The sequence below is a fragment of the Paenibacillus sp. FSL R7-269 genome, assembly GCF_000517865.1.
GTDB lineage: Bacteria > Bacillota > Bacilli > Paenibacillales > Paenibacillaceae > Paenibacillus_AQ.
Window position 1 is genome coordinate 173,015 of the sequence record NZ_ASPS01000030.1, and the last position, 57,372, is coordinate 230,386.

Consider the following 57,372-nt stretch of genomic DNA (forward strand, 5'->3'; position numbering starts at 1 on the left):
CGCGGACGGCGTTCATCCCGGAACTTCGTCTGGATCTGATAGACGGTCACCGGCAGCCGACGGTAGGAGCTGATCTCTCCGCGCATTAGCGCCGTAACCACTTCCTCATGGGTCGGACCCAGCACGAACTCACGGTCGTGACGGTCGCGGAGCTTCATCAGCTCTTTGCCGTACACCTCATAACGTTCCGATTCTCTCCAGAGCTCTGCTGGCTGCATGGAAGGCATAAGAACCTCCTGCGCACCGGCGGACTCCATTTCCTGGCGCACGATCTGCTCTATCCTGCGCAGCACCCGCCGTCCGAGCGGCAAATAGGTGTATACCCCGGCGGCCACCTGCCGGATATATCCCGCACGCAGCAGCAGCTGGTGGCTCCTTGTCTCTGCTTCGGCAGGAGCTTCGCGCAGAGTGGTTACTAATAGATTGGTTTGACGCATACAGATCAGCCTCTTTCGTAGATAAGTGTGTACAGCTCCAGAACATTTCTCTGCCATAATGAGAACGCAAAAAAGACGCATCCGTCAGGGACGAATGCGCCGTGTTACCACCCTGTTTCAACCCCAAGACTATCCAAGCCTGAGGTTCTCTAATCCGGATAACGGCCGGGTCCGGCAGACTTATGCCATCTTCAGCATAAGCTGCAGCTTCCAAGGCAGGATTGGTGTCTTACGCACTCGGGGGATCTTTCAGCCGGTGAATCCCCTCTCTGCTTCCGGCGCTTACGGATACCAGGTCCTTGGTCAACGCTGTTACGTTATAAATGTTGGTACTTAATCTATACGATATTCCAGGCCGCGTCAAGCTGGCGATAAATAGCTTATGAATGCAATTAATTATTTTGGATGAAATACCTTCAGATATGAACAGAATGTGTCGATAAACCGAATATGAGTAGAGATATTCAGAGAGAAACGGCTAGCGATACTACCAGTCGATTTCCATGTACCAGAGGGGGAACCGTTCCAATGTTCAAGTCAGTCAACCGCTTCATCAGCAAGCTCAGATCACGATCACTGCAAAGACAAATGATGATGCTTTTCACCATTATGCTAGTGATCCCGATCCTCTTGGTCAGTTATTTCTCCTATTCCAGTGCTAAACAGCAATTGGAGATTAAAATGCAGAAAGCCACGCATTCCAGTGTCGAGCTGGTCGCCGGGACCATTCAAGAATATGTATCCGCTGCTATGCGGAATGTAGATTTACTCAGCCGCCAGATTGAGTCTTCCGAGGTCGATGTTACGGCTCCCGCAACACGTACACTGATCGATCAGTTCATGAAGGCACATCCCGAGCTTGAGGTTCTTACGGTGGGCAACGAACAAGGAGCGTGGATGAAGGCCCCGGACCCCGGCAAACAGGATTATGATCCGCGTACGCGGGACTGGTATAAGGCGTCCATGCAAAATGCTGGTACAACTACAATCATTGATCCTTTTGTCTCGTTAACAACCGGCAACTATACGCTGTTCATCTCCCATTCGCTGAAGGATGGTAAAGGAGCAGTTACCACCAGCCTCAATCTCAAGGCAATGAGTGAAAGAATAAATACCACCCATCCAGGTGAGACCGGATACTTCTACATTGTGGACCGTAATCATAAATTCGTCTCTCATCCCAGCAAAGCAGCAGGTGAGGATGTAGCAGACTATGTAGTGAAGCTGCTCGGTAACGACAGCGGGGACCTGCACTATACCAATCCGGATACGGAGATGGACATGCAGGGTTATTATACAACCGATCCGAATACCGGGTTCAAAATTGTCGGCATCCTGCCTACCCAAGAATTCTCGGATGCCTCACAGCCCATTATCTATACAGGACTGATGGTTCTGGCCATTGCCCTGCTAGTCGCCCTGACCCTGATGTACCTGATTGTCCGCTCCATCACGAAGCCGATCCGCAGTCTGAACCGTTCTGCACAGCGGGTAAGCGAAGGCTATCTGAATGAGCAGATTGAGATAAGCCGGGTGGATGAGATCGGGCAGCTGGCACAGAATTACAACCTGATGGTTGGCTCTCTGCGCGACATCGTCTCGGATATTTCGGATACCTCGGGACAACTGGCAGCCTCCAGCCAGCAATTGAATGCCACAACCGAAGAGAACTCCAGAGCCACCGCTTATGTGGCAGAACTGGTGCAGGACTCCTCTGAGAGTGCGCAGACACAGACCTCGGCCATGGCAGAAACCTCGCGCGCGATGGAGGAAATGTCCTCCGGGATTCAAAAGATTGCCGAAGCTGCCGCCTCCATCGTCGATTCTTCCGCGAACACTGAAGCAGATGTTCGCAGCGGCAGCCGGAAGATGGAACAGGTCAGCCAGCAAATGGATGCCATCCGGACCTCTACTCACCACTCTTCGCAGCTGATCGGGCAATTAAACGGCCTGAACGATGAAGTCTCCGCGATGAGCAGTGCAATTTCGGCCATTGCCGTACAGACAAATCTCCTGTCCCTGAACGCTGGTATTGAAGCGGCCCGGGCCGGAGAGCAGGGCCGGGGCTTCGCCGTCGTGGCGGCAGAGGTTCGGAAGCTGGCCGATCAATCGAAGAATACCGCCGGGGATATTCAAGATACCCTCCAGCAGATGACCTCGTTGATCGACCAGACCTATGAAGCGATCCGCCATACCGTTGCAGCCGATGTAGAGCTGGGTATTCAGGTTACCGCGGAAGCCAAGGAATCCTTCATCAGTATTGAACAGTCTACGGCCAAAATCAACAGCCAGCTGCATGACATCTCGGCTATTACCGAGCAGATGTCAGCGGGAGCGCAGGAGGTCGCCGCTTCCGTACACGAGATCTCCGGCATCTCCCGGTCTACCTCAGACACCTTCCAGAGTGTAACGGCAGCTACAGAAGAACAGCTCGCTTCCATGGAAGAAATCTCCGCCTCTTCTACGGAGTTGTCCAGGATGGCAGGCGATCTGCAGCTTAAGATTGAACGGTTCAAGCTGGAAGACTAGCCCCCGTGATCTTTTGAACATTGAAGGCCATTCATTTCCATTGCCGCATAATCCGATAGCGCACAAGTAGAAACGGCTTTGCCGTCCTTTTAAGGACGGTACCGTTTCAGCGAGAAATAGAAGGATAATGTATAGCGTGAAACATATAAATTCTTATATTTTAATAAAAAGCCGTCTCTCAGCAATGCTGGAGGACGGCTTTTTGGTGCATATAGGATTAAGCAAGTACAGTCGAACCCATCAGGTATTTATCCACTTCACGCGCTGCTTCGCGTCCCTCGTTGATGGCCCAGACGACCAGACTCTGTCCGCGGCGCATATCTCCGGCTGCGAATACTTTATCCACATTCGTATTGAATTTGCCATAACGGGCCTTGACATTGGTACGGCGGTCCGTATCCAGCTTAAGCTGCTCAATGATATCCTGCTCCGGTCCGTCGAAGCCAATGGCAATCAACGCCAGCTGAGCCGGATAGACAGCTTCAGTTCCCGGAACCGGCTGATAGATCTTCCGTCCTGTCTCGTCTACCGTCCGGTGGATCTGCACTGTATGCAGCTCCTTGAGGTTGCCCTCTTCATCGCCGACGAACTTCGTCGTCATGATAGAGAATTCACGCGGGTCTTCTCCGAAGACCGCTTTGGCTTCCTGCTGGGCATAATCCAGAGTGTAGACATTCGGGAACTGCGGCCAGGGGTTTGCAATCGGATCACGTGTAAGCGGCGCTTTGTCGTGAGTACCGAACTGGGTGATGCTGCTGCAGCCATGCCGCAGAGAAGTCGCTACACAGTCTGAGCCGGTGTCGCCCCCGCCCAGCACGATTACGTCCTTGCCTGCGGCGGATACATAATTGCCATCCTCCAGATTGGAATTCAGATAGCTCTTGATCGTGCCGTTCAGGTAATCCATGGCATACATAACCCCTTTGAGGTCATTGCCCTCCACGTTGAAGCGTCTTGCCTTGGTCGCACCGCCGCAGAGTACAACGGCATCATATTCATCCACCAGCTGCTGCGCCGGAATGTCTTTGCCAATCTCTGTGTTAACCACGAACTCGATACCTTCTGCAGCCAGCAGATCGACGCGGCGCTGTACGACACGTTTGTCCAGCTTCATCGTCGGGATACCGTACATCAGAAGACCGCCGATCCGGTCACTGCGCTCAAAGACCGTTACCGTGTGACCCGCTTTGTTCAGCTGGGCGGCTGCGGCCAGTCCTGCCGGACCGGAGCCGACAATAGCGATCCGTTTGCCTGTACGCTTCTCCGGCGGACTCGGGACTACCCAGCCCTCTTCAAAGCCCTTGTCCACAATGGCCAGCTCGATCGTCTTAATCGTAACAGGCTGTCCAATCAGACCGACGGTACAGGAGCCCTCGCAGGGTGCAGGACAGATGCTGCCGGTGAATTCAGGGAAGTTATTAGTCTTGTGCAGGCGCTCCAGCGCTTCCTTCCACAAGCCGCGGTAGACCAGGTTATTCCACTCCGGGATCAGGTTATGCACGGGACAGCCTGAAGTACCGCCGCTCATATCCATGCCGGTGTGGCAATACGGTGTGCCGCAATCCATACAACGGGCACCCTGGGTCCGAAGCTCGTCCTCGGTCAGATGCTCGTGGAATTCTTCCCAATCCTTCACGCGCTGCTCGGGATCGCGGTCCCCTGGGAGCTGGCGCTTATACTCCATAAATCCAGTAGGTGTAGACATATATACGTTTCCCCCATCCGTTCTCTTCGTGTTGATGTATAGTACACCATTTCTAATTTTAATTATATTAGCACTCAATACTTTCGCACTGTAATGGACTAATCTGCTGATTATTTGTACTATTTCACATCTTGTGTCAGAGAAAACGCTTCATTGTCACTCCTTGCGGTCGTACACCATAAAACGATAATCATAGGGATTCTGCTCATTCTTGAGTCCCGGTGTATTGGAAACTTCCTTCCACTGGCTCCAGTCTACCTCAGGGAATCTCGTATCGCCTTCAATCTCCGCCTCTATCCGTGTAACACGCAGCTTGTCGGCATAAGGTAGCATCAGGCTATAGATCTCGGCTCCGCCGATCACCATCAGCTCATCCTCCTTGCGCCCCTCAGCCAGCGCCTCAGCCAGCGTATGGATGACCTCAGCCCCTTCGGGTGCGAAGCTCTTGTCGCGGGTCAGGATGAGGCTGGTACGGCCCTTCAGCGGCTTGCTGCCCAGCGACTCCCAGGTTTTGCGGCCCATCAGCATCCGCTTGCCGAGTGTCTCTGCTTTGAAATAAGCGAAATCCAGCGGCAAATGCCAGGGCATATCATTATTCTTTCCAACTACGCCATTCGAGGCCATCGCCCATATCATGGTAATGCTCATATAGCAACCGGTGCCTTGATTCCCGGGTGATAGACATAGTCAGTAAATTCAAAATCCTCAAAGGTATAATCAAAAATACTGTCCGGTACTCTACGGATGTTAAGCTTCGGCAGCGCATAAGGCTCCCGCGCAAGCTGTGTAGCCACTTGTTCCATATGATTTGTATATATATGCACATCTCCGCCGGACCAGATGAAATCTCCGACCTCTAGCCCCGTCTGCTGCGCCACCATATGCGTAAGCAGCGCGTAGCTGGCAATGTTAAACGGAAGTCCAAGGAACGTATCCACCGAACGCATCGTAAGCATGCAGGAGAGCTTGCCGCCCGCTACGTAGAACTGAAATACGAAATGGCAGGGCGGAAGCTTCATCTGCTCGATCTCGCCTACATTCCACGCACTAACAATATGACGCCGTGAATCGGGATTATGCTTGATCGACTCAATAACATTCGCAATCTGATCGATATGCTGCCCGTCCTTGCTCTCCCAGGCCCGCCACTGCGAACCGTACACCGGTCCCAGCTCCCCGTTCTCATCGGCCCATTCATCCCAGATCGAGACGCCGTTCTCCTTCAGATAAGTTGTATTGGTATCCCCTTTGAGGAACCATAGAAGCTCATGTACCACCGACTTCAGATGAATGCGCTTGGTGGTCATCAGCGGGAAGCCCTTCGCCAGATCGAAGCGGAGCTGACGCCCGAAGACGGACACAGTACCTGTACCTGTCCGGTCACTCTTAGCTGTACCGGTGTCCAGAATATCCTGTAATAAATCCAAGTAATTACGCAAGCCGTATCGCACCCCACTCTCTTTTTTCTTCTACCAGTTTACCATGAGCTGACGGTCGTTGTAACTTCCCTAATGATAAAAAAAAGCAAAAAAGCATACTTTTCTTTACCTGAATTGGGCTGACTTCCAGCTATTTCCGAACGTTCATGACAGTGACATTATTTAAAAGAGGATGCTCCCTGACCATCTGCATGGCTTCGGGAACATCCTCCTATGTTCTTACCGCATAAGCTTAAGCGGTTATTATTTCATTACGTGGATCGGGTGGCCTTCTACCAGCTCAGCCGCTTCCATGACGATCTCGCCAAGGGTTGGATGCGCATGGATGGTCAGTGCGATATCTTCAAGCGTTGCGCCCATTTCAATCGCCAGACCCAACTCAGCGATCAGATTGGAAGCTTCGATACCGACGATTTGCGCGCCAAGCACCTGATTGTTGTCGCTCTTCGCTACAATCTTGATGAAGCCTTCAGGAGCATTCAGGGACACGGCACGGCCGTTGCCTGCGAACGGGAACTTGCCGGCTTTCACCGCATAGCCCTTATCCTTCGCTTCCTTCTCGGTCAGGCCTACGCTGGAGCATTCTGGATCTGTGAATACTACAGCCGGCATTACCTTGTAATCCACAACCGATTTGTGTCCGGAAATGGCTTCCGCAGCAATCTTACCTTCGTAAGAAGCTTTGTGCGCCAAGGCAAGACCTGGAACGATATCGCCGATTGCGAAAATGTTAGGAATGTTAGTCCGTCCCTGATGGTCTACCTTCACCAGACCGCGGTCATCCAGCTCAACGCCGATCAGATCCAGGCCCAGCTCGCCGTCAGTATTCGGACGGCGTCCTACGGTTACCAGCAGGTATTCAGCAGTAACTTCTTTGGATTCTCCGCCGACGGAGTACTTCACAGTAACTTCCTTGTCGTTCTGAACCGCAGATTCTGCTTTGGCGTTGGTTACAATTTCAATGCCAGTCTTAGCCATATTCTTGGCAACCAGACGGGTCATGTCTTTGTCGAAGCCAGGCAGAACGGTGTCCAGACCTTCAATGATGGTAACCTTGGTGCCGAATTTGGAGTACATCTGACCCAGCTCCGCACCAATGTAGCCGCCGCCGATAACGATCATGCTCTTAGGGATCTCAGGCAGATCCAGCGCTTCCGTGGAGGACAGGATGCGTCCGCCGAACGGGAATGGCTTCAGTTCAATCGGACGGGAGCCCGTTGCGATAATGCAGTTATTGAACTTGTAACGCGGGGATTCATGATCATTGAACAGACGGGCTTCGTTTGTGCTGATGAACATAGCTTCTCCGCTGAATACTTCGATCTTGTTGCCCTTCATCAGGCTGGTAACGCCGGAAGTCATTTTCTTGACTACGCCGTTCTTGAAGGCCTGAGTCTTGGACCAGTCTACCTTCACGTTCTCGGCTGTAACACCGAATACTTCACCGTGCTGGGCAGCCTCGAATTGATGAGCGGCCGAGATCAGGGCCTTGGAAGGAATACAGCCGCGGTTCAAGCACACACCGCCGAGTTCCGATTTATCTACAATGATGACCTTTTGGCCGAGCTGGGCGGCACGAATTGCCGCCACATACCCGCCGGGACCTGCACCAATTACCAATGTGTCGATTTCGATTGAAGCGTCTCCGACTACCATTAATTACACCTCCATAACTAACATATCAGGATTTGCAAGCAGGGTCTTAATGTAATTCATGAAATTCTGTGCTGTTGCGCCGTCAATAATCCGGTGGTCAAAGCTCAGGGACAGAGCCATTACAGGTGCGGCAACGATTTCGCCGTTCTTCACGACAGGCTTCTCAGTGATACGTCCGGTTCCGAGAATAGCTACTTCAGGGAAGTTGATAATCGGAGTGAAGAACATACCGCCGGCAGAGCCGATATTGCTGATCGAGATCGTGCTGCCCTTCATTTCATTCGGAGCCAGCTTGCCGTCGCGTCCGCGTACTGCCAGATCTGTAATCGCGCTTGCGATCATCCAGATGCTCTTACGGTCAGCGTCCTTGATGACAGGAACGATCAGACCGTTGTCTGTATCCGTAGCGATACCGATGTTGTAGTACTTCTTGTAGACAATTTCGTTCGAAGCTTCGTCAATCATCGCGTTAAGCGCAGGGAACTGACGGGAAGCAGCAACGAGTGCCTTTACGATAAACGGAAGATAAGTAACCTTCACGCCCTTCTTCTCGGCTACCGGCTTCATGCGGGCACGGAAGGCAACAAGCTCCGTAACATCCACCTCGTCCATGATGGTAACATGCGGTGCAGTGTAAGCCGATTTAACCATAGCATTGGCAATCGCCTTACGGATACCCTTGAATGGTACGCGTTCTTCTTCCAGGTTTGCATTGCCGGAAGCTGCTGCCGGTGCTGCTTCTTTGGCTTTGGCTTGCGGTGCTGCCGCCGCTGGTGCAGAAGCTGCAGGAGCCGCTGCCGCAGGAGCTGTAGAGCCGCCTTTCAGGAAGGCTTCCACATCTTCAAGTGTGATCTTGCCGTTCTTGCCGGAGCCGTTCACCTTGGAGATATCTACGCTCTTGTCGCGGGCATACTTGCGTACGCTTGGTGTTGCCAGCACTTCACGGTCAGGAGCTGGAGCTGCTGCCGCTGCCGGAGCTGTACCTTGGGAAGGAGCTGCTGCCTGGGCACCGGATGCTTCAGCATGGCCGCCCTCCTCATGAGGAACATCACCTTCTGCAGCAATGATAGCCACAACTTCACCTACGCGGCAGACCTGGCCGTCTTTGGTGAACACTTCGACTACAGTACCGTTGACCGGAGAAGGAACTTCCACCACTGCTTTATCATTCTGAACTTCCATAATGATATCGTCGTCAGTGATTTTGTCTCCAACCTTGATGTGCATCTTGATGATTTCCCCTTCATGCAGGCCTTCGCCCAGTTCAGGGAACTTGTATTCGAAGTTCGTTGCTCCGCCGGTAGCCGGGCTGCTGGTTGCCGGAGAAGAAGTAGTATCCGCTCCGCCTTTGGCTGCATCAGCTTCCTGGGAAGCATGCTCTGCCGGATGGCCGCCCTCTTGCTCAGGGATGTCGCCTTTTGCATCAATAATTGCTACAACTTCGCCTACACGGCATACTTGGCCGTCCTTGGTGAAGACTTCAAGCACTGTGCCGTTGACCGGACAAGGAACCTCTACTACCGCCTTGTCATTCTGAACTTCCATTACGATATCGTCATCGGTTACTTTGTCGCCGGCTTTGATATGCATTTTGATAATTTCGCCTTCATGCAGACCTTCGCCCAGCTCAGGGAACCGGTACTCAAATTTTGCCACCTTGATAACCTCCTATAAATTATGTTGAGATACTCCAACAGCTCCGTCCAATAGATGACAGAAACGGGTGCCGCCCTTTTTACAAGGACGGCAAGGTCGTTACTTCTTAGAATTCCATGACTTTCTTAACTGCCGCAATGACGCGTGCAGGGGTAGGAATCCAGGTATCTTCGATTTGAGCGAACGGGAAAATCGTATCAGGACCTGCTACACGAAGCACAGGGGCTTCCAGGTGCAGCAGAGCTTTTTCGTTAATCTGGGCAATAACCTCAGCGGCTACGCCCGAGCTCTTCTGAGCTTCTTGTACAACAATCGCACGGTTAGTCTTCTTGATGGAAGCCACAATGGTGTCGATATCAATCGGGCTAACGGTACGCAGGTCGATAATTTCGACTTTGATGCCTTCTTTTTCGAGCTGGTCAGCCGCTTTGGTCGCTGTATGTACCATTAGACCGTAGGTAATGATAGATACATCCGTACCTTCGCGAACTACATTCGCTTTGCCAAGTTCAATGGTATATTCACCTTCAGGCACCTCTGCACGGAAAGCGTGGTACAGGTTCAAGTGCTCCATGAAGAATACAGGGTCGTTGTCGCGGATCGAAGCGATCAGCAGTCCCTTCGCATCATATGGGTTAGAAGGAATAACTACCTTGATACCAGGACTCTGGGCAATCAGACCTTCCAGGGAATCGGTATGCAGCTCGGCTGCCTTAACGCCGCCGCCGAATGGAGTGCGGAAGACTACAGGAGCATTGTATTTGCCCCCGGAACGCCAGCGCAGGCGCGCTGCCTGAATAACGATCTGATCAAGAGCTTCAAAGATGAAGCCTACGAACTGGATCTCAGCAATCGGGCGGAAGCCCTGTATGCCGAGACCGAAAGCCAAGCCGCCAATGGCGGACTCAGCCAGCGGTGTATCGAAAATGCGTTCCTCGCCAAATTCCTTCTGCAGCCCTTCCGTTACACGGAATACGCCACCTACATTACCAACGTCTTCTCCGAAGATAAGAACATTAGGGTCACGAGTCAGTTCAACGCGCATTGCGTCACGAATTGCTTCTTTCATATTCATCTGTGCCATTGCCTGATATCCCCCTTATTCAAAATCGGCTTTTTGTTCTTCAAGATGTTTCGGAGTTACCTCGAACATGCTGTCGATCAAGCCGGGAATGGTCATTTTTTCGGTCTGTTCTGCTTTCTTAATCTGCTCGTTCACAGTTGCTTTCGCTTCTTCTCTTACGCGCAGAGTGTCCTCTTCAGTCCAGAGGCCTTTCTTCTCCAGGTACTTGGCAAGACGGGCAATCGGATCTTTCTCATTCCATTGACCTTCTTCTTCCTTCGTACGGTACTTACTGGCATCATCGGACAGGGAATGCGGACGGAAACGGTAGGTTACCGCTTCGATCAGTGTTGCGCCTTCGCCTTTGCGGGCACGTTCAGCAGCCTGCTGTACAGCAGAGATTACTGCAAATACGTCCATGCCGTCGATCTTGATTCCGGGAATCCCTGCGGCAACCGCCTTGTGGGCGATGGATTTCGCTGCCGTCTGCTTCGAGAACGGAGTGGTGATAGCATAGCCGTTGTTCTGAACGAAGAAGATCACTGGCAGCTTGAATACTCCTGCATAGTTAAGGCCTTCGTAGAAGTCGCCTTCAGACGAACCGCCGTCACCGGTATATGTGATTGCAACGTTCTGCTGTTTCTTCAATTTGAAGCCCATAGCAATACCGGTAGCATGAAGGATTTGTGCTCCGATAATGATCTGCGGCATAAGTACATTCACGCCATCAGGAATCTGTCCGCCATGCTGATGTCCGCGGGAATACAGGAATGCCTGATATAATGGAAGGCCATGCCATACGAGCTGTGGAATATCGCGGTAGCCAGGGCAGACGAAATCTTCCTTCTGCAAAGCGTACTCGCTGCCGATCATTGTAGCTTCCTGTCCGGATACCGGCGCATAGAAGCCGAGACGGCCTTGACGGCCCAGGTTGACAGCACGGTCATCCCAGGTACGGGTAAATACCATACGGTACATAATTTCTTTCAATTGATCATCGGTAAGGTCAGGCATCATTTCCTTATTGATAATTTCTCCATCCGGGGAAAGAACCGTAAGGGCTTCAACGTCCTCTGTATACACTTCATAAGGAACTCTAGTCATTATCTTCACCTCAATAAAAAAATTTGAATATCAGTGGTCTCTGTTATAGAATTATTATACACCTGTTGTATCTGTTTCGTCAAAGAAATACGCATAAAATTTATGTTTCCATAAATTTTGTATGTATAACAGGCGTTTGAATATCCTATAACAGATTAAAGGATATTTATCAAGTAAATGATATATCCCACATTCTATGCTTGGGTAATTTTAACGTAACACTAAGTCTTAAGCAAAATTCGACATGAAAGGCGACGATTTGACAATGAGCGAACCTGTTTTTCTGAAACGTACAATTGTGAAACAAACACTGTGGAGCGAACACCTGCAGGAAGAGCGCAAGCTGCGTATCTATCTTCCCCCCGGATATAATGAAGTACTCAGCTATCCCGTCATCTACTGCCAGGACGGTGAAGAATTCTTCAACTTCGGCCGGATTGCTACCCTGGCCGGGCAGCTGATTCTGGAGCAGGATGTGGAACCCTTCATTATAGTGGGCGTCGAAGTCAACGTGGCAGTCCGCACCGCTGAATACGCTCCGTTCGGCAGCCGCTTCAAGCAGTACCTTGCATGCTTCGCCGAAGAGATTATTCCCTTCATTGAACATAATTATCCGGTCCGGCGCACACCGGAGGAGCGGATCGTAGCCGGTGATTCCCTGGGCGGCAGTGTCTCCCTCCACCTGGCGTTGGCGTATCCGGGATTATTCAGCCGTGTGCTCAGCCTCTCCGGTGCTTACTATCCAGAGACCCGTGAGCTGTTAGCACAAGAAGAGGATCTCTCCTGGCTTCAGATCAATATGGTTGTCGGGCTTCAAGAGAGAGACTACAAGACAGATACCGGAGTCTATGATTTCGTTGAAATGAACCGGGAGACCAAGGCTATGCTTGAATCCAAAGGAGCCACCGTATCCTACCGCGAGAAGGATGGCCAGCATCTTTGGGGTTTTTGGCAAAAAGAGCTCCCGGAATCATTACTCTATTTCTTCAGCTCCTGAAACAGCAAATAGAACCCCAAAAGTGAACATCTTACGAACTTATGTATGCAGCACGATTGACTGCGCTTTCATGTTCAGGAGGATGTACGGTGCCGTTCCTTACATAATAAGGACGGCAACCGGTCCGGCTGTAACACTATGCCTGCTGTAGCTTCTCTTGAATGATCCGTTCCAGCAGCACATCACAACCGGCGTTGATTAAATCATAGACCTGCTCGAAATTACCGGTGAAATACGGGTCAGGCACTTCACGCAGCTCCTCATCCGGTAACAGATCCATGAAGAACAACAGCTTGGACTGCTCACCGCCGGGAATTTTCCGCACATTCTCCCCATTGGACTTGTCCATACAGATGAAATATTCGAATCTCCCGAAATCCTCACTGGCAACCAGTCTTGCTCTCATATTCTCATAGCTGATACCATGCAGATCAAGGATACGCCTTGTTCCTTCATGCGGCGCTTTCCCGATATGCCAGTCTCCCGTTCCTGCAGAATCCACTGTAATCTGATCCGCAAGATGACGCTGTTCAATCTTGCTGCGCAGTACAGCCTCCGCCATCGGAGAACGGCAAATATTCCCCAGACATACAAACAACACGTTAACGATCCCTCTCACCTCCTGCGCTCAAGCATTCCTCATCATCCTCTATGGATAGGTGCGGCCAGCCGCACTAACCCTATTTTAGCGTCAGCGCGGCAATTGTACAACTTTTGAAACTGCTATATACTGTTCAGGATGATGAACTTAATTCAACTACAAGGAGGGGGAGCTATTGCCATCCGGGCGTATTGTAATTGTTGCAGGCGGTAAACTGACAGCGGAATGCCTGCACTTATTAGATGAAGAGGATTATATTATCGGCGCTGACCGGGGAGCGCTGTTCCTGATTGACCATGGCTTCACCCCCCAGCTTGCCGTCGGTGATTTCGACTCTGTCTCTCCTGAGGCATTGGAGCGGATTCAGGCGGGAAGCAAGGAGACGATCAGCTGCGATCCGGTCAACAAAGACCTTACCGACAGTGAAATGGCCCTGGATCTTGCCCTGAACCTCCAGCCGCAGTCTATTCTGATGATCGGGGTAACGGGAACACGCATGGACCATACGCTGGCCAGTATTCAGATGATGACAAGAGCGCTACAGCGGCAGGTAGCCTGCTCCATTATGGATGCGAACAACTACATTACGCTTACCGGCTCTCAGGCGGTTGTAGAGGAACAGGGATATACCTATGTCTCCTTGCTGCCTCTGACTCCTGAGGTAACAGGCATCACCCTTCAGGGCTTCCAATATCCTCTGGAGAACGCCACCCTCAAATTAGGCCAGTCCCTGGCCGTGAGCAATGTGCTGCAGGAGCACAAGGGAACCGTTCATATCGAGAGCGGACTGCTGCTGATTATTCAGAGCAAGGACTGAATACATAGATTTATTTGGAGACATAGCTGTAACCTTTGTTTCAAAATCATAAAGCCGAAAATCCCTTGACGTTCAAGGGATTTTCGGCTTTTTTTGTCGAGTAAAATATCTAAATATTAATATTTTGTAACTTTTAATGCGATTTTAATATAACGCTTCCATTGTATATCCCGCCTGCTTTTAGCCCATCTATTCCATAATTTAGGTCTGTCATAACCTGCTATACTACGAATCAGAGAACGAAACTACTAGAATAGATTACAAACTTGGAGGTATACAACATGAATAAGCAACAATGGTTTAAGCAAGCAATGACAATCGGTCTGTGCACAACAATCGGGTTCAGCGCCTTACTCGCAACCGGAGCAGGAACAGCCCCTGCCGCCGCTTCAGCTGTATCCGCTGATGCTGTAAGTGCCGATTCCGTATCCGCATCTTCCACCGGCTCCAAAGTGATCAGCTTCGGCAAAAAGTACCTGGGTACCCGTTACCAGTTCGGTGCCTCCACTTCAACTACACGTTATTTTGACTGCTCCTCCTTTACTCAATATATTTTCAAAAAATATGGTGTAGATCTGCCCCGAACGTCCGTAGCCCAATCTAAAGTGGGTAAATCGGTCAGCAAGGCCAATCTGCGCGTCGGCGATCTGGTGTTCTTCTCCAGCGGAAGCCGGGCCAACGGCAAGAACGTCACCCATGTCGCTGTATATGCCGGCAATGGCAAGATTCTTCACACTTACGGTTCACCCGGCGTAACCATATCAGATCTGAATTCAGGGAACTGGAAAAAAACCTACCTGAAGTCGCGCCGCGTACTGTAACAGCCAAAAGATCTATTATAGCTTGTACCAAGAGAGTACATGCCTATTAGCCGGAGAGCTGCTTGCATCGGCCGTCAGCTTGTGGCCCCGCTCTCCGGTGTCCGCAGTACATATCCGGTTCCACGCACCGTATGAATCAGTTTATTCCGGCGGCCTTTATCCACCTTCAGTCGCAGATGCCGGATGTACACATCCACCACATTGGTGTCCGCATGAAAATGATACCCCCACACCTGCTGCAATATCTCAGCCCGGGGACAGACTTCATTCAGATTCTCTGCCAGATAATATAACAGGTCGAATTCCTTGGGGGTCATCTTCAGCTCGGCTCCATCCCGGCTGACCTGCCGGCGTCCGCGATCGAGAATCAATCCGTCCACCTTAAGCAGCGAGGCCGTATCTCTACGGCGGCCTGTCAGCTTAAGTATATTCAATATTCTGCGTTTGAACTCACCGGTATGTACAGGCTTCTCCATATATTCGTTGCCTCCGGCATCGAATACGGAGACAGCCGCTTTCCCTCTCTCTTCAGGTGTCCCCCCGGATAGGACCATTACCGGCAGAATCATCCCCTCCTTCCGCATCTCCGAGACGGCTTCCCAGCCCGCCCAGGCTCCGGGTTCATCCAGCTCTGCGAGCAGAAGCACAGGCTCACCGCCTAACAGCAATAAGCGAAGACTATCCAAGTCTTCGCTTATTGCTGTTGTCATCCCAAGGCTATGGATGGCTTCCTCCAGCCCGGCATGACCGGCTGCCCTCTGCTCTCTGTCTGCATCAGATTCAAGGCTATCCGGGTGCGGCCCGGGTATGTACCATGCGATCTTTTCATTCACCGGGATCGTCCCCCTCCACCAGTCTTGCACCGGCTGTGCCGCCGCAGATGATGCTTAGAATTCCCGCAAAACAAAGAGACCATTCAGGGGAATGGTCTCTTTGCGGTACTAATTATAGCCTATAATTTCTTATATTTGAACGAAATCGATCTCCTGGAATGCAGCCACCTGGGTGTCCCAGCGCTCTGCGACAAAAGCCTGATGCGCCGGATGATTGTTGTAGGCATCATAAGCCGCCTGATCGGCGAACTCCATCGAGAAGCCGTACTGGTGCTCACATTTGACACTGACCTGTCGCAGCACCTCGAAATTCCCGACCATAGGAATAGCGCTAAGAATCTCAGCTCCATCCCGCAAGAAGGCTCTGGTCTCCTCCGAATCCGGGGCGGATTTCAGTGTAAATACAGCCATATGACGGATGGTTCCCTCGTTCATTGTGATCTCCTCCATTATCCGAAATAGCGGTGATAATAGCTGCGGGCGGCAGCGATATCACTGGTTCCATGTATTAAGGCTCTTCCGTCTGCGAACACAACCATCCGGTACGGCTCCTCTGTAAAAGAAACCAGATACGGATTGCTCTCCACCTTGCCGCTGTTCAGCCTGGACAAGCGGGCAGCCGTCTCCTCCAAATTAAGACTTCTGCGTTGTGCCGGACGGATCTGCACCGTATCCCTGCCGCACAGCACATCGCTGCGCTCTGTGTTAGAGGCCGACAGATACGGATAGCTCCGTGATTCACCGCATGAGGGACAACCCTGCTTCTTCGCCGCCCTCACGCCAATCTCCTGCTGCTCATTACGCCAGATATCGAAGGTCAGCAGCTTGCCGCGCAGCTTGTCCTTGAATCCGCCGAGCAGCTTCAGCGCCTCAGCAGTTCCATTCGCTGTAACCAGCTGTACCGCTTGCGGAAGAATCCCCGCCGTATCGCAGGTATCCCCACCCAGCGGAATCGTGCCCAACAGACAATTCAGACAAGGGGTTTCACCCGGCAGAATCGTATACGTAATGCCGTAACTTCCGACACAGGCTCCGTAGATCCAGGGGATGCGGTGCTTTTGCGCCAGGTCATTGATGATTAGCCGGGTGTCGAAGTTATCCGTTCCGTCCATAATCAGATCCACGCCGGGGAGCAGGCTCTCCAGCTCCTCTGCACGTACATCAAGCACATGGGCCTCGATCACAATCTCCGAATTGACCGCCATCAGCCGGGTACGGGCTGCAGCCGCCTTGGGCGTGCGCACACGGGCGTCTTCTTCCGTGTACAACTGCTGGCGCTGCAAATTACTCCACTCCACATAGTCACGGTCCACCAGTATAAGCCGTCCTACCCCGCAGCGGGCTAACGTCTCGGCAATGCCAGTCCCCAGCGCCCCCATGCCAACGACCAGCACACAGGAGCGTGCCAGCCCCTGCTGTCCTGCTGCGCCGAATGGTGTGAAGCGCACCTGTCTTGAATATCTGCCGTCCCTGCCGGCTGATGAAGCTGGAACCGGCGTTTTTTGATCAGGACCCATCTCTGAACAGCCCCCTATGTACGTAGGTTATTGGTAAAAAACCGGGAAAAGTGCAAGCCTCCACTTTTCCCGGAATCCATTGTTATACGGTCTGCGCAGACCACTGCTCTACATTCCAGACCTTCGTTACCCAATCCTCGTAAAATTCCGGTTCATGGGATACCAGCAGAATTGTGCCCTTGTATTCCTGCAGCGCCCGCTTAAGCTCAGCCTTGGCCACAATATCAAGGTGATTCGTAGGCTCATCGAACAGAATCCAGTTGCTCTCGCGCATCAGCAGCTTGCATAGACGTACCTTAGCCTGCTCGCCGCCGCTCAGCATGCTGAGCGGACGGGTAATATGTTCGTTTTTCAGCCCGCAGCGCGCCAGATGCCCACGCACTTCATTCTGGGTCAGACTCGAGAATTCATTCCACACATCTTCAATCGGCGTGATATTCTCCGCCTTCATTTCCTGCTGGAAATACGCTGAACTCAGGTAATCTCCCAGGTAGGTTTTTCCGCTGTACGTAGGGATAACACCCAGGATGGTTTTGAGCAGCGTAGATTTACCGACCCCATTGTAGCCGACAATCGCAATCTTCTCTCCGCGTTCAATCATCATATTCAGCTTGCTTGGCAGCAGCGGGCGGTCATACCCGATCTCGAAATCAACGCCCTCGAACACGGTCTTTCCGCTGGCCCGGCTCTCCTTGAACTGGAACGTAGGCTTCATCGCCTCTTCCGGCTTGTCGATCCGCTCCATCTTGCCAAGCTGCTTCTCACGGCTCTTCGCCCGGCCAGAAGTCGAGGCACGCGCTTTGTTGCGCTGGATGAAATCCTCCTGCTTTTTGATGAAATCCTGCTGCTTCTCGTACGCATCAATATGCTGGGCCTTGTTCATCCCCGCCATCTCCAGGAATTTCTCGTAATTGGCCGTATAGCGGGTCAGCTTGGAGAACTCCAGATGATAGATCACATCAACCACTTTATTCATGAATTCCGTATCATGGGAGATCAGCATGAAGGCATACGGATATTGCTTCAGATAATTCGACAGCCAGTCAATATGCTCCACATCGAGATAGTTGGTAGGCTCATCGAGCAGCAGTACATTCGGTTTCTCCAGCAGCAGCTTCGCCAGCAGTACCTTGGTCCGCTGTCCCCCGCTGAGGGAAGTGACATCCCGGTCCAGACCGATCGCTGTCAACCCCAGCCCATTGGCCATTTCTTCAACCTTCACATCTATGAGGTAAAAGTCACCAATATCAAGCTGCTCTTGAATGTCGCCCATCTGCATAAGCAGCAGGTCCAACTCCTCGGGAGTCGCCTCCCCCATTTTATCGGTAATCGCCAGCATCTCATGCTCCAGCTCCAGCAGCGGCAGGAAAGCATCTTTAAGCACATCGCGCACGGTTTTGCCTGCTGTAAGCAGGGTATGCTGATCCAGATATCCGTAACGGACCCGCGGCGTCCATTCCACCTTGCCGTTGTCCTTCAATAATTTGCCGGTCAAAATATTCATCAGCGTCGATTTGCCTACGCCGTTCGCGCCTACAATACCTACATGCTCTCCATCCAGCAGACGGAAAGACACATCCTTGAACAACACCCGGTCCCCAAAATTATGGGAAACGTCTTCTACACTAAGTAAACTCATAATTTCTCCGCAAGCTCCTGTCTATATTGTAAATACTAATAGGTCCATAACTTATAGATATCACTACATTTTAGCACACCTGCACCCTGCTTCGAAATAGAAATTAAGCCTAATTTCTGAAAAACAGCCAAAAGAACCTGAGAGTTTAACCTTTTTTCTGAAATATTCCAATATATTTTGCAGGAAAACGACCACCTTTCATCGGTCCAAGCATTGCCCTGATGGCCTGAACCAGCTTGCCTTTGCTCTGAAAAGGGTCCTGCTGAAGCGGCAGGCTGCATACGCTGGCAGGTGCAAGCAGAGAAGCCAGCAGCGCCACAGTATGCTCCCCGGCCAGCGGCAGGCCGATCCGCCATTCCGGCCGGGGAGTCAGACCTCTGCGGCGCAGCCAGTACAGGGTATCCTCCAGCCGCCAGTCTGCACCGGAGGCAATCAATAATGGAAACCCGCTGCCGGTGAACGCTTCCAGCGCCCCCTCACTGCCGCCGGTTCCAAGATCCAGGACGATGTAAGCATAGGCCTGATCCGGCACCTGCGGGAGTCCCTCCGATGGGAGCAACCTCCAGTAGTCTACACCCATCCAGGTGAACGGTTGCTCCTGTGTCCCCTGAACACCGCTTATTTCAGGCCTCCCCGCCATTTCCTTCATGCGATTAAATACCTGCGAACCGGGATTACAATCTACCCATGCCGTCCGTCCTGCAGGCGACAGGCAGCGGCTGACAGCAAGCGAGGTATGCGTGGTCCCAATCCCTGGTGACACCCCTAATACTGCCACCACCACAACAGAGGACTGCCACTCCTTGTCATCCGCAACCTTGCGCATGTTCGTCCGCCCATGTCCAGCTTCCCCCGCTCCGCCAACCTCCAGCTGCAAGAGGGCTGCTCTTACCTCTTCAGCACTTCCATACCGTTCCTCAGGGTGATGCCGCAGCAGCCGTCTGATGACCGGAATCATCCGGCCCGGGAGACGCCCCTGCAGCTTCCGCTCCATCCCTGGCTGCCAGGCGCTGAACTCACCGCCAGAGGCCATATACAGCAGCAGCGCGCCAAGCCCGTACAGGTCCGACACCTGGCTGCTGCGCCCGTCGCCGTACTGCTCCGGGGCTGCGAATCCGGCTGTTCCTAGCTTCTCTGTGTCCTCACCGGAGCCGCTCCTCAGCCTGCGCGCAATCCCGAAGTCAATGACCTTCAGCTCATGCTCTCCAGTCAGCATGATATTCGATGGCTTGAGATCCCGGTATATGATTGGCGGCTGATGGCTGTGCAAATAATGCAGCACCTCCAGCAGCTGACGCGCATAGCTTAGAATTCGCTCCCCCGTCATTGCAGCAGGCTGCTCTGCCATATACTGATGCAGGGTGATGCCCTCAATATAATCCATCACCAGGTAGGTGTAGCCATCAGAATCCGGCGGGAAGAAATCCGCAATCTGCGGCAGCAGAGGATGACGGAGCGAGATTAATAGCTCCGCTTCCGCCTGAATGGCGCCTGCACCATAATTCCCCTCCCGGATTACGCTCTCTTTAATGGCCCGCAGCATGCCCGGCAGCCGTTCATCCTCCGCCAGATATACCCGGCTCATTCCGCCTGTTCCTATCAGACCGGTCACATAATAACGCCCTCCCAGGATCTGTCCGGGATGTAGCTTTCCATTGAATTCCATCTCTTCCCCGCCTGTTCTTATAGAATAATGAATCACGCAAAAAAAGCCCCCACTGCCCGCACCGGAACCGGCACGAAGCCGGAGGTGCAGACTGCGGGATGCTTTCCCTTAATCCTGAAACTATGAATTAATACTTAATCATATAAAGTGTAATCTCGTCACGGTTGTGGAACAGCTGCTTCGCGCGCTGAATCTGCATCCGCTGGCCTTCAAACAGTGTGATAATCTCATTGATCATCGCCATTGGCTTCTTGTGCATCAGCTTCACCGTAACAATTGCGCTGCCGCCTGGTGTCAGGCTGTGCAGCAGCTCTGTGACCAGCTTGGCCATCAGCTTGGGACTCCAGCTCATATCGCAGACCAGCAGATCAAATTCGTTCTCACGGAATTTAACCTCTCCGGCATTTTTGCGCAGAATCTTGAGTGCCGGATGCTTACGTAAGGATTCGTGCATTAGCGCCGGATCAACAGCGGTAACCTTGAGGCCGCGCTCCAGCAGGAACGAGGTCCAGCCGCCCGGAGAAGCGCCGATATCGACCGCATTCTTGAAGCTGTAGAACGGAATGGCGAATTCCTTCTCCGCCTCCATCAGCTTGAATTTGGCCCGCGAGATCTGCCCGTCCTCCTTGCGGAAGCGGATCATGCCGCCATTCCAGCTGGACAGGTTCGCCTCCGGCCGGGATACACCGGCATACAGCGCGTCACCGTCCGCATAGACGGAGATCACCCAAGCAGGCTCCTGTACGGTGAACTCGGCGTCCAGGCTGTCAAGCCTGCTCTGAAGCCACTCGCGCAGCTCGCCAGGACTCTGCTCCCAGAAGGAGGACGAGCCTTTGCGGACATGCAGCGATACCTTCTCGCCTTGCAGCTCCGAACGCCGGCCTAAGTATACGGCCAGCCGTTCCAGAGCCGGCAGATCGCCGGTGTCCTGGAAATCAACAGGCTGGATGTGGCGCAGGAAGATCGGCAGGTTCTGTGCCAGCCGCTGCGATACCTCCTCCGGCTCCGCCTCAAGCGTAGCCAGGAAGATTTCCCCTGGCAGCAGCAAGGTACTTTTCACCGCTCCGAACAAGCGTCTAAGCTCCTCCTGTGCATAGGGGGCAAAGCCATGGTTCGCCGTGCAGATATATTTTGAAATAATCTTGTCTTGCGGAGCAGTATCCTGCTCCGGCATGTCTTCTGTGAAATCGTTCAAATCGATGTGCCTCCAGAACTTATTTTAATCCAGGGACGTCCATTATCCCATTCAACCGTCACCGGAATGTCAAAGGTAGCCATCAGCATCTCCTGAGTCAGCACCTCTTCCTTGGGACCGGCTCCTGCCAGCTTCCCGTCACGGATCAGCGCCACATGAGTGAATAGCGGAACAATCTCCTCCACATGATGGGTGACATACACCACTCCAACATTATGCTGCCGCAGCTTGTCGATCTCGGCGAGCATTTTCTCCCGTTCATATAAATCAAGACCGGCGCAAGGCTCGTCCATAATCAGCAGCTTTGGCTCTGCGATCAGGCAGCGGGCCAGCATAGCCTTCTTGCGCTCCCCCTGAGATAACAAGCCGAACGGATGATAAGCCAGTTCGCCGAGGTTCATCTCCTCCAGCAGCTTAAGCGACCGGTCCTTCACACTTTGCGGAATCTCCTGGTAGAAGCGCAAATACGCATAGGCGCCCGTAGCGACAACCTCCCAGACAGGGTCGGTAAGCGAGAGCTTTTCCATCAGGGACGGGCCGATATAACCAATCTCCTTACGTACCTCGCGCAGATCACATTGACCATATTTGTATCCCAGCACTTCAACTGAGCCTTTGCTGGGGAACAGGTAGCCGGTCATCATTTCCAGCAGGGTGGTTTTGCCGGAGCCGTTACGTCCGAGAATGACCCAGTTCTCTCCCTGCTTCATGGTAAGCGATACATCGTCAAGAATCAGGCTCTCCTCCCTGCGCAGGGACAGATGTTGTAATGATATCATTATAATGTCACTCTCCTTATGTATGCCAGCACCCGTTCAACCGAGTGTATGGAATAGATGATGTCCGGTTCAGCGCTGCGGTCAGCAGATACGGCCAGCAGAGCGGGCACACTTGAGATTTGATAGGTATTCACCAGCTCAGGGAGCATATTAATATTCCCCTCCGCAATCAAAAGACCAGGCGGAAGCAAATGCTCCGCCACCTCAATCATCCGCCGGGCTGCCTTGCAGGTTCCGCACAGCGGGGTATGCAGAAACAGAACAAGCGGCTCGCCCTTCGTGGCCAGCAGCTCCAGCAGCTCCGGCTGATTCATTTCCTTCATCCTCCACCATCCCCCGCCTCAAACCAGGACCTCACAGCAGCAATTTCCGCTCTGTGCGTGCCATCCGGTCCCTTTTCTGTTTCCATAACGACCACTTTATCAGCCAGGCCATCCATCTTCAAAAGCCGGCTAAGCGCCGCTCCCCCGATATATCCGCTGCCGATTCCGGCATGTCTGTCCCGCCGGGAGCCGAAGGGGAACCGTGAGTCATTCAAATGCACAGCCGCCAGATCCGCCCAGTACCCCAGCCGCTCACCGCGTGCGATAAGCTCCTCCGTCTGCACCGGATTCCAGATCCCCGCAGCGAAAGCATGACAGGTATCAAAGCAAAAGCCGATCTTCTCCGGGTAGCGGCACAGTTCACGGACCTTGACCAGCTCTTCGGGCGTCATACCCTCATGACCATGATTCCCTGCCATATTCTCAAGCAGCAGCTTGGTATGTCCCGTCCAGTCTGCCAGCACCTCATTCATACATTGTATTATATTTTGATAACCCTGCAATGGCTCCATCCCGGCAAAGTGTCCGAAATGCACCACAATGCCCACCGATCCGCACGCCTCGGCAATCTCCAGATCGTTGCGCAGGGAGGCAATCATCACCCCTCTGCCGCCCGGACCAGCGGCCAGATTCGTCGGATACGGGGTATGGGCAATGGAAGCCATCCCCTGCTCCCGGCAGTATGCTGCGCAGCTTCTTGCATCGCGGTAGTCTACCGGCTTCGGCTTCAGACTGCGCGGATTCTTCGGAAAATACTGAAAACATGTAGCACCGCTCTCCCTGGCGGACCGGGCAGCCTGCCCGTACCCGCCGCGTATGCTGACATGCGCCCCTATGAAGGGTCTATGCGTCATGCTGGCAATCCGGGCAATAGAATACCTTGCGTCCGGACAGCTCTATCTTCACTATGGTTCCCCCGCCGCGCAGGCAAGGCTCGCCTTCACGGTCATACACTTTACAGGCATCATTATAAGAACCGGTCACGGTGTCGCCGGTCATGAACGGCATTTCCATATACCCGCCGATTTCAGTGGCTTCGGTTAATACCTTACGCACGCTGTCGTACAGCCGGGTCACCGCTTCCGGTGACAGATTCTGAACAAGCGTAGACGGAAGCAGACGGGCTTCATAAGCAATCTCGTCGGCATAGCAGTTGCCAATTCCAGCCATTACATGCTGGTTAACCAGTAGACTCTTCAGCGCGCCGCGCCGTCCCTTGAGCAGTCCGGCGAAACGATCGGCCGTCATCCGGCGGTCCAGCAGCTCGGGTCCAAGCTTCCCCATTGCCGCTTCGCCTTCCTTGACAGACAACAGATGGAGATACCCCAGCCGCAGACCCATGAAGTAGAGGATATGATCACCGAACGCAAGCTCAACCTGTGTAGTACGGTCAGGACGTTCTTCTTCTGTACCATAGAACAGTAGCCCGCCCAGCATCAGATGCAGCAGCAGTCTGCGTCCGTCATGCAGGTGGAAAAGAATATGCTTGGCGCGGCGTTCGACGAATACAATTCGAGCCCCGACCAAACCTTTCACGAATTCTTCAGTCTCCATATTAATGGTTTTTTCTCTATTTACGGTTACCCCTGTAATGGGTACGTTTATTAGATGTTGGCTAAGCAGCTTTCTGTAATTCTCCATTTCCGGCAATTCCGGCATATTGTCATCTTCCCTTCTTGGATGGTCAAAAGGTCACCTTTGTCATTATACACCGAGCAGTACCATAAGTTCAGCTAAATCAGCACAAATTTCATCAGGCTTAACTCCGGTTAGCTGCTGGTAATGCTCCAGATTATCCCGGGTTGTAAGTCCCGTAAGCACCAGCACAGTCCGGCAGCCCGCATTAGCACCAGCCAAGATATCCGTTCTCATATTATCGCCCACCATCACCGCATCCTCCGGCTTGATGCCGAGCAGAGATGTCGCATACGTTACCAGATGCGTCTCGGGCTTGCCGATGACCACGGGCGCCACACCGCTGGCTGCTTCAATAGCTGCACCTATCGTACCGGCACCAGGCATCACTCCGTCATCAGAGGGAAGCATCAGGTCGGGGTTGGTCAGGACGAATCTCGCCCCTTCCCGAATCCAGCGCGAGGCGCGGGCCAGTGCTTCATATGTAAAAGAACGGTCGATCCCCTGCACGACAACCTGGGGATGCTCGGTGACCAGGGTTAACCCTGCCTCTGTGCAGGCTTCCACCAGCCCCTCTTCTCCAAGTATCGCCACGGATGCCCCCGGAGATTCTCCGGCAATGTAACGGGCGGCAGCCAGCGATGATGTGCAGACCTCCTCAGGCCTTGCTTCAATGCCCATTCCGCGTAAATGTGCAGCTACACTGGCAGGTGTTCTTGAAGAGTTGTTCGTCACATACAGGAACGGAATCTCCGCCGCACGAAGTGCCGCGATCAGCCGCTGGGCCCCGGGGATCATTCTGCCGCCATGATACAAGGTGCCATCCAGATCAATTAATAAGCCTCCGATATTGTTCATAAGTCCTCCTGTCAACTCGAGCTAAGTGATTCATCCTATTTATTATTAATCCTATGAATTATATTTCAGAGCAGCAGCGGCTTCTGCGGGAAGCGTGCTGCAAGTGGATTTATTACCCGCCTTTAGCGATTTTTAGCCGCTTTGTTTCGGCATTTTCTCTACTGCTTCGTACGCTTAATCCTCAGCTTTTACTTTAAATTTAACGTTCTTCGTCGAACGCTAGCGAACTCCTGCAGCCCCCCGCTATTTTTGGCACAGGCCTGTCATTTCCTGCGCTTTCCCGGAAAATAATTCAGTCAATAGCGTCATTTCCCGGGGTTCTCCGATAGACCGGAAAGGTGCAGAATTCCTCTGCCAGCAGTGTATTCGGGAAGATCTCCTGCGCTTCCTTCAGCAGTGGAGCGAGCTCCTCCTGCGAAGTGTAACGCGAGCTGAAGTGAGTCAGCAGCAGCTCAGCCCCGCCTGCATCCCTTGCCAGTTCCGCAGCCTGCTGTGCCGTGCTGTGATGATATTGATGAGCCATTTCCGCTAGGGTCTGGGCAAAGGTAGCCTCATGGATAATCAGATCGGCATCCTGCGCCAGCGGCAGTGAACCCGGGCAAGGCCGGGTATCTCCCAGAATCACTACGATCCGTCCGCGCTTGGGCGCATGAATCACCTCGGCCGCCCGGATCAGCACGCCATCATCGGTAGTGATATCCTCGCCTTTTTTTAACCGGCCATACAGCGGTCCCGGCTTCAGTCCATAGCTCTTGAGAAGTTCTGTATTCAGGTTACCCGGACTGTCCTTCTCCGTGACCCGGTAACCATAGCTGTCAATCCGGTGCTCCAGCAGTCCCGCTTCTACCTTGAAGGTCTCATCCTCAAAAATCAGCCCGCCGCTGTGCTCCACAATCTCCAGCTTATAAGGAATGCGGGACTGGCTGACAGACAGCGATATGTCCAGATATGCCTTGAGCCCGGGAGGTCCGTACACCGTAAGCGGTGAAGTCCCGCCCTGGTAGCCCCTGCTGGAGATAAGTCCGGGCAGGCCAAACAGATGATCACCGTGCAGGTGGGTGATAAACAGCTTCTCCAGCTTACCCAGCCGTAGCGGCGAGCGCAGAACCTGATGCTGTGTCCCTTCCCCGCAGTCGAACATCCAGAAGGTACGCCGTTCTTCAAGCAGCCGGAGCGCAACCGAGGTCACATTGCGCTGCAGCGTCGGCACCCCGGCATTCGTTCCCAAAAAATAGATTTCCATCATGCCCCTCCTCTCTCGCTTCTAAGGTCTTGATTACTTTTTGTGATCTTGCCCGTTCTTATGACAAGAATTCTACTCTGTTTTGGCTGCAAAAGCATCTTTTACAGCACCTCGAAGGTAATTCTTATACTCCAACAAAAAACCTCCCGGTAACGGGAGGTTCCGAAAAGTCAGGGCATGGCCCCTTCTGACCGGTGAGCATGCGGAAGGCTTAGAGCTTCTCCACATTGAAGTATTGCGCTTCCGGATGGGCAAAGACCATCGCCGAGACCGAAGCCTCCGGCTCCATCATGAAGCCCTCGGTAAGCTGCACGCCGATATCCTCGGGCTTCAGGAGCTTGAATAACGGCCCCTGATCCTCCAGATCCGGGCAGGCCGGGTAGCCGAAGGATACCCGAATACCCTGGTAACGTGCGCCGTGTCTTTGCTTCATGGTCATATCTGCCGGGTCCGGGAACCCCCAGGTGTCGCGCATCATATGGTGGACACGTTCAGCCAGACCTTCTGCGACCTCAAGGGCGACAGCCTGCAGAGCATGGGAACGGAGATAATCCCCCTTATCTTTAAGTACAGTCGATAATTCACGGACGCCATGGCCCGCAGTAACCACCAGGAAGCCTACATAGTCCATGACTCCGCTCTCCACTGGCTTCAGGAAGTCAGCAAGACAGAGATACGGCTCCACATTCTGGCGCGGGAAGGTGAAGGTATGCAGCACTTTAGCCTGATCCTGCGGATCATAGATCAGAATGTCATTGCCGCGTGACTGGGCCGGGAAGAACTGGTACAAAGCATGCGGCACGATCGTGCCTTCGATCATCGCTTGATGCAGAATATCGTCCACGGTCTCTTTCAATTCTACGGTACGCGGATCTCGCGCTGCCAGTTGCGCCTCTACAGAACCGCGCAGACCGAGATGATGGCCGAGCAGCATCTGCATATTCACATAAGGAATCACATGTCCCAGCGGATAATTACGCAGGACATGACGCTCCATATCCGGCGGGATGAACACTGGGGCATCACCCGAAATTTTAGAGCGGACTGCGCGCGTAAGCTCGGGAAGGGGCGCTTGCGGAGCGACAGCTACAGCAGCCTCAGCCTCCTGGCGGACCTCCTCCTCAATCTTCACCCGCTCCAGCGGGTTCATCAGCCGGTTGGCGATATCCAGACCGTCCATGGCATCCTTGGCATATAAGACGAGTCCGTCATACTCCGGACGGATTCGGGTCTTGGTGAATTTGCGGGTCAGTGCTGCACCGCCCACCATAATCGGCACATCAATACCGGCGGACCGCAGATCCTGCGCAGTCAGCACCATCTGCTGCGCCGACTTCACCAGCAGTCCCGACAAGCCGATGGCGTCGGCCTTTTCCTTGCGGAAGGCCTCAATAATATTCTCTGGCGGAACCTTGATCCCCAGATTGACGATCTCATAACCGTTGTTGGAGAGAATAATCTCGACCAGGTTTTTGCCGATATCATGCACATCACCCTTGACGGTCGCAAGCATGATTCTCCCCTTAACCGAGGTCTCATCCTTCTGCATGAACTGCTCCAGATGGTTCACTGAGGCCTTCATAACCTCCGCACTCTGCAGCACCTCGGCCACGATTAATTCATTGTTATTGAACAGCCGTCCGACCTCAGACATCCCTGCCATCAGCGGTCCATTAATGATCTCCAGCGGAGCGGAGGTCTTCAGCGCTTCATCCAGATCCGGGATCAGCCCCTCCTTGGTGCCTTCTACCACATAGGAAGCTAGGCGCTCCTCCAGGGAGAGATTGGAGATCTTCTCCTTCTTCTCCACCTTTTTGCCGCGAAAAGCTGCTACGAACGCAGACAAGGTGTCATCATTCGTATTATAGATCAGCTCTTCAGCGAGCTTGCGCTCCTCTTCAGGGATCGATGCGTACCGCTCCACCTTCTCGGTGTTCACAATGGCATAATCCAGACCGGCCTTGGTGCACTCGTACAGGAATACCGAGTTCAACACCTCACGGCCGGATTCAGGCAGACCGAAGGAGACATTGCTGATGCCAAGAATTGTATGAACAGCAGGCATAGCCTCCTTGATCAGACGGATGCCGTCAATCGTCTCCTTCGCGGAGCCGATATACTGCTCATCCCCGGTACCTACAGGGAACACCAGGGTATCGAAGATCAGATCCTCGGGAGCCAGACCGTATTTGTTGACCAGCAGATCATAGGAACGTCTGGCAACCTCGAGCTTGTCCTTTGCCAGGATAGCCTGACCAGTCTCGTCGATAGTTCCTACAACAATCGCTGCTCCGTATTTATGAATAAGAGGTGTGACATGCTCGAACTTCTCTTCACCATCTTCAAGGTTAATGGAGTTAATGATCGCTTTGCCCTGACAATACTGCAAGGCCAGATCAATGACCTTCGGGTCCGTCGTATCGATCATTAACGGCACCTTGACCTTCTTCACCACCAGCTCCAGGAACCGCATGATGTCTTCCGTCTCATCCCGGTCCGGGTCCTGGACACAGACATCAATGACCTGTGCACCGCTCTTTACCTGGGCCCGGGCAATCTCCGAAGCTTCCTCGTATTTCCCCTCGACGATTAGACGCTTGAACTTCCGGGAACCGAGGACATTGGTCCGTTCACCGACCATATACGGACGGTTCTCACTCTCCACATACACAGGCTCAATCCCCGACAAGGCCGGAGGATGCTGGCCGTCAAGCTTACGCGGCGGGTAAGCCGCCATGACTTCAGCCATCGCACGGATATGATCCGGAGTGGTTCCGCAGCAGCCACCGGCAATGTTCAGCCAGCCCTTCTCCGCGAAGCCGCCCAGCTTACGGGCCAGGGAATCCGGGGATTCATGATAATTCCCGTTCTCATCCGGCAGACCCGCATTCGGGTAACAGCTGACAGCTGCTGAAGAGATCGCTGACAGCGAACGGATATGATCCCGCATGAATTCCGGTCCGGTAGCACAGTTCAGTCCGATGGACACCGGCTTCAGATGCTCCAGTGAAATATAGAAGGCTTCGATATTCTGTCCGGCCAGCGTGGTTCCCATAGGTTCAATGGTTCCCGAGATCATCACCGGCAGCGTAATTCCGCTCTTCTCGAAGGCGTTACGGATACCAATGCTTCCAGCCTTCACGTTCAGGGTGTCCTGGGATGTCTCCAGGAGCAGTGCATCCACCTTACCGTCGATCAGCGCAACCGCCTGTTCTTCATAGCTGTCTACAAGCTCCTTGAACGTGACTCCCCCGGTGACAGAGAGCGTTTTCGTGGTTGGTCCCATAGCTCCTACAACATAACGCGGGCGCTGCGGTGTATCATATTTATCTGCGGCATTACGTGCAAGTCTGGCGGCCGCAAGGTTAATCTCCCGGGCACGGTCCTGAATATCATATTCAGCAAGCACCACTGAGGTGGCACCGAAGGTATTTGTCTCGATCAGATCCGCACCGGCCTCCAGGTATTTCTCATGAATGTCCTGAATAACCTCCGGACGGGTCAGCACCAGCATTTCATTACAGCCATCCAGGTCATCCCCGCCGAAATCCTCGCCGGTAAGCGGCACCTGTTGAATCATGGTACCCATAGCTCCATCCAGTATCAATATGCGCTGCTGCAAGCTCTCAGCAAGTGTGTATTTGGCCACTTTCCATCCCCCCAGTGAAACATTAGAGTAATTTTAGCAGAATAAAGGGATTTCGGAAAGCCTTCCTTTCCACCCTGCATTATTTGTATTTCCATTGATTTCATTTCTATTACGGCGCTACCATAAGTTTCTTGCTTGGCATGGAATGCTGCGTCCGGGCAGTCACATGTGAAGTGACACTGAATTCGCCCGCCTCTTCAAAGGTATGTTCCGCGACATAAGCCCCTTCTCCGTCACTTTCACCCTTGATTTCAACCTTCTTGGTCTTATCCGCGGCCTCATTGACCTCAAACATAACTTCTCTAGCATCATCTACCGGTTCACCGTCCTGTGTCACGACAGCCTTGAAGCTAACTGCCGTACCTGCGGTTACTTCCTCCGGGTTCCAGCTCAGCTCCACCTTAATCGGTGACATGGAGGAGTTGGCCGCAGCATGCATCTGCATCTGCATCTCGTCTTCCTTATTCCCCGAGCATCCTGCTAGCGTCATCCCCATCACAATGCACATCAGTCCCCTGCGTATCCTTGGCTTCATCATCTGAAGTCCTCCCGGTTCATAGGTAGATTCTTCTTCATCCATGAAACATATCATTTTTATATTACAATGAAAGTCAGATCGCTACTCTCCTTATTATACACATTTTATTCAATTTGCCTTAAAGAAGCTGCATGATTCACTCGTGAATATGAGAATAGTCATATCTTTGATTCAAGTGTTTGTATTGGGATTGCCGTGACTCCAAAGAATGTTTGGCCCTCCGGCCGCTGTTGTTCCCAGATTTCTTGAATTAAACCGCTGCTAGCAGTTGAAATCGGGTAACAGCTGATGCTTACGACGCGAGCTTTCCTTCGGAAAGCTTTCAGGCGGACGCTAACGCTCCTTCAGTTCCAAATTTCTCCTCCGCCACTTTTCCCTATACAGTATAATTTCAAGTTCAAACAATATAGCAGATATAAAAAAGCCAATATCCACATAAATAGGATACTGGCTTCATGGAATTCAATTTACAGGGAGACTACCAGCGGCAGAAGCTCTGAGAGATGGCTGATCTGATAATCCGGCGTAATCTCCGGGTCCGAAGCTTTCCTATTTCGGTTGATCCAGACTGTGGTCAGTCCGGCGGATAAGCCGCCTAGAATATCTGTCGTAAGCTTATCACCCACCATTATACCTTGCTCTGGAGCAATATCCAGCAGTCCGAGCGCATGCTCGAAGATTCCCTTGTCCGGCTTGCCTTTGCCGAAGCTTCCCGAAATCACAATATGGTCAAAATACGGGGTAAGCTCCGGTACACCATCCAGCTTCTCCTGCTGAAGTGCCGGGCAGCCGTTCGTCAGCAGCAGCAGCTTCACCTTGCCGCGCAGCTCGTCCAGCACCTGAAGCGTCTCTTCATAGATATAGGGACGGCTGCGGCGCTCAGCGGCGAACTTATCGGCCAGTTGTGCAGCCAGCGCTTCATCCTCTACTCCGAGTGAGGCGAGGCCGCGGCGCCAGGATTCCTTACGGTAGACGGGGGCAAGCTGCTCCAGTTGACGGAACTCCGGCTGTTCACCGGCAGTGAAGTTCGCCCATAGCGCTTCAAACGGGTTAATACCGATCAGCTTGGTGAACGGATATGTCTCATAGGATTCATAGAGGGCACGGGCTTCTCTGCGTACAGCAGCTTCCAGCTCCTGTGGATCAACGGAATCTCCAGCAGCCTCACAAGCATAGCGGAAGGCTTCTTCCACGCTGCGGTCATCCCACAGCAGGGTATCGTCAAGGTCAAATAGTACGGCGGTAATCGGCATTTCTTCTCCCACTCCCTATATGCTGGTCTGTCTTCCTATTCGTGCACTAGTTCAATATTGTTGTTCTTCGCGAACTGTTCCAGACGTTCCCCCATCGCAGCGGTGTCATAACGGTTAATCAGCTTGGAGAAAATCCACTGCTTGCGCTTACCCTTATACTTAATGGTTACTACACTGCGTGATAAAGTGATCTTCTCAATATCCGCCGCAGCGAGGAAGCGTTCGCGGTTGTATTTAATAGTAGAGATACGCGCACGCTCAACCTTAAGGAACGGACGGCGGAAGAACAGCAGCGCAGCAAGCAGGAAGTACAGCACCACACCCAGCCAGTTGGCCAGAATCCCGCTTCCTTTGGCCTCGTCAATTGAGCCTACCACCCAGAACATGATGCCAAGCAGCATCAGTACAACGGGGAATACAATATTCCGGCCTTTGAAAATATCAATGCTTTTCGCGGCAGTCTTAGTGCTGGAAGTGTAAATGGAATCCTTCCCCTGCTTCTTTCTTTGCTGGTTAATTTGCTTGGTATTGCGTTGAACCATTCTTTCCCAAGAACGGGCCATGTAAGTTCCCCCTAGTCATCCTGTATTATCTATGAAAAGGCAACAGGCTAATGCTTAAGTCCGTTATTGCCCTCTTCATGCTCCGGATTGTCCACAATTTCGATAGTATCAAGCTGGGCCCGAAAGTTAGTGCGGATATTCCCCAGGTAAATCTCGCGGAGCTTGGCACGTTCAGCCAGTTCCTCTTCATTCAGGCCGCCGTTCTTAGCTTTGCGTGCCAATTCATTGATGCGTGCGACCAATTCGTCAATATTCAATACGTTTCCCTCCCTCTAAATTCATTTTAACTTTGCCATGAGAAAAAGAGCTTGTCAAGGTCTACCCCCTGAAAGCTCTCCGAGTCGATCATTAGTCTGACACAATCCTTCAGTATAAAGGTAAAGTCAGAATATCTCCGGCCTTAATGACACTGTTCTCCAAATGATTCGTCTTCATTATTCCTTCTATATATACGGCTGTCCTCATGTCCTCAGGCTTGTTACTTAACGCAATGCTCCATAAGGTATCACCGCGTTCGACTACGATCCGCTTATCCGGCTTCAGTGAAGAGACCGAACCGGCAAAAACATTCCCCACCACAGTGAATCCCGAAATAACAAGCATCAGCACCAAAACCATCTTCATCAGGCTGACCTGACGGAATAGTGATGATAGCGCAGTGAGACTATGAAGAATCGCATCCTTGACCTTGGTTACATTACTATGAGCAGTTGGATTACCGGGAGCGGACACCTTGATATCCTCATTATTGTAGATGCTGTTGTATGTACTATACTTTAACATGATCATCATCCTCCAAACACATGTTCTTGCTTTCGAAAATAATATAACACGAACATGTGTTTCGATCAATAGTTTTTTCGGAACGTCTGTTCTCTTTATTTGCGTTCTCTTTTTTTCCTCATTTTAGAACTTATGTTTGTACGAACGGAAGTTCTATGTTATAATTTTCCCAAACATAGTATATGGGGTTGATACCGATGTCAAAGATTTCTAGTCGTCAGCTGGCGATCCTGGAATTTATACGTAATGAAGTCCGCAGCAAGGGTTATCCTCCGTCCGTCCGCGAGATTGGCGAGGCTGTCGGCCTGGCCTCCAGCTCTACCGTGCATGGTCACTTGGACCGGCTTGAGAAGAAGGGCCTGATCCGCCGTGACCCTACGAAGCCGCGTGCGATTGAATTGCTCGGCCAGGAAGATTCAGAGAATGTGCATCAATTCGTCCAGACCGTTACCCGCATCCCGGTAGTGGGTAAGGTTACAGCTGGTGTTCCTATTACAGCTACAGAGAATATTGAGGATTACTTCCCGTTACCTGCTCATTATGTAGGCGATAACAAGGTATTTATGCTATCTGTCCTTGGTGACAGTATGGTGGATGCCGGAATTATGAACGGGGATTATGTCATCGTACGCCAGCAGCAGACTGCCGACAATGGCGATATTGTTGTAGCGATGACCGAAGAAGATGAAGCAACTGTCAAGACCTTCTACAAGGAACGGGATCATATCAGGCTGCAGCCGGAGAATCCGGCATACGAGCCTCTCCGCCTTAACCGGGTTACGATTTTGGGACGGGTCATCGGATTATTCCGCGATATCCACTAATCTACTCCCCGCTTAAGAACAGGCTGCTCCGCACCATGCGAAGCAGCCTGTTTTCTGTTCATTTCACTTCTTAAAGTGGCCAAAAAGCCGAATGCAAACATTTGTTCTCATTAAGCTTTTTGACCACTTTTTCTGAGAACCGCTGCATAGCTCCGCACATATCCTGTTACAAAGGAGTGCTGATCTGTATGCCCAATTACCGAATTATCGTCGATCTGTCACAGCGCATGCTGTACCTGCTGGATAATGACGTCGTCACCAGAGGCTTCCCTGTCGGCATCGGCAAAATGTTAACCGTCTCGCCTGTTGGCGAATACACCATCATTAACAAGCAGCCCAATCCGGGTGGCCCGTTCGGAGCCTTCTGGATGGGTCTATCCAAGCCGCATTATGGCATCCATGGAACCAATAACCCTGCTTCCATCGGCCACATGGTCTCCCATGGCTGTATCCGCATGTATAACGCAGATGTTCTCACCCTGGCTGCCCTCGTTCCCATAGGTACTCGTGTCACCATCAGGGAATAGGAACTCACAAAAACCCTTGAGACGCCAGATTGCGCCCCAAGGGTTCCAGTGATTCAAATGAATTAGAGCGGATACAGACTACAGCACACTTCTCAACAGACGGATAGCCACCGTATTCAAACGGATAGCCTCGCGGATCGATTCTCTGGCTGCCAGCAGCTCTCTTCTGGCCCGCGAACCTCTAGGCACTCTGCGCAGATTCTCATTGATTTCTTCCAGTCTCTCCAGCAGGACAGCCCGCTGTGTCAGCAGGACATTAATGGCTCTGCGAATCCGGTTACGTTCTCTTTGGCTCATCTTTACACCTCTTTTACACTTGGATAGTATAAGAGATGCCAAGAAGGACTCCAAAGCTTGTGTGATTCGGCAGTAATGTTAGAGCAGCAAGCAGCGGACAGGTAATCTGCTTACTTTTTGTTCAACCGTACCCGGAATTCAAATTCATCGCGTCTATAAGTCATTCCGGCCAGCACTATGTACTCCGGTGTCCATTTCTGTACAGGTCCGGCATAATCAGCAATCACATGCGGTTTGCCATCAACCAGCTGAACGACGTAGACCTGTACCTGTGCCAGTGCGGCAGCGAATAGATCAGCATCACTGGACAGTACTTTATAAGCCGTATTCAACTTCGTTCCTCCTTGTTCCACAACCATGATAAAAGATTCCGACAACCATCTATTTAATTATACCGGGTCATGGAACAATATGTAAACCATATTTACAGCTTGATAAAAAGGATTTTAAACAATCCAATATACTTCTTAGTAGCCCCGCCATCCCTGGTAAAAAAATTGGTATTTTTAAGGTCTGGTACGCTAAATACTGAGAACAAAATGTAGTTATCCCGCTCGGTCAAAGACTCAATTACAGGCTGAGCCACCAGCTTGCTAATTCCGTCGCCTATTTCCTGATCTAGCGTATTCTCCAGATTCTTTACAGAATATTCACTGAAGGCTTCCTTCCCCGGATTCGTAACAGCCATCACAATCAGAACAAGAATAAGGACCAGTAATGATTTACCGCCCGATCTCCTACGGACTCTGCGTGCAGGACTTGGGATATCATAACGCGAATTCATTCTTTTCCCCCTCAACTACAAAATATACAGTATCTCTTGCAACAAGAACCCCAGCGGATTCACAAACATCCGGTACACGAACAGCATCCCGCCTGCAATTCCACTGCCCCCGACATCAACGCTACTCCAATCCCATACCGGCAGAGGCGGCGCATCCAGCCCATATTGCTCCATAAGCCTCTCTTGGGTCTCCGCTGGCACAGCCGCTCCTTCCGCTCCAGCCACCTGACCCATCAACGCCAGCACCAGCAACAGCGAAAGCATAATCTTATATGTATTCTTCATCATCCACTCCCATGTCTGCCACTAGAATTCTCTTCTGGTTAAGTATATAGGAGATGGAATAGTATGTAAAATGAAGTGGATTGATCTGGAATTGTAATTCCTTTATATTATGATGTAAAGGCTTTGTTTAGTCTTCATTTTCAGTCTCTCCCCCACACTTTAATATTGGGAGAGTTTTATTTAGGAGGTAAATGTATGAATGGAAACAAAGTTATCCTCATTCTTCTGTCCATATCCATCATCGGTATACTCCTTTACTTCGGATTAGCTTATGGATTGCTATGGTATGCCTTCCGGTCCTCGGTTTCCATTGAAGAATAATCTAAGAACTACACCATCTAACCAATATTATCATGTTAAGATTACTTATAATCAAAAAGCACCTCCAAAATATATATTTCATGAGATAAACTTATAGAATCGTGATATTATTTGGAGGTGTACTAATGCTAAATGTAGATTATACAAACTATTATTGGCAAGATGATGAAATTAGATTGCGTTCAATAGAGGCTGAGGATTGGGAAAATATATATTTATCTGCATTCGATACCCCTGCCCGTCGTTTTCTGGAATGTACTATTGAATTGCCGCCCACAAGCTCGGTTGCGAAGAAATTCGTTGAAGAGAATGTTGAATTTACATCCACTAATGGCCGAATCATGTTTACTATTGAAAATATGAACGGTGACACGGTAGGTGGTATTAATTTAAACAGTATTGACGAGAGGAATGGTACGTTCAGCATAGGTATTGTAATTGATCATCCCTATCGAGGGAAGGGTTACGGTACCAGGGCAGTGCACATGCTCTTAAAATATGCATTTTTCGAGCGCAGACTTAATAAATTTAATGATTATGTTCTGGAGGGAAATGAAGCATCGGCTGCTATGCTTAGAAAAGTAGGATGCGTTCAAGAAGGAGTCCGACGTCAAATCTTCTATATCAATGGTAAATATCATGATTCTATGTTGTTTGGTTTAACAAAGAATGAATATAGGGATCTTCATCATAAGGATCATCACAATAAATAATCATGCATTAACCTAATCAGAGACGTTCAGTTCAATAAACCAACAGCAGTCCGGGATTTATTTCTCGGTAAAAGAAAGCTGTTGGTTTTTATATTAGAGTTTATTGAGGTGAGCATTGTGAAGAAATATAACAGATCTGAAAAAGTCATTATTGGTGTGCTCCTTGGTATGACTGCTGTGCTAGCTTTAGGAAGCCTACTTTTTTGGTATGTCTTTACCACAATCTAACTAACCCTTCGCGGCCGACACGCAAGAGCACTTATCCACGTTCAGATATAAACCATACTCTCTAAAAAAACAAAAAAAGCCCCCGGCGCGTATAGCGCCAGGGGCTGCTGTATCCTAGTAAAGCGTCATGTACTGATCTCTTTCCCACTCGTGGACCTGGGTACGGTAGATATCCCATTCGATTTCCTTCAGCTCGTAGAAGTGGGCCAGGGCATGTTCGCCGAGGGCTTCTGTGATCACGTGGCTGCGGATCATTTCGTTCAGAGCTTCCTTCAGATCGGATGGCAGGCTTGGAATGCCTTCTTCAATCCGCTCTTCTTCGGACATGACATAGATGTTACGGTCAATTGGAGCCGGAAGATCCAGCTTACGCTTGATTCCATCAAGACCTGCCTTCAACATTACAGCCAGTGCAAGGTACGGGTTAGCCGCCGGGTCCGGATTACGAACCTCAACGCGTGTGCTAAGCCCTCTCGAAGCCGGAATACGGATCATCGGGCTGCGATTGCTTGCAGACCATGCAACGTAGCAAGGTGCTTCATAACCAGGAACCAGACGTTTGTAGGAGTTGACCGTCGGGTTAGTGATTGCAGCAAATGCACGTGCGTGCTTCAGAATCCCTGCCATGTAATAACGGGCTGTCTTGCTAAGACCCAGCTTATCGCTCTCATCGTAGAACATATTCTCGCTGCCATTGAACAGGGATTGGTGGGCATGCATCCCCGATCCGTTCATACCGAACAAAGGCTTAGGCATAAAGGTTGCATGCAGGCCGTGATGACGGGCTATCGTCTTCACGACAAGCTTGAAGGTCTGAATCTGATCCGCTGCCTTGATGGCATCGGCGTATTTGAAGTCAATCTCATGCTGGCCGGAAGCCACTTCATGGTGGGAAGCCTCAACCTCAAAACCCATTTCCTCCAGTGTCAATACGATCTCACGACGGCAGTTCTCCCCAAGATCCATCGGCGCCAAATCGAAATATCCACCCTGGTCATTCAGCTCAGTGGTCGGATTGCCCTTCTCATCAGTTCTAAACAGGAAGAATTCCGGCTCAGGTCCAACGTTCATAGCAGTGAAGCCCATTTCTTCCGCTTCCTGCAGACAACGTTTGAGGATACCGCGCGGATCTCCGGCAAACGGTGTTCCGTCCGGCATGTACACATCACAAATCAAACGTGCCACACGGCTGTCTGTCACCCAAGGGAAGATTACCCAAGTGCTCAGGTCCGGATACAGATACATGTCGGATTCTTCAATCCGCACATAACCTTCGATGGAAGAACCATCGAACATCATTTTATTGTCGAGTGCTTTTTCAAGCTGGCTTACTGGAATCTCTACATTCTTGATCGTTCCCAGCAAATCGGTGAATTGCAGGCGAATAAACCGGACGTTCTCGTCCTTGGAAATGCGCAGAATATCCTCTTTAGTAAAGCTCACGTTACCCTCTCCCTTTCAACTGCTCTATATTATTTATTAAAAAACCGGGATAGCTCACCTTGGATTAGAGACACTTGTCCCGGTCTTTTACCGGAAACCAGCTCCTGCTTCAGCAGACGGTGAAGCTGCGAATCAGACAACTCTCTACGTCTCACCTCTGTATCAGGGGTAATAACCGTAGCTTCTTCAGATTCCTTCGAGACAGGGTTCATCACCTGCTTGATGCCGGCAATATTAACACCCTTCTCAATCAACGCCTTAATCTCAAGCAGACGTTCCACATCATTAAAGGAGAACAAACGCTGGTTGCCGGAGGTACGCGCAGGTACGATCAGGCTGTGCTGCTCATAATAACGAATTTGTCTGGCGGATAGATCAGTTAACTTCATTACGATTCCAATAGGAAATAATGCCATATTTCTGCGGATTTCATCACCCATGACTCATCCAACCTTCCAATGATCTTTTTCTCATCTCATTGTACATTTCCTTATATGGCGTGTCAATGGTATGTGAGTTTTTCTCACAAGATTTCTTTCACCTATTGTGAGATTAAGAGATCAAACTGTCAGATGCATGGGATTTGGTTTCCCGAAGTATACCACATAGAGCAATCCACACGCAAAATCACAGGCTGCTGCGAAAGCTGCGGCAAGCCAGTATTCGACTTTACAACTCCGGTGTCCCGCTTCATGTCATGTTATGCTTCAATGATCCATTCCCCTTCGCCCGTTGGCGTCTCAAATCCGTTCAGGAAACGGGTCAGAATCTCCCCGGTAATGGTGAATGCCGCATTGGCGTCAAACCGCGCGCTGCGGATGCGGAGCCTCCGGCGCAGCTCTACCGGCTCTACCTTCAGGTGAACCAAGACCCACTGTCCTCCGTGCTGCTCGATCAGCTCTTTGTATTCGTCACGTCTTCGCTTCTGCCAGAAGCTGAAATCAACCACGACATGGCGCTTTCCGGCAAGCAGCTCTATTAGCTCCTTACGCAGCTTGCGCTCCGACTGTTCCTTGAAGGATTCATAAGCCTCTTCCGGGTAATCAAGGCCATAACGGCCATGGGTACTCCAGATATCCTCATCGATGGACAGCCGGGCGAATCCCTCCTGCTCCAGCTTGAGCGCAAAGGTCGTCTTGCCCGATCCCGCTACTCCACACATCATTACAGCGACGGCAGCTTCATTCTCCTGCTTTCTCTGCAGCAAGCTTTCAATAGCTGTTGCTTCCTCCAAAGTCCGCCCTCCTCTCCAAGCCTGATATATGAACATAACGGTTTCTATGTCGCACAGATACTACAGCAGCTTGCGCTCCCTCATACTCTGCAAAGCCATTAAGACCCCATATTTGACATGAGAATATGTTAATCCGCCTTGCATATACCCGATATACGGTGCTCGGATGGGCGCATCTGCAGACAACTCCAGGCTTCCGCCCTGGATGAAGGTCCCGGCAGCCATGATGACCGGATGCTCATACCCCGGCATGTCCCAAGGCTCAGGCACGACATGGCTGTCTACCGCTGCTGCGCGCTGGATGCCTTGTACGAAGGCTATCAGATGCTCGGGTCCGTCAAAAGCCACCGCCTGGATCAGATCCGTACGCGGCTCATGCCAGACAGGCTTGGTGGTGAAGCCGCAGCGCTGGAACACCGCCGCAGCGAAAATACTGCCTTTCACCGCTTGTCCCACCGTATGCGGGGCCATGAACAGACCTTGATACAGGCCGCGCGTCGTGCCCAGCATCGCCCCTACCTCGCCGCCGATTCCAGGGGCAGTCAGGCGGTAGGCCGCCAGCTCCACCAGATCTGCGCGGCCGCAGATATAACCGCCGGTCTCGGCGATCCCGCCGCCGGGATTCTTGATCAGCGAACCGGCGACCAGATCAGCGCCAACCTGCGGCGGCTCCAGTGTCTCGGTGAACTCTCCGTAGCAGTTATCCACGAATACAATGACATCCGGCTTAATGGCTTTTACCCGTGCTGCCATCTCGCCAATCTCAGCGACCGTGAAGGATGAACGCCAGTCATAGCCGCGCGAACGCTGGATTCCGATCACCTTAGTGTTTCCATTTATCGCCAAGGCGACCTCATCCCAGTCAACCTTACCCTCTTCTGTCAGTGCAGTCTCACGGTAGCCGATGCCGAAATCTGCCAGAGAGCCTGTTCCGTCTCCAGGCTTGCCAACTACCTTATGTAGCGTATCATAGGGGCGTCCTGTAATGTACAGAAGCTCATCTCCGGGCCGTAGCACACCGAACAGAGCAGTAGATATAGTATGAGTTCCTGAAGCGAAATGCGGCCGGACCAGCGCAGCTTCCGCACCGAATACTTCGGCATAGACCAGATCCAGCACCTCACGTCCCCGGTCATTGTAAGCATACCCGGTAGAGCCTGCGAAGTGAAAATCACTCACATGCTGGCGCTGAAAGGCTTCGATCACCTTCCACTGATTATGATCCACAATCAGGTCCAGCGCCTTGACCGCTCCTTCGATTTCCAGCTCTGCAGCTTCCGCTGCCTGTAATAAATCCTCTGCAAATCCTGCCATGTCTCCTTCATCTCTCCTAACATTTCTGTATAATGATGTCCGCTTATGCAAGTCCAGTGCTGCCAGATAGGCACAAATTCCGGGAAAACCCGCACAGCAAAGCCTGCCTGGATCAATCTCCAAAGCAGACTGTTGCAATGCGGGGATATAGATGCTTCATCTCTAACCAGCCAAGTCAGCTTCAAACGGGTCAGATAAGCAATTATTGCGGCTCCACGAATTCAGCCAGCTTGTAGCTCCATTTATCGTAGTCCTCTTTGTTCAGCCGCACGTTATAGAGTACATCGCTTCCGTCATAATCCGGTTCAAGCACCTCGCCCACCCGGTAGAGCAGAGAAGACAGATCCCCCCGGTCTCCGGGGATGCGGAAGATTAGAGTATCCCCGGCAAGCTGGTCGCTGATGATCTCCGTGATCCGTGAGAGGTCGTCCTCATTAAAAGCACTGATCTTCAGGAAGCCCTCACCGGTCGGAAGCATCTCCAGCTGTTCCGGCTGACACAGATCAATTTTGTTGAACAATACAACCTGCGGCTTGCCTGCTGCGCCCAGATCCTGCAGAATCGTCTGAACGACCTCCATCTGCTCCTCACGCATCGGAGAAGAGGAATCCACCACATGCAGCACCAGATTGGCTTCATTCACTTCTTCCAGCGTAGCACGGAAGGAGGCTACAAGATCATGCGGCAGATTCTGAATGAAGCCGACGGTGTCCGTAAGCACGACCTCCTTGCCGCCCGGAAGCTGAAGCACACGTGAGGTAGGGTCAAGGGTAGCGAACAATTGGTTCTCGATGTACACATCGGCATCTGTCAGCTGCTTCAGCAGCGTGGATTTGCCAGCGTTGGTATAGCCTACCAGCGCCACTTGAACCGCACCGCTCTTGCGGCGGTGTTCACGGTGCAGCTCGCGGGTCTTGACCACCTCATCCAGCTGGCGCTTCAGCTCGGTAATGCGGTCCCGGATATGCCGGCGATCCGTCTCCAGCTTGCTCTCTCCGGGGCCTCTCGTACCGATTCCGCCTCCCTGACGCGACAGATTCTTACCTTGCCCGGACAGACGCGGCAGCAGATAAGACAGCTGGGCCAGCTCTACCTGGATAATCCCTTCACGGGTCTTCGCGCGTCCGGCAAAGATATCGAGAATCAGCTGCGTACGGTCAATGATTTTGAGATCCAGCGCCTCTTCCAGATTACGCACCTGCGCCCCGGACAGCTCCTGATCGAAGATGGCGGTATTTGCGCCAAGCCCGTCAGCGGCCATCCGAAGCTCTTCCACCTTGCCTTTACCGATAAACCATCTAGAATCCGGGGTCTCCTTATTCTGCCGCAGTACATCCAGCACCTCCACCCCGGCGGTCTCGGCTAATTGTACCAGTTCCTGAAGCGAAAGCTCCGGGTCTATGCCCGTGCGTTTGATTTTGTCCGTAACCAGACTGACAAGGATCGCGCGGTCCTGTACTTCGGTCTCTGTATCATGTGTTGTGATTGCCATTCATTCCATGCTCCTTATCTATTCTTCCTATACTATCCTTTGAAATCCTCAATCCGCAGCGTCATCAGCTCTTGCTTGCCCGGACTTGTGCTCTCATATTGGTTCAGTAAACGTACAGCCTGTGCACGTACGGCCTTCTCAATACTGTTGCGCACATACCTTGCATTGCTGAAAGCGTGCAGACTCTCTGTCTTCTCTGTAAGCAAATGCTGCTTGAGTCTGAGTATGGCCTGCGGCATCAGAATATAATCACGGTCCTTGGCCATCAGCTCGGCAATCTGCAACAGCTGGTCGATGGTGTAGTCGGGAAATTCAACCTGGATCGGAAACCGCGAGGGCAGACCCGGATTGCTCATCAGAAAATAATCAATCTCGCCGGAGTACCCGGCCAGAATCAGGACAAACTGGCTGCGGTGGTCCTCCATCGATTTGACTAATGTGTCGATGGCCTCCTTGCCGAAGTCCTTGTCTCCGCCGCGTGCCAGACTGTAAGCTTCATCGATGAAGAGAATGCCTCCAAGCGCTTTTTTAACCAGATCACGCGTCTTCTGGGCAGTATGTCCGATATATTCGCCTACCAGATCTGCGCGCTCTACTTCAATAAGATGCCCTTTGCTGAGCACACCCATCCGCTGGAACAGCTTCGCCACAATCCGTGCAACCGTGGTTTTGCCTGTTCCCGGATTGCCCTTAAATACCATATGGTAGGCCTGACCTCCGGTGGCAAGTCCGGCTTCACTGCGCATCTGGGCCACCTGTAGCAGGGCATAGATCTCGAAGACCAGCTCTTTGATGTTATCCAGACCTACAAGTGCATCCAGCTCCCGGCTCAGCTCCTGGAACAGTCCGCTATGGCTGCCGGGCTTGGGAGCTGCCGTGCCGCTTGCGTTATCAGCCGGCAAGCCGGACACCGGAGCCGGAGCCTGATTATTCAGCACAATGTTAATCTGCCTGGACGGTCTGCGTTCTTCCCGTCCGCTGCTTGCCGCCGCTACATGTCCGTTCACCTAGTTCACCTCATTATACAGGTCTGACTTACTCTAACCAGTCTATTCCAGTATAAAAGGGGTTATTAGCAGTTTTGGAAATTAGCAGTTTTACAGCGACAGCTCCTGCAATTTCCATTTGGTGTAGGCCAGAATCTCGCGGGGCTTATACTTAAGCATCGACATCACTTTAGACTCCGTGACACCAAGCTCCGGGTTCTTATACCCCAGCTTACGCGCAATCTCCAAGGCGCGGCGGCCATGGAATTCATGAGTAATCACGACGGCTGAAGACAATCCCTCCTGCTGCATGATTGTCTTACTGAACAGCAGGTTCTCGTAAGTGCTGGTAGACTGGTCCTCCAGATAGATCACCTTATCCGGTACTCCATGGGCAACCAGATACCTCTTCATACCTTCGGCTTCCGTGTATTTGTAGTCCGGCTGATCCAGCCCTCCAGAGACAACAAAATGGCTGAATGCACCAGATTTATACAGCTCAAGCGCATAATCCAGCCGTTCCTTCAGCCCCGGACTCGGTTCATCCCCCCACATCGACATGCCCAGAATGACTCCAGCATCCGCCTTCACCATGGGCGAGGTAGTTGCTGCACTGTTAATTCTGTTAAAGACTACTCCGCACCAGATGAATCCGGCCACAATCAGAACCAGCAGCGATAGCGTAACCACCCTCTTCGTACGGTGATGGCGCTTGCGTGATACTTTGCGGATCGGGGATGAGCCCCGCTGATAGACATACCAATCCATGATCTACTTCCTCCTAAATTCTCCGTGATGAAACAATTCGGCGCGATGCTTCAGTGAAAGGGAGAAATACGGAAAGGCATGAGCGTCTATCGCACGCAGTATGGCATTGGCTGTTGACCAGGCTAACTGATAATCACTCTCCGTGATATCTTCCCGCTCCAGCGCTTCCTCCAGTTCATCCTCATCCAGCAAAAACACTTCGCCATTCCACAGCACTACAACGTCCAGATACAGATCGTCGAACCAGGGAACCCCCTGATCCGTCACGCCCTGGACCTTGCAGGTGTCAATATACCACTGCACAATATTTTGCCGTTCATCAAACATGGCCGTCACAATATAGTGGCTGTCCTTGGGAAAATACTGCAGCCATGAATATCCCTTGTCCGCAATGCGGTATGTATGCCTGCCGTAACTCTTCCACAGCGGCTCCTTCAGCCCGTATATAGTGTAGAGTGTGATATAACCGCTGAACTCCCGGGTCTCCACATAGCGGCAGGCAAAATGGCGGCGGGTAATCCTGCGCCAGTTGGCCCGGTCTCCGAATTTACGTTTCATATGAATAACCCTCTTCTGATAATGGTGCATTCAGCTTAACACATTTTGCAAAGACACTCAAAACAAGAAAACCCCGACATCCGGCAATTCTGCATCGTGCAGAGCTCCCGGAGCTGTCAGGGTAATCGTTAATGCTATAAATTTGACTTCATGTCAGTCTAATGCACATTGCCGGGGCCTTCAACAAAACCGCTGCCCGGATCACTTGCCGGATCGGTTCCGGCATTCGGGTCAGGGATGATTCCGGGATCGACAGTACCGCTCGTCGCCTCCGGTGCCGGTGTCGGTAACGGCTCTGGCGTGGCAGGCGGCGGTGTCATCTCAGGAGGGGATGTGGCTGCTCCGCTGCCGCCCTCCCCTCCTTGACCATTGCCGTTATTACCTGGACCATGGTTGCCCGGTCCATTATTACCAGAACCGTTATTTCCTGGTCCATTATCCGGCGGATTGCCGCCGTTATCGCCATTTCCTGAATTGCCGCCGTTATCGGGGTTATCCGTAGGCATATTCGGGTCAGGCGTTATCTCTGGCTCAGGGGTCTGAAGCTCATCCTGAACGGACACAGTTACAGTCTCGGACGGTTCGCTCTCCTGATCAAGCTCCTGATAATATGCAGTCACATAATATTCATAGGACAGTCCCGGCATCGCACTGATGTCCCCGATATTCGAGGCCATGGTGTTCATAATCGATGTGAAGTCCGTCTCAGAGGTCTCACGGCGGTAAATACGGTATTCTACCCCGCTGGCCGCAGCAGGATTCCAGCTCATGTTCACCGTCATCGTGGATGGATCATAAGCAGCCTGGAAGCCCGCTACCGCCGATACCGCTTCAGGTGTCGGTGTAGCCTCTACCTCTGGAGCAGCACCCTTCGGTACCGGGAACTGCTTGGCAGGTACACCTTCTAGCGCCTTCTCCATCACCTTGCCCCAGAAGGCAGCGGCCAGCGGACTGCTGTTCTTAAGCAGATGGGTTTTGCTCGGCTTGTCATAGCCCATCCATACTGCAGCCGTCCATTCCGGCGTATAGCCTACGAACCAGACATCACGGTTCGAGCTGATGCCCTTATACCCGCTCTGCGTTGTACCGGTCTTACCGGCTACCGGACGGTTAATTTTTGCTTTTTTACCCGTACCGTCCTGTACAACACGCTGCATCATCTCAGTCATCTGATAAGCCGTCTGTTCACTCATTACACGGTCTGGCTTGGTGTTCGCCTTGTAGACCGTCTTATCATCACTGTCGGCTATCGACTTGATAGCATATGCCTCCCGCAGCTCTCCGCCGTTGGCGAAGGCGCTGTAAGCCTGGGCCATCTCCATCGTGTTCGTTCCCTCACTCATCCCTCCGAGGGCGAGCGACAGGTTCTTGTCTTCATCCTTCAGGTTGATCCCCAGCTTCTTGGCGAACTGGAAGCCGGTATTCACACCGATCTCATTCAGCAGCCAGACCGCCGGAATATTCTCCGACTTCGTCAGCGCATCACTCATACTGATCGATTTCGAGTACCCGTGCAGATTGTTCGGACAATATTTGCCGAAGCACTGCTTCTCATTACTCAGCATGGAATCATTCGTGAATTTGCCGGATTCCAGTGCCGGTGCATAGGATACCAGGGGCTTGAAGGCAGAACCCGGTGAGCGGCGGCTGCCGTCGATCCGGCTGTAGCCTTTTTTCTCATAGTTACGTCCGCCCATCAAGGCTACAACGCTGCCATTCTCCTGATTCACAATAGTCATTGAGCCCTGGACCAGCTCATCGTCCACACTCTTCTCGAAGTTATCACTGTCGGCAAAAGCATCCTCAATCGTCTCCTGGGCATGCTTATCCATGGTTGTATAAATCTTATAGCCGCCGATGTTGAGATCATCCTCGGTCAGCCCGAATTTGTCCTCAGCCTCACCAATCGCATAATCGATGAATGCCTGGTAACGCTGCTTCTTCTCAGGCGGCTTGTAGTTGTAATCCACGACCTTCGCCTCGTCCATCTGCTCCTTAGTGATCAGCTTCTGCTCATACATGAGTTGAAGCACTACGCCGCGGCGTTCCTTCGACAGCTCGGGGTTACGCAGCGGATTATAACGGGATGGCCCTTTGGGCATTGCAGCCAAGGTCGCTATTTGCCACAGCTCAAGTTTATTCAGATTGCTTTCCCCGAAATAACGGATGGAAGCAGCCTTAATCCCGTAAACCGTTCCGCCGAAAGGAATCCGGTTCAGGTACATCTTAATGATTTCTTCTTTGGTTTCTGTTTTCTCCAGTGCCACGGCAATCGAAACCTCGGTCGCCTTACGGAAGAAGGTCTTATCCCGGGTCAGGAAGATATTCTTCGCCAGCTGCTGGGTGATCGTACTGCCGCCTTCAACCATGCTGCGCGCCGCAATATCCTTGACAGCCGCGCGTCCGATGGACCAGAGATCCACCCCGTTGTGCTCGAAGAACCTTTTGTCCTCGGTGGCTACAAATGCGTCAATCAGCAGCTTGGGAATATCCTGGTATTCCACCGGGTCGCTCTTCTCCAGCGACAGCTCGCCGATCAGATTCCGGTTCCGGTCAAAAATCTGCGTCGGCGGATTCACCGTCAGCTTATCCCGGTTCTCATCCAGCAGCTTCTGCCCGTTCAGCATGATGAACAAATACCCGCCCAGCGCACAAAAAATAGCCAGCGCAACTGAAAAAAACAAACTCCACAGCACACGTTTTTTGGTTAAGAACCTTTTCTTTTTTTTCTTCGGCTTCCCTTGGGAGCTAGACGGCTGACTTCCTCTGTTTCTATTGCCGCCGCTCCGGGTTAGTTGGTCTCTGGACATGCTGCCTCCTGACTCCCTTAACGGAAAAAACATAAATGATGTTCACGAATGAAAAGAACAACCTTCTCAGGTTGCTCTCTCGCACTCTCTATTCAAACGATTTATAAACAAAAAGGTTTCGCTTCAAAACAGTAAAATCTTAATTCTCGTTATTGTTGTCCTGCATCAGTGATACGCTTCGCTGCGGAGTAAACGTGGAGATCGCATGCTTGTACACCATCTGCTGGCGCCCGTCACTGTCGATCACAATGGTGAAGTTGTCGAACGCTTTGATAATTCCCCGGATTTGAAAGCCGTTGGTCAAATATACTGTAGCAGGGATATTCTCTTTGCGCAGCTGGTTCAAGAACGTATCTTGAATGTTAATGGACTTGTTCATATGACGTACCCCCAATGGTTCAATTAGATTGTTCAGAAGTATATTCAAGACCTGTAAGAAACTTTCCTGCTATTATACCATTTAATTTCGCAAAATTCTCAGAAAAGTTTTGGCTCTCCAGGACGTCAATCCACTGAATCTCCTTCATGTGGCGAAACCATGACAACTGCCGCTTGGCAAACCGGCGGGTATCACGCTTCAGCAGCACCACGGCTTCCTCAAGCGTCATCTCCCCTTCCAGGTAGGCGGCAATTTCCTTGTAGCCCAGACCCTGCATAGACACAAGACTCCTGCCGTAGCCTTGATCCAGCAGCCGCTGCACCTCAGGCACGAGGCCATCCGCCAGCATCTGATCGATTCGGTCTTCAATACGTTTATATAGTATTTTCCGGTCCATTGTCAAACCGATCAGGCATAAATCATAGGGAGACTCCTTGTTCTGGCCGGCCAGGGAGTCGGATAACGGGACGTTCGTCTGGTGAAAAATCTCCAGCGCGCGGATGATCCGCCTGCGGTCATTGGGGTGCAGCCGCTCCGCGCTGGCCGGGTCCACCGCTGCCAGCCGGGCATGCAGGGCATCAGCCCCATGCTCTTCGGCGTAAGCCTCCTGCTGCTCGCGGAATGCCTCGTCAGCCACTGCTTCAGAGAAGCGGAAGCCGTAGCATAACGATTCAATATACAGTCCTGTTCCGCCCACAATAAAAGGCAGCTTGCCTCTCGCGCTGATCTCCTCGATCAGCCGCGCTCCCTGCTCCTGGAATTCAGCCGTGGAATACGCATCCTGCGGATCATGAATATCAATCAGATGATGGGGGATCCCCTTCATCTCCTCAGGCGTAATCTTGGCCGTACCGATATCCATCCCTCGGTAGACCTGCATCGAATCCCCGGAGATGATCTCAGCTCCGTGGGCCTCGGCCAGCTCCAGACTCAGTCTGGTTTTTCCGACTGCTGTCGGACCCAGCAATACAAGCACTTTGCGTTTCGTCTCAGTTGTCAATGGTAATCACCCCGTACGATGTTTTGGCATTGGCCCGCAGCAGCTCCTTGAAGCCGAGGCGGGTGAATTCTCCGCTCAGCGCCTTCTCCTTGAGCAGCACGGTCTTGCGTGCCACCCTGGTGGCCTCAGCCACGCTGTCAGCCGATAGCGCAGCAGGATTAGCGAATTGCCGCAGCGGCGAGATCGCCGCCGAATCCGTCAGCGGCACCCGGAACATCGGATCGAAGTAGACAATGTCGATGCTCTTGTCCGGCTGGGCCCGCAGGTATTCCAGATGGTCCCCGTGCTGCACATCAATACGGCGCAGCGCCTCATTCACCTTCACCTGGCCGGATACATATCCGCTCATCCCTTCCAGCAGTAAGGCGTACAGCGGCAGCGAACTCTCCAGCGCCGTCACCTTGGAGGTCTCTCCTCCAGTGACTGCGAACAGCAGCGAATCCGCTCCGAGTCCGGCCGTGCAGTCCAGCACACTGTCGCCGGGGAGCATGCCTGCGGCATCGATCATGGGGTCCGGCTCACCTCTTAAAATTCTTTTGGCGCGGACAAAACCCATGCTGGGATGGAATTCCATCGGCGGCATTGCCGGTGTAATCAGCCGGACTGCCTCCTGGAGGACTACCAGAATCTGTTCGTCCCCATAATGCTCCACCATCTTGCCCATCGAGAATTTCGCTCTCGGAGCATAGGCGCAGCCTGTGCGTTCCGCAAGCTCCCGGGCCCGGGCCACCACTTGCGGTATCGGGTCAAAGCCCGTGGTTATAATCATGTTGCCTCCGATCCTGCACTCTATAAATGTACAATATATCCACTACATCACGCGCTTAAACAGCTTCTCCAGATCATAAGCCGAGAATGACACAACGATTGGGCGTCCATGCGGACAGGTATAAGGCTGACGGCAGGCCGCGAGTCTGGTGAGGAGCGATTCCACTTCCAGCTCTGTAAGCTTCTGATTGGCCTTGATCGAAGCCTTACAGGAGCAGAGAATGGAGGATTTCTCGCGCAGCTTGGCGAGGTCAATCGACCGTTCGCTTAAGACCCACTCTGCCATCTCTTCAATGACCGCCTTCTCGTCCCCTTCCGGGAACCAGTACGGCAGGGAACGAACCAGGAAGGTCTGCCCGCCAAAATGCTCAAGCACAACCCCCGCCTGCTCGAACCAGTGCAGCCGTTCGCTAAGCTGCCTGCTCTCCGAAGGCGTGAACTCCAGCGTAATCGGCAGCAAAAGCTCCTGGGAGGCATCTTCCGGCTTGCCAAATTTCTCATAATAAAATTCATAATTCACCCGCTCATGCGCAGCGTGCTGGTCAATCAGGTACAGCCCGCTGTCATTCTGGGCGATGATATAGGTTCCGTGATGCTGGCCGATATAATTCAGCTCGGGAAACTGCGGAAGACCCGAGCCGGTCTGCTCCGCAGGTGCGTACAGCTCCCCGGCCGCCTGCTGCTGCCCCCGGCCAGCGATGGCTGCCTGAGGACGGTAGCTGTCGCGGGGGCCGGTGGACGGCTGGCGGTATGAACCCTGGGTGGCGTTACCGCCGCTGTATGCAGCGGCCGTCTCTCTGGCCTGCTGCGTATTGCTGCTATATGGCTGGGTATTCCCGAATGCTTGGGAAGCAGCGTGAGGGCCTCCAGCGGCAGGGTTGGTTAATGGACCAGCGCTGCCAGAGAAAAGAGCGCCGTTCGCTCCGCTGGAAGGCAGCTGATTGCCCGCTGCGGCGCCAGCACCGCCAGGTAATCCCTGTCCGTAGCTGCGCGGATCTACAGACTTATCTGTGCCTCCTGCTTCCGTACCTTGCTGAACACTGCCCGGAGCTGCACCTTTGGAGAAGGCAAATTGCTCCTGAATGAATGAGCTGCTGTTCTTGCCGCCGATGATCTCCTTAGTGGGGCGCGGAATCAGGCTCTGGCCCATCAGCAGCGAGCGGATCTGCTGCTCTATGAACCCGTACAGCTCGGGTTCTTTGCTGAAGCGAACTTCAAGCTTGGCCGGATGCACGTTGACATCCACCAGTGAAGGGTGCATCTCCAGCTTCAGGACCAGCAGCGGATAACGGTTAATCGGCAGCAGCGTATGGTAAGCGCGCATAATCGCCGCGTTCAGTCCGTTGCTGCGGATATACCGTCCCCCAACCAGTGTGGTAACCGCATTGCGGTTCGAGCGTGTCCACTCGGGACGGCTGATATAGCCGGAGATCCGGAAGTCCGGATCTTCCGCAGACACCGGGAGCATGGCCTTGGCTGCTGAGGTGCCATATACAGCAGCAATTACCTGCAGCAGATCTCCGTTGCCCAGCGTATGCAGCAATTGATTGCTGTTATGCTGAAGGGTGAAGGAGATATCCGGGTGGGCCAGTGCCATCCGGTACATGGCATCCGAGATATGGCCCAGCTCAGTCTGGATGCTCTTCATATACTTCAGGCGTGCAGGCGTATTATAGAACAGCTCGCGCACGGTAAGGTCACTTCCCTTGCCGGAAGCTGCATCTTCATTACGGATCAGCCTGCCGCCCTCGATATCCAGCACCCGCCCCTTTCCGTCGTCTCCGCTTGCGGTCAGCAGGGTCAGCTTCGATACCGCCGCGATACTCGCCAGCGCTTCTCCACGGAAGCCGAGGCTGGTGATCAGGAAGAGATCACGGCCGCTGGCAATTTTGCTGGTCGCATGGCGGTAGAAGGCAGTCTCGCAGTCCTCCGGCTCGATTCCCGAGCCGTTATCCTTCACCCGGATGCTCTGCAGTCCCCCCTCTTCCACAGAGACTTCAATACGGGTGCTGCCCGCATCGATCGCGTTCTCGACCAGTTCCTTTACCACAGAAGCAGGACGTTCCACTACCTCTCCGGCAGCAATCTGGTTAGCAATATGCTCATCCAGTACATGAATTTTAGCCATATTCGTTCACCCCGCATTTATTAATTTAATAGATAATTATTGAACATTGACGGACTGTAAAAGCCTTATTCTGACAAGTAGAAACGGCTTTGCCGTCCTTTTAAAGGACGGTACTGTTTCAGGAACAAAATCATCCTAACGGATGAGATTACCTTCGCGCGAGCACAATGTATGCTGTTTTTCACATACATTCGGGCCGTGTGCCTGCTTGCGAGTACAATGTATGCTGTTTTTCACATATATTTGGTCCATATACCGCTGAACTACAGCTCCCTTGCCTTCAGCTTCAGCTCATTCAGCAGGCCCATCGCCTGCAGCGGGGTCATATTCATCAGATCGGCGCCTTGCACGGCGTTGATTAACTCTTTGAGCAGCGGATTGTCCTTGACGGCCGGTGCCGTTGCCCCGCCCTTGCGGTTCTTGCGCGGCTCTTCCTCGCCAAAAATAGACAGCTGCACCACTTCATTGTCCTCTTCCTCTACAGGAGAAGCAAGGGATACGGCAGCTTCCCGCTGTCCGGCAGCCATAGAAGCTGCTGCTTCGGGATAGGGGTCTGGATGTGCCGGAGCTTGCGTGGTGCGTTCAGCCGAATAGGATTGGCTGCCTGTGGCAGCTCCTTCTCCGGCATCCGGCGTCTGCGCAGCGCTAGCCTGATGCTCCTGTATGACTGTTCCGCCCCCGCTCCGGTCACTGTAACCCGTGCCGTAATTCAGCGCTGCGCTGCCCGGCGGAGAAGCCTGCTCAATGCTCTGGAGCAGTCCGTAGGCCCGGTCGATAATCCCTTCCGGCAATCCAGCCAGCCTTGCACAATAAATCCCGTAGCTGCTGTCCGCAGCTCCCGGCACCAGCTTACGGAGGAAGTTCACCTTGTCGCCGCTCTCCTGGACTGCCATCGAATAATTCCGCAGCCCCTCAAGGCTCTGCTCCAGATGGGCCAGCTCATGGAAATGCGTCGATACCAGTGCCTTGCAGGCAATGGTATCATGCACGTATTCGATCACCGCCTGGGCAATCGCCATCCCTTCGCTGGTCGAGGTCCCCCGGCCCAGCTCATCGATGATGATCAGGCTGCGGGCAGTTGCTTTCTCGGTCATGACCTGAATGTCAGCCATCTCGACCATGAACGTGCTCTGGCCGCCGATCAGGTCATCCGCTGCACCGATCCGCGTGAAGATGCGGTCGATCAGTGCCACCTCGGCGCTGGCCGCAGGCACGAAGCAGCCGATCTGGGCCATGATGCAGATGAGCGCCACCTGGCGCATATACGTGCTTTTGCCGGCCATGTTCGGTCCTGTGATCAGCAGGATATTGCCTTCGTCCTTACTGAGTGTGCTGCCGTTGGCAATGAACGCCGAATCCTTCAGTACTGCCTCTACTACCGGATGGCGTCCGCCTTCAACCCGCAGATCGTAGCTGTCGGATAGCTTAGGCTTCACGAACCGGTGCTCGGCGCTGACCGCTGCTAAGCACTGATACACATCAATCTCCGCCACCTTCTCGGCCAGCGCCTGCAGGCGCGGAACCTGGCTGCTAATCCGCTCGCGCAGCTCGGTGAACAGACTGTATTCCAGATCTGTCATCTTATCCTGGGCTTCCAGGATCAGTGCTTCCTTCTCCTTCAGCTCAGGAGTTACATAACGCTCGGCGTTGGCCAGCGTCTGCTTGCGCTCGTAACGGCCTTCCGGCAGCGAGGACAGATTGGAGCGGGTAATTTCTATATAATATCCGAAGACTTTGTTGTAGCCGATCTTAAGGGATTTGATTCCGGTCACCTGGCGTTCCTTCGCTTCAAGCTCGGCAATCCAGCGTTTGCCGCTGCTGCTGGCTTCCCGCAGCTCGTCCAGCCGCTCATGGTAACCCACACGGATAATTCCGCCGTCACGCACGGACACCGGTGCATCCTCCACAATCGCCCGTTCAATATCTTCACGAAGCTCCGCGCATTCATCCATGGTTGCGCCGATCTCCCTTAAGGTAGAGGAACCAGAGGTCAGGCACATCTCCTTCAGCGCAGGAATCTGGGCCAGGGACAGCCTCAGTGCGTTCATATCCCGCCCGTTGGCGCTGCCGAAGGCAATCCGTCCGACAAGCCGTTCCAGATCATAGATCTCCTTCAGCGCCCCGCGCAGGTCCTCGCGGACAATAAACTGGTTATACAGATAGTCAACGGCTTCCAGACGGCGCTCAATCGGCGCGCGCTGCAGCAGCGGCTTATCAATCCGGCGGCGCAGCAGGCGGCCGCCCATGGAGGTCTCGGTACGGTCCAGGAGCCAGAGCAGCGAGCCTTTTTTGGAGCGTTCCCGCACGGTCTCGGTCAGCTCCAGATTACGCCGGGTGAACGGATCGAGAATCATATAATTCCCTGGTTCGTAAGGCGAGATCTGGGTAAGTTGCCCTAGTGAACGGCGCTGTGTCTCGCTGAAATAGGAGATCAGCAGCGCCAGGGCACGGCCGCGCTCCTTCTCCAGCCGGACCCAGGCCGCTTCACCGAACTGGCGGCGGGCCAGCGCTTCCTCTTGCTTGTCCCACGGGGTATAGACCACAGGCTTGGCCAGCAGGGAAGCTTCACTGCGCAGCTCCTCCAGCAGGGCCGAATCCCCAATAATCTCTGCGGGCTCGTAGATGCCAATCTCGTCGCGCAGCCACTCGGTGCTTGCGAGTACCGAGGTGACATACAGCTCACCTGTCGTCAAATCGCAGGCGGCCAGCGCCATCATCCCGTCTTCCTCTGTTACGCAGACGAGGTAGTTGTTGCTTTTGTCCGAAATGATCTTGCCGTCCATCACTGTACCCGGTGTAACGACCCGGACGATATCGCGGCGGACCATCCCTTTGGTCACCGCAGGATCATCCAGCTGCTCGCAGATCGCGACCTTGTAGCCCTTCTCGATCAGTCGCTGTATGTACCCCTCGGCGGCATGATACGGCACCCCGCACATCGGAATTTTCTCACCGATCCCGCCGTCACGGCCTGTTAATGTAATCTCAAGCTCTTTGGATGCAAGCAGTGCATCTTCGAAGAACATTTCATAGAAATCGCCCAGACGAAAGAAAAGGAAAGCGTCTTTAGCCCCCTCCTTGACTTTGAGATACTGCTGAATCATCGGCGTATAGTTTGCCATCGTCTACCTCCATACCTACTTCATACTGTTCTCTATTATAGCAGAAACTCCGCTCCCCGGGTTACCCCCGGCACGCCTGCGGCGGTTGCTAAAAGTTGGGGCGGATGTTCATGGCGGTAGAGGGAGGGGTGTCACTTAGAGGAATAGGGGGGAGTGAGGGGTGAGAGTGTGGGAGATATATGGTTTGGGGGTGGGAGGAATGTGAAGATGTTGGAGCAGGTGTAAGTCGATGCTGGGGCGTGTGAGGATGTGGGGGGCGGGTGTGAGTAACTTGTGAGGCAGGATGCTGGGCTGGGCGAGGATGTAGGGGCAGCCGTGAGTAACTTGGGGGAAGGAGATGAGATTTCCGGCAGGCTTTTTATTCTATTGTAGTTTGTACATTAGATGGCCCTGTAATTGGCTGAAAAATGGGATCTGCTGCACTTCGTACATTAGAAATCCTTACAAGGAGAGTTTTCGGACCAAATTCCAGAATTCTAATGTACAAACTACATCAGAATGTATCTCAGCGCTGGCAAACGACGATTCTGCTGCAGTAAATACAACCACTTTGATATTCACTTCGTTAATTACTTCAACAGACCCATGTAGTTGCGATAGCGGGATTAGAATAGTCACTTGTATTGGTAGCAGATATCAGATTTTACGTGGAAGTAGTGAAAATCAGTTTAACCATCCGTCTCCTGTATAAGCGAACCATGAGTGAATGATCAAAATTAACCTCAGAGTGCCACCGTTTTCTGTGTCAAACTAGAACGAAATTTCATGAAGAATTGTTTGTTTTAAAAAATAGCCGCCAAAGCAGCAGCTTCCCACACCTAGTGGTGCAGAAAAGCTGTAACCGGCGGCTATCGGGACTTGACGGGCGGCGGACTCTATTGATAAGCATCCGCCCGCCCGGACGGCAGCGCCCCGGAATCCGGCGGGGCGCTCTGTACCCAGGAGCCGCGGATATCCCGCGACTCATCCCAGCTCTGCTGCTCCGCTATGGCGCGCAGCAACGGATCAATCCACCGGGCGGCGGCTGCGTAGCCGCCCAGTGTGCGCAGCTGCGCCTCCAGAGGAGGCCAGGCTGTGCGCAGAGGAGCTTTGCCGCCGCTGTAGAAGGCGGCATGCAGGTCTTCCCGGTCGAGCGGGCGCAGCGGCAGGTCTTCATAATGGCTCACGATCAGGTGAGCCAGGCAGACCGCGCCTTTGGCGATGACCGGGGAGACCAGGAAGCTCGGCAGGGTCCGGTACTCGAAGCCGCCATGCGGCTGAGGGCGGAAATCGCCGAGCACGCCATAGCGGGGACGCCGGGCCGCAGCCCGGATGTCCTCCAGCAGGAACAGGGGCAGCGCTAGATAGTTATCTAGCGCGCGCAGGAGCGGCGCACACAGCGTGACGCCGCTGAAGTGCAGGTGGCCGCCGAGGGCCCAGCCCCGCAGCGGCATCCCTCCCGCCCGCCAGCGCAGCGAGCGGTCGGCAATGAGCCGGTCCGCCTCGCGTGCGGCGGACATCAGCTGCGCCAGCAGCGCGCGCGGTTCCCCGCGCGGCGCAGGGCGCAGCTCCGCCACCGGGAACACGCCGCGCGTTCCCGGGGGTCCGGCGTCGCAGCCCGCGACGCCGTCCATGGGCAGGTACCGCGACGCCGGCACGACGCGGCCCGTGGATTCCCGGAGCAGCAGGAACTCCGGGTCCATGCCCATGAGCAGCCCAGGCCGGCCCGGCTGCTCACTGTCAAGCATCCGCGCAAGCGCTGCGGAAGCTGACCCGTACGGCTCAGGCAGCGCTCCAGCGGGATCGGGCATCACCGGAGTGATCCCTGTCACCATGTACCGCCGCTCGCCCATGGCCCGCAGCTCCACCTCGCCGCTATCCAGGCCCAGACTATACAGCGCCCGCACCGCTGAAGTCTGCAGAACCCCTGCAGCCCCCCGCAGCCCCCTTACCCCACCACCTAAACTGCCAAGCTCATCCACGAAACTCCCATACTCACTTTGCCTTCCAGATACGCCCCCACCACTCCCATTCCCGCCTTGACTTCCAACTCCTCCCACACCATTCCTATACTCATCTTGCCCCCCAGCTCCTCCCACACCATTCCTATACT

Annotated in this window: 54 protein-coding genes (1 of these 54 running past the window's edge); 8 read left to right on the forward strand and 46 right to left on the reverse strand. The window is 52.8% G+C overall.

Translation table 11 applies throughout. The annotated features are described in order from the left end of the window. Positions 1 to 437: the beginning of a proline--tRNA ligase gene (locus C162_RS15745; RefSeq protein ID WP_036695440.1), read on the reverse strand. 1,294 nt of this gene lie to the left of the window's left edge; the window shows 437 of its 1,731 coding nt (coding positions 1-437); it begins with the start codon at positions 435 to 437; its stop codon lies off the left edge, out of view. 528 nt (positions 438 to 965) lie between these two features. On the opposite strand from C162_RS15745, the gene C162_RS15750 reads away from it, so the two are divergent. Further along, the gene (locus C162_RS15750; protein WP_036695441.1) at positions 966 to 2,966 is read left to right on the forward strand and encodes a methyl-accepting chemotaxis protein; all 2,001 of its coding nucleotides are present in this window, start codon (positions 966 to 968) and stop codon (positions 2,964 to 2,966) included. A 217-nt stretch (positions 2,967 to 3,183) separates the two neighbouring features. Here C162_RS15750 and C162_RS15755 read toward each other — a convergent pair whose 3' ends face one another. The 7 genes from C162_RS15755 to pdhA form a co-directional block, all read right to left on the reverse strand. Then, positions 3,184 to 4,671, reverse strand: a complete 1,488-nt coding sequence (locus C162_RS15755) for a glutamate synthase subunit beta (protein ID WP_036695442.1) — start codon at positions 4,669 to 4,671, stop codon at positions 3,184 to 3,186. Positions 4,672 to 4,827: 156 nt separating this feature from the next. Next, a complete protein-coding gene (locus C162_RS15760) occupies positions 4,828 to 5,319 on the reverse strand; it encodes a dihydrofolate reductase (RefSeq protein WP_036695443.1) in 492 nt (163 codons plus the stop codon). Next, positions 5,316 to 6,110 (reverse strand): thymidylate synthase, encoded by a 795-nt coding sequence (gene thyA / locus C162_RS15765; RefSeq protein WP_036695444.1) that lies wholly within the window; start codon positions 6,108 to 6,110, stop codon positions 5,316 to 5,318. The genes C162_RS15760 and thyA overlap by 4 nt, the downstream gene beginning before the upstream one ends. Positions 6,111 to 6,353: 243 nt before the next feature. Then, a complete protein-coding gene (gene lpdA, locus C162_RS15770; RefSeq protein WP_036695445.1) occupies positions 6,354 to 7,766 on the reverse strand; it encodes a dihydrolipoyl dehydrogenase in 1,413 nt (470 codons plus the stop codon). 3 nt (positions 7,767 to 7,769) lie between these two features. Continuing rightward, positions 7,770 to 9,422 (reverse strand): 2-oxo acid dehydrogenase subunit E2, encoded by a 1,653-nt coding sequence (locus C162_RS15775; RefSeq protein WP_036695446.1) that lies wholly within the window; start codon positions 9,420 to 9,422, stop codon positions 7,770 to 7,772. A gap of 106 nt (positions 9,423 to 9,528) precedes the next feature. After that, positions 9,529 to 10,506 carry an alpha-ketoacid dehydrogenase subunit beta gene (locus C162_RS15780; protein WP_036695447.1) on the reverse strand — a complete coding sequence of 326 codons (978 nt, stop codon included), beginning with the start codon at positions 10,504 to 10,506 and terminating at the stop codon, positions 9,529 to 9,531. Between the two features lie 15 nt (positions 10,507 to 10,521). Continuing rightward, entirely contained in the window at positions 10,522 to 11,589 is a 1,068-nt protein-coding gene (gene pdhA / locus C162_RS15785) for a pyruvate dehydrogenase (acetyl-transferring) E1 component subunit alpha (RefSeq protein ID WP_036695448.1), read from the reverse strand. A 265-nt stretch (positions 11,590 to 11,854) separates the two neighbouring features. Between pdhA and C162_RS15790 the strand changes: the two genes are divergently transcribed. Beyond that, positions 11,855 to 12,586, forward strand: coding sequence for an alpha/beta hydrolase (locus tag C162_RS15790; protein ID WP_036695449.1), 732 nt, complete (start codon positions 11,855 to 11,857; stop codon positions 12,584 to 12,586). Positions 12,587 to 12,722: 136 nt separating this feature from the next. Here the strand turns inward: C162_RS15790 and C162_RS15795 are convergent, their stop codons facing one another. After that, entirely contained in the window at positions 12,723 to 13,196 is a 474-nt protein-coding gene (locus tag C162_RS15795) for a low molecular weight protein-tyrosine-phosphatase (RefSeq protein ID WP_036695509.1), read from the reverse strand. Positions 13,197 to 13,362: 166 nt separating this feature from the next. Between C162_RS15795 and C162_RS15800 the strand changes: the two genes are divergently transcribed. Together C162_RS15800 and C162_RS15805 are read left to right on the forward strand one after the other, a co-directional pair. Further along, positions 13,363 to 14,004, forward strand: coding sequence for a thiamine diphosphokinase (locus C162_RS15800; protein ID WP_036695450.1), 642 nt, complete (start codon positions 13,363 to 13,365; stop codon positions 14,002 to 14,004). Positions 14,005 to 14,285: 281 nt separating this feature from the next. After that, positions 14,286 to 14,825 carry a C40 family peptidase gene (locus C162_RS15805; RefSeq protein ID WP_036695451.1) on the forward strand — a complete coding sequence of 180 codons (540 nt, stop codon included), beginning with the start codon at positions 14,286 to 14,288 and terminating at the stop codon, positions 14,823 to 14,825. A gap of 74 nt (positions 14,826 to 14,899) precedes the next feature. On the opposite strand, the gene C162_RS15810 is transcribed toward C162_RS15805, so the two are convergent. The 18 genes from C162_RS15810 to C162_RS15895 form a co-directional block, all read right to left on the reverse strand. Then, the gene (locus C162_RS15810; protein WP_051493556.1) at positions 14,900 to 15,658 is read right to left on the reverse strand and encodes a response regulator transcription factor; all 759 of its coding nucleotides are present in this window, start codon (positions 15,656 to 15,658) and stop codon (positions 14,900 to 14,902) included. A 129-nt stretch (positions 15,659 to 15,787) separates the two neighbouring features. Further along, the gene (locus tag C162_RS15815) at positions 15,788 to 16,093 is read right to left on the reverse strand and encodes a Dabb family protein (protein ID WP_036695452.1); all 306 of its coding nucleotides are present in this window, start codon (positions 16,091 to 16,093) and stop codon (positions 15,788 to 15,790) included. A 14-nt stretch (positions 16,094 to 16,107) separates the two neighbouring features. Beyond that, on the reverse strand, positions 16,108 to 17,175 hold the full coding sequence (locus tag C162_RS15820; protein ID WP_036695453.1) for a ThiF family adenylyltransferase: 1,068 nt from the start codon (positions 17,173 to 17,175) through the stop codon (positions 16,108 to 16,110). Between the two features lie 82 nt (positions 17,176 to 17,257). Beyond that, positions 17,258 to 18,814 (reverse strand): ABC-F family ATP-binding cassette domain-containing protein, encoded by a 1,557-nt coding sequence (locus C162_RS15825; protein WP_036695454.1) that lies wholly within the window; start codon positions 18,812 to 18,814, stop codon positions 17,258 to 17,260. A gap of 145 nt (positions 18,815 to 18,959) precedes the next feature. After that, positions 18,960 to 20,480 (reverse strand): serine/threonine protein kinase, encoded by a 1,521-nt coding sequence (locus C162_RS15830; protein ID WP_156949638.1) that lies wholly within the window; start codon positions 20,478 to 20,480, stop codon positions 18,960 to 18,962. 127 nt (positions 20,481 to 20,607) lie between these two features. Then, on the reverse strand, positions 20,608 to 21,654 hold the full coding sequence (locus C162_RS15835; protein WP_084648938.1) for an SAM-dependent methyltransferase: 1,047 nt from the start codon (positions 21,652 to 21,654) through the stop codon (positions 20,608 to 20,610). 17 nt (positions 21,655 to 21,671) lie between these two features. Continuing rightward, the gene (locus C162_RS15840; RefSeq protein WP_036695456.1) at positions 21,672 to 22,454 is read right to left on the reverse strand and encodes an ABC transporter ATP-binding protein; all 783 of its coding nucleotides are present in this window, start codon (positions 22,452 to 22,454) and stop codon (positions 21,672 to 21,674) included. Then, positions 22,454 to 22,777 carry a thioredoxin family protein gene (locus C162_RS15845; protein ID WP_036695457.1) on the reverse strand — a complete coding sequence of 108 codons (324 nt, stop codon included), beginning with the start codon at positions 22,775 to 22,777 and terminating at the stop codon, positions 22,454 to 22,456. Before C162_RS15845 ends, C162_RS15840 begins: the two co-directional genes overlap by 1 nt. Continuing rightward, positions 22,774 to 23,631: a deoxyribonuclease IV gene (locus C162_RS15850; RefSeq protein ID WP_036695458.1), complete on the reverse strand. Its 858-nt coding sequence runs from the start codon at positions 23,629 to 23,631 to the stop codon at positions 22,774 to 22,776. Before C162_RS15850 ends, C162_RS15845 begins: the two co-directional genes overlap by 4 nt. Further along, on the reverse strand, positions 23,621 to 24,436 hold the full coding sequence (locus C162_RS15855; RefSeq protein WP_036695459.1) for an Fpg/Nei family DNA glycosylase: 816 nt from the start codon (positions 24,434 to 24,436) through the stop codon (positions 23,621 to 23,623). The genes C162_RS15850 and C162_RS15855 overlap by 11 nt, the downstream gene beginning before the upstream one ends. 45 nt (positions 24,437 to 24,481) lie before the next feature. Next, entirely contained in the window at positions 24,482 to 25,270 is a 789-nt protein-coding gene (locus C162_RS15860; RefSeq protein WP_036695460.1) for a TIGR01457 family HAD-type hydrolase, read from the reverse strand. A 292-nt stretch (positions 25,271 to 25,562) separates the two neighbouring features. Further along, positions 25,563 to 26,513 (reverse strand): ribonuclease Z, encoded by a 951-nt coding sequence (rnz, locus tag C162_RS15865; protein WP_036695461.1) that lies wholly within the window; start codon positions 26,511 to 26,513, stop codon positions 25,563 to 25,565. Between the two features lie 211 nt (positions 26,514 to 26,724). Next, a complete protein-coding gene (metH, locus tag C162_RS15870) occupies positions 26,725 to 30,102 on the reverse strand; it encodes a methionine synthase (RefSeq protein ID WP_442792443.1) in 3,378 nt (1,125 codons plus the stop codon). 169 nt (positions 30,103 to 30,271) lie between these two features. Further along, the gene (locus C162_RS15875; RefSeq protein ID WP_036695512.1) at positions 30,272 to 30,700 is read right to left on the reverse strand and encodes a FixH family protein; all 429 of its coding nucleotides are present in this window, start codon (positions 30,698 to 30,700) and stop codon (positions 30,272 to 30,274) included. Positions 30,701 to 31,167: 467 nt separating this feature from the next. Then, complete coding sequence (locus tag C162_RS15880) at positions 31,168 to 31,953, reverse strand: HAD family hydrolase (RefSeq protein WP_036695463.1); 786 nt, start codon at positions 31,951 to 31,953, stop codon at positions 31,168 to 31,170. Between the two features lie 35 nt (positions 31,954 to 31,988). Then, positions 31,989 to 32,516 (reverse strand): hypothetical protein, encoded by a 528-nt coding sequence (locus tag C162_RS15885; RefSeq protein ID WP_036695464.1) that lies wholly within the window; start codon positions 32,514 to 32,516, stop codon positions 31,989 to 31,991. A 47-nt stretch (positions 32,517 to 32,563) separates the two neighbouring features. Then, positions 32,564 to 32,773: a DUF896 domain-containing protein gene (locus tag C162_RS15890; RefSeq protein WP_036695465.1), complete on the reverse strand. Its 210-nt coding sequence runs from the start codon at positions 32,771 to 32,773 to the stop codon at positions 32,564 to 32,566. A 109-nt stretch (positions 32,774 to 32,882) separates the two neighbouring features. Then, positions 32,883 to 33,299: a LysM peptidoglycan-binding domain-containing protein gene (locus tag C162_RS15895; protein ID WP_051493562.1), complete on the reverse strand. Its 417-nt coding sequence runs from the start codon at positions 33,297 to 33,299 to the stop codon at positions 32,883 to 32,885. 197 nt (positions 33,300 to 33,496) lie between these two features. On the opposite strand from C162_RS15895, the gene lexA reads away from it, so the two are divergent. Further along, positions 33,497 to 34,123 carry a transcriptional repressor LexA gene (gene lexA / locus C162_RS15900; protein WP_036695466.1) on the forward strand — a complete coding sequence of 209 codons (627 nt, stop codon included), beginning with the start codon at positions 33,497 to 33,499 and terminating at the stop codon, positions 34,121 to 34,123. Positions 34,124 to 34,311: 188 nt separating this feature from the next. Further along, on the forward strand, positions 34,312 to 34,650 hold the full coding sequence (locus tag C162_RS15905) for a L,D-transpeptidase (protein WP_036695467.1): 339 nt from the start codon (positions 34,312 to 34,314) through the stop codon (positions 34,648 to 34,650). A 78-nt stretch (positions 34,651 to 34,728) separates the two neighbouring features. On the opposite strand, the gene C162_RS15910 is transcribed toward C162_RS15905, so the two are convergent. The 4 genes from C162_RS15910 to C162_RS15925 all read right to left on the reverse strand — a co-directional run bounded on the left by C162_RS15910 (position 34,729) and on the right by C162_RS15925 (position 36,019). Further along, positions 34,729 to 34,947: a hypothetical protein gene (locus C162_RS15910; RefSeq protein ID WP_036695468.1), complete on the reverse strand. Its 219-nt coding sequence runs from the start codon at positions 34,945 to 34,947 to the stop codon at positions 34,729 to 34,731. A 110-nt stretch (positions 34,948 to 35,057) separates the two neighbouring features. Continuing rightward, positions 35,058 to 35,279, reverse strand: coding sequence for a hypothetical protein (locus C162_RS15915; protein WP_036695469.1), 222 nt, complete (start codon positions 35,277 to 35,279; stop codon positions 35,058 to 35,060). 92 nt (positions 35,280 to 35,371) lie between these two features. After that, positions 35,372 to 35,731: a hypothetical protein gene (locus C162_RS15920; RefSeq protein WP_036695470.1), complete on the reverse strand. Its 360-nt coding sequence runs from the start codon at positions 35,729 to 35,731 to the stop codon at positions 35,372 to 35,374. Positions 35,732 to 35,746: 15 nt separating this feature from the next. Then, on the reverse strand, positions 35,747 to 36,019 hold the full coding sequence (locus C162_RS15925) for a hypothetical protein (protein WP_162174465.1): 273 nt from the start codon (positions 36,017 to 36,019) through the stop codon (positions 35,747 to 35,749). A 192-nt stretch (positions 36,020 to 36,211) separates the two neighbouring features. Here C162_RS15925 and C162_RS37335 point away from each other — a divergent pair, with 192 nt between their 5' ends. Then, entirely contained in the window at positions 36,212 to 36,337 is a 126-nt protein-coding gene (locus C162_RS37335; RefSeq protein ID WP_268748801.1) for a hypothetical protein, read from the forward strand. Positions 36,338 to 36,462: 125 nt separating this feature from the next. Then, entirely contained in the window at positions 36,463 to 37,050 is a 588-nt protein-coding gene (locus C162_RS15930; RefSeq protein WP_036695472.1) for a GNAT family N-acetyltransferase, read from the forward strand. Between the two features lie 342 nt (positions 37,051 to 37,392). Here the strand turns inward: C162_RS15930 and glnA are convergent, their stop codons facing one another. The 15 genes from glnA to C162_RS16005 form a co-directional block, all read right to left on the reverse strand. Then, entirely contained in the window at positions 37,393 to 38,721 is a 1,329-nt protein-coding gene (glnA, locus tag C162_RS15935) for a type I glutamate--ammonia ligase (RefSeq protein ID WP_036695473.1), read from the reverse strand. A gap of 29 nt (positions 38,722 to 38,750) precedes the next feature. Continuing rightward, positions 38,751 to 39,161: a MerR family transcriptional regulator gene (locus C162_RS15940; protein WP_019910684.1), complete on the reverse strand. Its 411-nt coding sequence runs from the start codon at positions 39,159 to 39,161 to the stop codon at positions 38,751 to 38,753. Between the two features lie 260 nt (positions 39,162 to 39,421). Further along, entirely contained in the window at positions 39,422 to 39,955 is a 534-nt protein-coding gene (locus C162_RS15945) for an AAA family ATPase (RefSeq protein ID WP_305954386.1), read from the reverse strand. 60 nt (positions 39,956 to 40,015) lie between these two features. Next, positions 40,016 to 41,269 (reverse strand): methionine gamma-lyase family protein, encoded by a 1,254-nt coding sequence (locus C162_RS15950; RefSeq protein WP_036695474.1) that lies wholly within the window; start codon positions 41,267 to 41,269, stop codon positions 40,016 to 40,018. Positions 41,270 to 41,471: 202 nt separating this feature from the next. Further along, complete coding sequence (gene hflX, locus C162_RS15955) at positions 41,472 to 42,761, reverse strand: GTPase HflX (protein WP_036695475.1); 1,290 nt, start codon at positions 42,759 to 42,761, stop codon at positions 41,472 to 41,474. 32 nt (positions 42,762 to 42,793) lie between these two features. After that, positions 42,794 to 43,768 carry an AAA family ATPase gene (locus C162_RS15960; RefSeq protein ID WP_036695476.1) on the reverse strand — a complete coding sequence of 325 codons (975 nt, stop codon included), beginning with the start codon at positions 43,766 to 43,768 and terminating at the stop codon, positions 42,794 to 42,796. A gap of 90 nt (positions 43,769 to 43,858) precedes the next feature. Beyond that, positions 43,859 to 44,515: a YdcF family protein gene (locus C162_RS15965; protein ID WP_051493564.1), complete on the reverse strand. Its 657-nt coding sequence runs from the start codon at positions 44,513 to 44,515 to the stop codon at positions 43,859 to 43,861. A gap of 3 nt (positions 44,516 to 44,518) precedes the next feature. Further along, entirely contained in the window at positions 44,519 to 45,073 is a 555-nt protein-coding gene (locus C162_RS15970; protein WP_036695477.1) for a DUF402 domain-containing protein, read from the reverse strand. A 158-nt stretch (positions 45,074 to 45,231) separates the two neighbouring features. Continuing rightward, positions 45,232 to 47,883, reverse strand: coding sequence for a transglycosylase domain-containing protein (locus C162_RS15975; RefSeq protein WP_036695478.1), 2,652 nt, complete (start codon positions 47,881 to 47,883; stop codon positions 45,232 to 45,234). A gap of 139 nt (positions 47,884 to 48,022) precedes the next feature. Continuing rightward, complete coding sequence (hfq, locus tag C162_RS15980; RefSeq protein ID WP_036695479.1) at positions 48,023 to 48,262, reverse strand: RNA chaperone Hfq; 240 nt, start codon at positions 48,260 to 48,262, stop codon at positions 48,023 to 48,025. A 19-nt stretch (positions 48,263 to 48,281) separates the two neighbouring features. Beyond that, a complete protein-coding gene (miaA, locus tag C162_RS15985) occupies positions 48,282 to 49,262 on the reverse strand; it encodes a tRNA (adenosine(37)-N6)-dimethylallyltransferase MiaA (RefSeq protein ID WP_036695480.1) in 981 nt (326 codons plus the stop codon). After that, a complete protein-coding gene (locus tag C162_RS15990) occupies positions 49,252 to 50,031 on the reverse strand; it encodes a class I SAM-dependent methyltransferase (RefSeq protein WP_036695481.1) in 780 nt (259 codons plus the stop codon). Before C162_RS15990 ends, miaA begins: the two co-directional genes overlap by 11 nt. A 42-nt stretch (positions 50,032 to 50,073) precedes the next feature. After that, positions 50,074 to 52,158 carry a DNA mismatch repair endonuclease MutL gene (gene mutL, locus C162_RS15995; RefSeq protein ID WP_036695482.1) on the reverse strand — a complete coding sequence of 695 codons (2,085 nt, stop codon included), beginning with the start codon at positions 52,156 to 52,158 and terminating at the stop codon, positions 50,074 to 50,076. 263 nt (positions 52,159 to 52,421) lie between these two features. Further along, positions 52,422 to 55,280 carry a DNA mismatch repair protein MutS gene (mutS, locus tag C162_RS16000; protein WP_036695483.1) on the reverse strand — a complete coding sequence of 953 codons (2,859 nt, stop codon included), beginning with the start codon at positions 55,278 to 55,280 and terminating at the stop codon, positions 52,422 to 52,424. 875 nt (positions 55,281 to 56,155) lie between these two features. After that, a partial coding sequence (locus tag C162_RS16005; RefSeq protein WP_156949639.1) for a putative amidoligase domain-containing protein occupies positions 56,156 to 57,372 on the reverse strand: 1,217 nt, incomplete at its 5' end.

What these genes read in the sequence shown, in the direction of transcription:
- C162_RS15880 (WP_036695463.1), bottom strand. Translation starts at nt 31,953, where the DNA reads ATGCCGATTACCGCCGTACTATTTGACCTTGACGATACCCTGCTGTGG.
- C162_RS15930 (WP_036695472.1), top strand. Translation starts at nt 36,463, where the DNA reads ATGCTAAATGTAGATTATACAAACTATTATTGGCAAGATGATGAAATT.
- C162_RS15975 (WP_036695478.1), bottom strand. Translation starts at nt 47,883, where the DNA reads ATGTCCAGAGACCAACTAACCCGGAGCGGCGGCAATAGAAACAGAGGA.
- C162_RS15990 (WP_036695481.1), bottom strand. Translation starts at nt 50,031, where the DNA reads ATGATTATAACCACGGGCTTTGACCCGATACCGCAAGTGGTGGCCCGG.
- pdhA (WP_036695448.1), bottom strand. Translation starts at nt 11,589, where the DNA reads ATGACTAGAGTTCCTTATGAAGTGTATACAGAGGACGTTGAAGCCCTT.
- C162_RS15780 (WP_036695447.1), bottom strand. Translation starts at nt 10,506, where the DNA reads ATGGCACAGATGAATATGAAAGAAGCAATTCGTGACGCAATGCGCGTT.
- C162_RS15820 (WP_036695453.1), bottom strand. Translation starts at nt 17,175, where the DNA reads ATGGGTCCTGATCAAAAAACGCCGGTTCCAGCTTCATCAGCCGGCAGG.
- C162_RS15950 (WP_036695474.1), bottom strand. Translation starts at nt 41,269, where the DNA reads ATGGCAGGATTTGCAGAGGATTTATTACAGGCAGCGGAAGCTGCAGAG.
- C162_RS15760 (WP_036695443.1), bottom strand. Translation starts at nt 5,319, where the DNA reads ATGAGCATTACCATGATATGGGCGATGGCCTCGAATGGCGTAGTTGGA.
- C162_RS15885 (WP_036695464.1), bottom strand. Translation starts at nt 32,516, where the DNA reads ATGGCCCGTTCTTGGGAAAGAATGGTTCAACGCAATACCAAGCAAATT.
- C162_RS15825 (WP_036695454.1), bottom strand. Translation starts at nt 18,814, where the DNA reads ATGAGTTTACTTAGTGTAGAAGACGTTTCCCATAATTTTGGGGACCGG.
- hfq (WP_036695479.1), bottom strand. Translation starts at nt 48,262, where the DNA reads ATGAACAAGTCCATTAACATTCAAGATACGTTCTTGAACCAGCTGCGC.
- C162_RS15830 (WP_156949638.1), bottom strand. Translation starts at nt 20,480, where the DNA reads ATGGAATTCAATGGAAAGCTACATCCCGGACAGATCCTGGGAGGGCGT.
- lexA (WP_036695466.1), top strand. Translation starts at nt 33,497, where the DNA reads ATGTCAAAGATTTCTAGTCGTCAGCTGGCGATCCTGGAATTTATACGT.
- C162_RS37335 (WP_268748801.1), top strand. Translation starts at nt 36,212, where the DNA reads ATGAATGGAAACAAAGTTATCCTCATTCTTCTGTCCATATCCATCATC.
- rnz (WP_036695461.1), bottom strand. Translation starts at nt 26,513, where the DNA reads ATGGAAATCTATTTTTTGGGAACGAATGCCGGGGTGCCGACGCTGCAG.
- C162_RS15875 (WP_036695512.1), bottom strand. Translation starts at nt 30,700, where the DNA reads ATGATGAAGCCAAGGATACGCAGGGGACTGATGTGCATTGTGATGGGG.
- C162_RS15965 (WP_051493564.1), bottom strand. Translation starts at nt 44,515, where the DNA reads ATGGATTGGTATGTCTATCAGCGGGGCTCATCCCCGATCCGCAAAGTA.
- C162_RS15855 (WP_036695459.1), bottom strand. Translation starts at nt 24,436, where the DNA reads ATGCCGGAATTGCCGGAAATGGAGAATTACAGAAAGCTGCTTAGCCAA.
- mutL (WP_036695482.1), bottom strand. Translation starts at nt 52,158, where the DNA reads ATGGCTAAAATTCATGTACTGGATGAGCATATTGCTAACCAGATTGCT.
- C162_RS15940 (WP_019910684.1), bottom strand. Translation starts at nt 39,161, where the DNA reads ATGGGTGATGAAATCCGCAGAAATATGGCATTATTTCCTATTGGAATC.
- C162_RS15910 (WP_036695468.1), bottom strand. Translation starts at nt 34,947, where the DNA reads ATGAGCCAAAGAGAACGTAACCGGATTCGCAGAGCCATTAATGTCCTG.
- C162_RS15905 (WP_036695467.1), top strand. Translation starts at nt 34,312, where the DNA reads ATGCCCAATTACCGAATTATCGTCGATCTGTCACAGCGCATGCTGTAC.
- metH (WP_442792443.1), bottom strand. Translation starts at nt 30,102, where the DNA reads ATGGGTACCATGATTCAACAGGTGCCGCTTACCGGCGAGGATTTCGGC.
- C162_RS15790 (WP_036695449.1), top strand. Translation starts at nt 11,855, where the DNA reads ATGAGCGAACCTGTTTTTCTGAAACGTACAATTGTGAAACAAACACTG.
- C162_RS15920 (WP_036695470.1), bottom strand. Translation starts at nt 35,731, where the DNA reads ATGAATTCGCGTTATGATATCCCAAGTCCTGCACGCAGAGTCCGTAGG.
- C162_RS15860 (WP_036695460.1), bottom strand. Translation starts at nt 25,270, where the DNA reads ATGAACAATATCGGAGGCTTATTAATTGATCTGGATGGCACCTTGTAT.
- C162_RS15850 (WP_036695458.1), bottom strand. Translation starts at nt 23,631, where the DNA reads ATGACGCATAGACCCTTCATAGGGGCGCATGTCAGCATACGCGGCGGG.
- C162_RS15805 (WP_036695451.1), top strand. Translation starts at nt 14,286, where the DNA reads ATGAATAAGCAACAATGGTTTAAGCAAGCAATGACAATCGGTCTGTGC.
- C162_RS15755 (WP_036695442.1), bottom strand. Translation starts at nt 4,671, where the DNA reads ATGTCTACACCTACTGGATTTATGGAGTATAAGCGCCAGCTCCCAGGG.
- C162_RS15840 (WP_036695456.1), bottom strand. Translation starts at nt 22,454, where the DNA reads ATGATATCATTACAACATCTGTCCCTGCGCAGGGAGGAGAGCCTGATT.
- hflX (WP_036695475.1), bottom strand. Translation starts at nt 42,761, where the DNA reads ATGGCAATCACAACACATGATACAGAGACCGAAGTACAGGACCGCGCG.
- C162_RS15815 (WP_036695452.1), bottom strand. Translation starts at nt 16,093, where the DNA reads ATGAACGAGGGAACCATCCGTCATATGGCTGTATTTACACTGAAATCC.
- mutS (WP_036695483.1), bottom strand. Translation starts at nt 55,280, where the DNA reads ATGGCAAACTATACGCCGATGATTCAGCAGTATCTCAAAGTCAAGGAG.
- C162_RS15895 (WP_051493562.1), bottom strand. Translation starts at nt 33,299, where the DNA reads ATGTTAAAGTATAGTACATACAACAGCATCTACAATAATGAGGATATC.
- C162_RS15925 (WP_162174465.1), bottom strand. Translation starts at nt 36,019, where the DNA reads ATGATGAAGAATACATATAAGATTATGCTTTCGCTGTTGCTGGTGCTG.
- lpdA (WP_036695445.1), bottom strand. Translation starts at nt 7,766, where the DNA reads ATGGTAGTCGGAGACGCTTCAATCGAAATCGACACATTGGTAATTGGT.
- C162_RS15970 (WP_036695477.1), bottom strand. Translation starts at nt 45,073, where the DNA reads ATGAAACGTAAATTCGGAGACCGGGCCAACTGGCGCAGGATTACCCGC.
- C162_RS15750 (WP_036695441.1), top strand. Translation starts at nt 966, where the DNA reads ATGTTCAAGTCAGTCAACCGCTTCATCAGCAAGCTCAGATCACGATCA.
- C162_RS15835 (WP_084648938.1), bottom strand. Translation starts at nt 21,654, where the DNA reads ATGCCGGAGCAGGATACTGCTCCGCAAGACAAGATTATTTCAAAATAT.
- C162_RS15845 (WP_036695457.1), bottom strand. Translation starts at nt 22,777, where the DNA reads ATGAAGGAAATGAATCAGCCGGAGCTGCTGGAGCTGCTGGCCACGAAG.